Source organism: Streptomyces sp. CNQ329 (assembly GCF_000482585.1).
On record NZ_AXVU01000010.1, the window covers coordinates 114,016 to 171,686 of the forward strand.

Here is a 57,671-nt window from a genome sequence, read left to right on the forward strand (position 1 = left end):
TGCGCCAGATGAAGGAGGCGGGGCTGTCGTAGGGCCGGGGTGGTGCGGGGCGAGGGAGCGCCCCCCGGGCGTACGCGGGGCGTGGCCGTCCGGGAGCGCACGACCGGTGATGTGTAGCAGGAGCGCCACAAATCCTCCTCCGGGGGGAGCACAGTGCCGCTGTCCTGCGTAATGTGCGTGGCAGCGCGCCGGTCATGGCGTGTTCGGAGCAGGAGGGGAACGTAAGCGTGTCGATCAACTTGTCCAAGGGTCAGGCCATCAGCCTGCAGAAGTCCGATGGCGGCACCCTCAGTGCGGTCCGCATGGGGCTCGGCTGGCAGGCCGCCGAACGGCGCGGTCTTTTCGGTAAGCGCACGCGCGAGATCGACCTCGACGCCTCCGCCGTGCTCTTCGCCGACAAGGAGCCCGTCGACGTGGTCTTCTTCCGCCACCTCGTCAGTGACGACGGCTCGGTGCGGCACACCGGCGACAACCTCGTCGGCGGCGCCGGCCAGGGCGGTGACGACGAGTCGATCCTGGTGGACCTGCAGCGCGTGCCGGTGCACATCGACCAGATCGTCTTCACCGTGAACTCCTTCACCGGCCAGACCTTCGAAGAGGTGCAGAACGCCTTCTGCCGCCTCGTGGACGAGACCAACGGCCAGGAGCTGGCGCGCTACACGCTCACCGGCGGCGGCACGTACACCGCCCAGATCATGGCGAAGGTGCACCGTGCGGGGTCGGGTTGGGGCATGACCGCCCTCGGTTCGCCCGCCAACGGCCGTACCTTCCAGGACCTCATGCCGTCGATCCAGCCGCTTCTCTGAGGGCGACGACACGACACGACCGGTTTCCGAGGCATGACGCGACGTCGACGGCCGCAGCGAGTGCAGGGGAGGGCCGCATGACGGCCGAGTTGGTCCGCGGGCAGAACCATCTGCTGCCGCAGACCCGGGTGGAGATCAGGATTTCGGCGGGCAGCCCGGTGACGCCGGGCGCCACGCTGGGGGGAGAGGACGGCAGGGTCAGCGACCCCGGCCGGATCGCGCACCCCGGTGCGCCGCAGGTGCCGGGCCTTGAGGTGCCCGGCCAGGCCGCGGCTGAACACCGGCTGGCGGTGGATCTGGAGGAGGTCCCACCGGACGTGCAGCGCGTGCACGTGCTGCTGGCGCTGCCCGCGGGGGTGCCGGGGCCGCGGAGCTTCGGCGCGCTCGCACCGCCGTCGGTGGCGGTCACGGGCCTCGACGGCACGGCGATCGCACGGTTCGTCATCACCGGCCTGGACACCGAGTCGGCGGTCACGGCCGTGGAGCTGTACCGGCGGGGCGACGCGTGGAAGATCCGGGCCGTGGGCCAGGGGTATGCGGGCGGCCTCGCCGCCATGCTCGCGGACCAGGGCCTGCCGGAGGCGCAGCAGCTCGCCGCGGACATCGAACGGGCCGTCGCCGAAGGGCTCGCGCGCGCCGTCGCCCCGGCGCCGCCGCCGACCGCCGGCCAGCCGACCGGGGCGGGCGTCCGGCGTCCGCAGCCGGGGGCCGAGGAGCGGCAGGCGCAGGCCGGGCCCGTCGACTACCGCCACCCGCGGCGCGCCGCGGCGGCGGGTGCCGCGGGCGCCTCGGGAAGTGGGCCGGCCGCGTCCGGTACGCCGCGCGCCCCCGCGTCCGCCGCAGCGCCCCCGCCCCCGGGGGTAGGGGCCGGCGCGGGCGCGGGAGCACGGCCGGGCGCCCCTGCGAGCGCGGGCAGCGCCTCCGCGGGCGGCGTACCGCCGCAGGCCGATCGCGCCTCGGCCCCCGCCGAACCGGTCGCGGGTGACGCCCCCGGCTGGAGCATGGAGGAGCGGCTGTACAACCAGGTCTGGGGCATGTTCGAGGACCTGGCCCGTACGGTCGCCGCGTACCGCAGCGCCGTCGACTTCGCCGACTCCCGGATGGACCGCGAGCTCGACCGGCTTCTGGCCGATCCCCGCGCCCGCATGGGCTCCATCGCCGACTCGGCGCGCGCCGAGGTGCTCGCCCGCCACTCCACCCTGGTGGACCGGGCCCGCGAGGTGCTCGACCGCGACCTCGGGCAGCTCGTCGCCGAGGCCGGTGTCGTCGAGCCCGCGCTGCCGCCCGCGTTCGCCTCCTGGGCGAGCCCGGTGTGGCACGAGTACGAGGTGCCCGCGGACAGCCCGATGGCCCTGCGCCTGGGCGACCTCCACCTGCCCGAGCACACGGAGCTGCGCATCCCGCTGCTCGTCCGGCTGCCGCTGGAGCGCGGCCTGTGGGTGGACAGCGGCACGTCCTCGCTCGGCCCCGGCGCCCTCGAAGGCGACCCGGAGCACGGCTTCCCGGACTCCGGGGAGCGGCGCGCACTGGCGCTCGACACCGCCGTGGCGCACGCCGCGCGGCTGCTGTCGGTGCACCCCGCGGGCGAGTTCAACGTCCACTTCATCGATCCGGGCGGCACGGCCACCGCGGCGCTCACCCCGCTGCTCCACTCCGGCGTCCTCGCCGAGCCGCCGCCGAAGGGCGCCGCGGGCGTCACCGACACCCTCACCCGGCTGACTCAGCGCATCGACCTCGTCCAGATGGCGCTGCGGTCCGGCGCCACCGACGCGCTGCCGCCGGACCTGGACCCCGCGCAGCAGCTCCTCGTGGTCAACGACTTCCCGCACGGCTTCGACGACCGTGCCATCAACCAGCTCCGCTATCTCGCGGACGAGGGCCCGTCGGTGGGGGTGCACCTGCTCGTCGTCGCCGACCGCGAGGACGCCAAGGGCTACGGCCCGCTGCTGGACCCGTTCTGGCGCGGCATGCTGCGCCTCACCCCCACCCCGGACGACCACCTGGCCGACCCCTGGATCGGCCACGCCTGGACGTACGAACCGGCGCGCGCGCCGATGGGCAGCCGGGTGCTGGAACAGGTGCTGGCCCAGGTCGCGGCGGCCCGCCGCGCGCTGCGCCGCTGACCGGTCGGTCCCGCCCCACGTACGGCCCGCAGGCAGCACGCCTGCGGGCCGTTTCGCGCCCTGCGCGTGAACCGTCTGCATACCCTTCTGACGTGCACATTTGAAGTAAACTTTGCCATTGTTTGGCTCGTTCTATACAGTCGACGGCTGGGGGTGAGCTTCCCGTTCCTCAGGAAGGCACGCCCGGCAACCAGGACACTGAACATGCCGGACTTGCCGCGGAGGACGAGTGGACGTATCGCTGACCCTGTGGGTGCTCACGATCGTGGGCCTGTGTGCCCTGATCGGCGCCGACTTCTTCGTCGGCCGGAAGCCCCACGAGGTGACCCTCAGAGAGGCGGGCATCTGGACGATCATCTGGATCGTCCTCGCCGGGCTCTTCGGTGTCGGGCTCCTGATCTTCGGCGACGGCCAGGCGTCCGGTGAATTCTTCGCCGGTTACGTCACGGAGAAGTCGCTCAGCGTCGACAACCTCTTCATCTTCGTGATCATCATGAGCAAGTTCGCGGTGCCGCCGCGGTACCAGGCACGCGTGCTCATGGTCGGCGTCCTCATCGCGCTCGTGATGCGCGCGGCCTTCATCGCCGCCGGCGCCGCGCTGATCGCGTCCTTCTCCTGGGTCTTCTACCTCTTCGGCGCGTTCCTCATCTACACCGCCTGGAAGCTCGTCCAGGAGGCCAGGGGCGGCGGCGAGGAAGAGGAGTGGGAGGAGAACCGGCTGCTCAAGATGGTCGAGCGCCGCTTCGCCGCCACGGACAAGTACCACGGCACGAAGCTCTTCATCACCGAGAACGGCAAGCGGCTGATGACGCCGATGCTGATCGTCATGCTGGCGATCGGCACCACGGACCTGCTCTTCGCGCTGGACTCCATCCCCGCGATCTTCGGCCTGACCCAGGACCCGTACATCGTCTTCACCGCCAACGCCTTCGCGCTGATGGGCTTGCGGCAGCTCTACTTCCTGATCGGCGGCCTGCTCAAGAAGCTGGTCCACCTCTCGTACGGGCTGTCGGCCATCCTCGGCTTCATCGGCGTGAAGCTGGTGCTCCACGCGCTGCACGAGTCCGGGGTCCACGTCCCCGAGATCAGCACGGCGGTCTCCCTGAGCGTCATCGGCGGCGTCCTGGTCCTCACGACGCTCACCAGCATCCGCGCCTCCCGCCGCCTGGAGGCGGAGCCGGAGGAGAAGCGGGTGGAGCCCGCGGACGCCCGCCGCCCGGGCCCGGGCGGCGACTGACGGCCCCGTGACTGTGCCCTGCCCCGGAGGGCGTCCGGGGCAGGGCACGTACGGCTCACCGCGTCAGCGGGGCGCGTGGGACGCCGCGAAGGCGACGAACGAGGCCCATGCCTCGGGGGAGACCGTGAGGACCGGACCGGAGGGGTCCTTGGAGTCGCGCACGTGCACCCGTTCCGCTGCGGCGGCCACCTCCACGCAGTCGCCGCCGCCTGATCCGCTGTAGCTGCTCTTCTTCCACGCGGCGGCCACCTCCACGCAGTTGCCGCCGTCCGATCCGCTGTAGCTGCTCTTCACCCATGCCAACTCACGCGAGATGCCGGCGTCCACTGCCTGCTCCACGTTCATAGCTCTCCTGCCAGGCGGTCGATGAACTGTGCCGATTCGTCGGGGTTCAGTGCCACTGAGCGCATCTTTCCATACCGGTGCGTGAACGCGCTGACACGGTCCGGTTCGGAGATCACGAACCCGGCCTCCTGCGACTCCACGTATCCCACCACCTCGTGCTCCGACGTCTCCATGACGATCATGGGCCCGTTGAGTCCGGGGTGGAAGCCGCAGGTCCAGGGCATCACCTGGACCTCCACGTGCGGCAGGGACCCGTGCTTGCGCAGCGCCTCCAACTGCTCGCGCTGTACGCGCTTCCCGCCCACCGGGTTACGCAGCGCCGCCTCGCCGATGACGAAGCACAGCTCCACCGGCTTCTTCCGCGTGAGCAGCCGCTGCCGCGACACGCGGGCTTCCACGCCCTGTTCGATCTCGTCCCCGGACAGGGGCGGACAGTGCGCCGAGAACAGCGCCCGCGCGTAGTCCTCCGTCTGCAACAGCCCCGGCACCAGCAGCGGGTTCCAGTCGTGCCGGCTCAGCGCCTCCTCTTCCAGCAGCGCGACGTCCCGGAAGAACTCCGGGAGCTTCGCCCGGTCGACCTCCTCCTGCAGCACCATCAGCGTGCCCTGTGCGTCGAGTTCCCGCTCCGCGCCCCGGGTGAAGGCCAGCTTCGCGGGACGCCTGGCCTGCTCGATGGCCGCGACCGTTTCGTAGGAGTAGCCCACCGCCTCGGCGAGCTGGAGCTGCGTCAAGCCCGCGCGGTGACGGTGGAGCTTGACCAGCTTCGCGTACGCGACCCAGGTGGGCGGAGGCGCGTCCTTCTCCTTCCTGACGCGCCTTCCCGCCTTTCGCTGTTTCCTTGCCTGCTCGCCGCTCGTGCCCATGCGCGTCACCCCTCGTCTGACTGAGACGCGGCCAGGCTATGCGGGTGATCGAGGGACTACGCTGCGAAGCGGGGATGCGTCCCCGTCAAGGGTGATGCCGGCTGCTCCCGTTCGGCTTCCGCCGGAGGCCGGGGGAGGCCGCAGCGCTGGATTGCGCTGCGGCCTCCCGGCGAGCCCTTCTTCAGGCGGTCAGGAGCCGTCGATGCCGAAGAACGACACAGCCGCGCCGGCCATGCCGCTCGCGGGCAGGCTGTGGCCGGCGCCCTGGACGCTGATGGCCTCGACCTGCACGGTCCCGCCGGAGTCGGCGAACCGGTCGCGCATCCAGCCGGGCTGCGGCTGGTCCGACGAGGTCGGGGTCTGGCTCAGCCCGAAGACGTCGGTCCACTGCTCGACCGCTTCCCCGTGAAGCTGGTACGGCACGAGGGGGTCCGCGGTGCCGTGCCAGAGCTGTACCCGGGGGCGTTCGCCGGTGTGGCCCGGGTACGCGGAGCGGACCGCGTCGCCCCACTGCTGCGGAGACTGGTTCAGGTTCCCGCTCACGCACTGGCTGGTCCACGGCGGGAAGTCGGCCTCGTTCGCGAAGCAGGTGAAGGGAACGCCCATGAACGACGCCCCGGCCTTGAACACGTCCGGGTAGACGGCGAGCAGGGCTTGCGTCTCCATGCCGCCGGACGAACTGCCGGTGGCGAATACCCGTTCCGGGTCGCCGCCGTGCTGCTGCTCGGCGTAGCCGACCATCGAGACGATCGACGCGGGATCGCTGCCGCCGCCGTGGGTCTTGGACTCCTGAGACCACACGTCGAAGCAGTTGCCCATCGCCGTCTGCTTCGTCGCGGTCGGGTAGATGACGATGAACCCGTGCTGATCTGCCAGCGAGATGAACTCGCTGGACCCGGCGAAGCCCGGACCCGAGCCGCCGCAGCCGTGCATGGCGACGACGATCGCCGGGTTGGCGGGAGTGGAATCCGGAACATAGATGTGCATGCGCAGATTGCCGGGATTGTCGCCGAAGTTGGTGACCTCGACGAGTTGGGCCGCGGTTGCCGACGTCGGTGCGGCGATGCCGGCGAGGGCGATGAGTAAGCCGCTGGCGATGGCGGCGAGTGCGGCTCTGATGCGAGTCATGCTGCCTCCTGTTCTGGCCCCGCCCGCATCAAGTTAGGCAACTTTGAAACGACCGTCAATGATGTGTCAAACATTGGCCGAAGGGCGCTGTGCCTCTGTGTCGGCCATGGTCGAGAGCCGCGCCGCGGCGAGTTCGTGCGCGGGGCCGATCAGCTCGGCCTGCCGGGTCCGGAACATCTCCTGTGCCCGCACGCCCGGCCACTCCGGCGGCAGCAGCGCCGGCGGCAGCCGCGGGTCCTGGCGGATCAGCAGCAGCCACTCCGCGGTCATCCGCGTGCGCTGCGACAGCGCGTCCCACTCACTGAAGGCGCCGCCCGACCAGCGGTCGAGGAAACCGCGGTAGCTCGCGGCGAGGGCTCGCAGGTCCCACGCCTCCCGGGCGATCTTCGCCGGATCGCTCCCCAGCGCCGCCTCGCCCCGGAAGACCGTCACGTGGTCGAGCAGGTCCAGTTCGGACAGCAGCTCCGAGACATCCGTCGTACCCGGCGAGACCCACAGCCCACTGCGCAGGAGGGCGAACCCGGCCCATCCCAGCCGGGTCCGCAGCGCGTGCCGGTCGGCGCGCCGCGTCTCCGGCACGGAGAACGCCAGCAGAGTCCAGCGGCCGTCCCACTCGCGGTCCACGATGTCGGCCTCCAGCATGCGCAGGCCGTCGCGCAGCACCGCGACCCCGCGCGGTGCCAGCCCGAAGAAGACCTGACGGCCACTGCGTACCGGCCGCAGGAGGCCGCGGCGTGCCATCCGGGTCACGGCCGCCCGCGTGGCGTGCTCGCCGACCCCCAGCCGGTTCAGCACCGCGATGATGCTGCCCGCGGAGACGGCCACGCCGCGGTCGAGCACCTGGTCGCCGAAGAGGGCGAGCAGAAGGGTCTGGGGGCGCACGGCCCGCCCGACGTCGTCCGAGGCGTCCACCGGCTCCCTCCACGGTCCCTCCCGCCGGTGCGGGGCTGCGACAGGCTACCTCCGCGGGGGGCGCCGTCCGCTCAGGTCCTCGCTCTCACCAGCCACGTTCGCGCCACTCCGCAAGGTGGGGTCGCTCCGCGCCCAGGGTGGTGTCATGGCCGTGGCCGGGATAGACCCAGGTCTCGTCCGGCAGCTCCGCGAAGATCTTGGTCTCGACGTCGTGGAGGAGGGACCTGAAGCGCTCCGCGTCACCCCAGGTGTTGCCCACGCCGCCCGGGAAGAGGCAGTCGCCGGTGAAGACGTGCGGGTGCCCGTGGGGGTCGTCGTAGATCAGGGCGATGGAGCCCGGGGTGTGGCCGACGAGGTGGCGGGCGGTGAGGGGGATGCGGCCCACCGTGATCGTGTCGCCGTCGTCCACGAGGACGTCCGTGGGGAAGTCGATGTCGGCCGCGTCCGCGCGGCCGGCGTAGGTGCGGGCACCCGTGGCGGTGGCGACCTGGGCCAGGGCCTGCCAGTGGTCGCCGTGGCCGTGGGTGGTGACCACGGAGGTGATGCCGTCGGGGCCGATGAGGGTGAGCAGCGTCTGGGGCTCGTTCGCGGCGTCGATCAGCAACTGCTCGTCCGTCGCGCGGCAGCGCAGCAGATAGGCGTTGTTGTTCATCGGCCCGACGGCGACCTTGGAGATCATCAGGTCCGTCAGCTCGTGCACGTCGGCGCCCTCGCCGACCGTGACCTTGCCCGTGTACGACATGGGGACAGTTTCTCAGAGCGGGGGCAGGGTCGGCAGCACGGCGCCGTCCTCAGCGCGTAGGCCCGTGCCCGTGGTCCGGCCGGCGAGCCAGCCCATCAGGGCGTACGGGGCGCCGGTGACCCGCACCGGAGCGCCGGCGGACCGCGGGGCGCCGGTGGTCCAGGTGGTGCCGTCGGGGGCGGAGAGCGACAGGGGCGGGACGTCCTCGTTGCCCGCGAAGCGGGCCGTGAGGAAGTCGATCTCCCGGTCCACGAAGTCGGCCGGAAGCTGGTCCAGCGTGTAGCCCGCGTCCAGGTCCACGTGGTGCAGCTCCACCTCCACCAGCCGCCGGAACGGGATCCGCGCCATGACATCCGTCACGCCGTTGCGCAGCTCACAGCGGGCGGACCAGCCGTCCGCCGGGAGGTCCGCCGCCGTCTTCGCCAGCCGGGCCGCCGTGGCCCGCAGGTCGTCGAGCTGCTCGGCGAGCGGGCGGGGGGCGCCGGCGTCGATGTCGGCGTCCCGGGCTTCGTCGCTCGGGTACATGGGGCGGCCGGAGAGCACGTTGACCAGGGCGTCCGCGTTCCGGGCGAGGTGGGTGAGCACGTGGCCCCGGGTCCAGCCGGGCAGCGCGCTCGGGGCCCTCACCGCGGTGTCGTCGAGGCGGACGGCGCGGTCGATCAGATTGTCGGTGGCGGTTCGTAGGGTGGCCATATCGCGTACGGCGTCGTACGTGCGACCTGCGCTTTCTGTCATCGGTCCCCCTGGAGGCGAGCGGGTGGGAATGCCGGGCCCGGCTTCGTTGTCAGACCCAGACGTTAGCGTGTGGCTCGATGGGAGAAAGCCGCGGACAGCTCCGCGGCCACCCCCATACGCTTGACAAGGGGTGCCGTCCGTCCGGACGGTCCCCGTCGCTCATCAAGAAAGGTCCGACCGGCGTGGCCGACCGTCTCCTCGTGCGTGGCGCTCGCGAGCACAATCTGAAGAACGTCTCTCTCGACCTCCCCCGCGACTCCCTCATCGTCTTCACGGGACTCTCGGGGTCCGGCAAGTCGTCCCTGGCGTTCGACACGATCTTCGCCGAGGGCCAGCGTCGCTACGTCGAGTCGCTGTCCAGCTACGCCCGGCAGTTCCTCGGCCAGATGGACAAGCCCGACGTCGACTTCATCGAGGGACTGTCGCCGGCGGTCTCGATCGACCAGAAGTCCACGTCGCGCAACCCGCGGTCCACGGTCGGCACGATCACCGAGGTCTACGACTATCTGCGGCTTCTCTTCGCCCGTATCGGCAAGCCGCACTGCCCGGAGTGCGGCCGGCCGATCACGCGGCAGTCGCCGCAGGCGATCGTGGACAAGGTGCTCGCGCTCCCGGAGGGCAGCCGCTTCCAGGTGCTGTCGCCGCTGGTGCGCGAGCGCAAGGGCGAGTTCGTGGACCTCTTCTCCGACCTGCAGTCGAAGGGGTACAGCCGGGCGCGGGTCGACGGGCAGACGTCGTCGCTGACCGATCCGCCCAAGCTGAAGAAGCAGGAGAAGCACACGATCGAGGTGGTCGTCGACCGCCTCACGGTCAAGGAGAGCGCGAAGCGCCGGCTGACGGACTCCGTCGAGACCGCCCTCGGACTCTCCGGCGGCATGGTCATCCTCGACTTCGTCGACCTGGACGAGGACGACCCGGACCGCGAGCGGATGTACTCCGAGCACCTGTACTGCCCGTACGACGACCTGTCGTTCGAGGAGATGGAGCCGCGCTCCTTCTCGTTCAACTCGCCGTTCGGCGCCTGCCCGGACTGCACGGGCATCGGCAGCCGGATGGAGGTCGACCCGGAGCTGATCGTCCCCGACCCGGACAAGTCGCTGGACGAGGGCGCGATCCACCCGTGGTCGCACGGCCACACCAAGGACTACTTCGCCCGGATCGTCGGCGCGCTCGCCGACGACCTCGGCTTCCGCACCGACATCCCGTGGGCGGGGCTGCCGCAGCGGGCGCAGAAGGCGCTGCTGCAGGGACACCGGACGAAGATCGAGGTGCGCTATCGCAACCGGTACGGGCGCGAGAGGTCGTACACCACGGCCTTCGAGGGCGCCGTGCCGTTCGTCAAGAGGCGGCACGCGGAGGCGGAGAGCGACGCCAGCCGCGAGCGCTTCGAGGGGTACATGCGCGAGGTCCCCTGCCCGACCTGCAACGGGACGCGGCTGAAACCGGTCGTCCTCGCGGTCACGGTGCAGGGCAGGTCGATCGCCGACATCTCGGCGATGTCGATCAGCGACTGCGCCGACTTCCTCGGCGCGATGGAGCTGAACGACCGCGAGAAGACCATCGCCGAGCGGGTGCTGAAGGAGGTCAACGAGCGGCTGCGCTTCCTGGTCGACGTGGGCCTGGACTACCTGTCGCTCAACCGCGCCGCCGGCACCCTCTCGGGCGGCGAGGCCCAGCGCATCCGGCTCGCCACACAGATCGGCTCCGGTCTCGTCGGTGTGCTGTACGTGCTGGACGAGCCGTCCATCGGGCTGCACCAGCGGGACAACCACCGGCTGATCGAGACCCTGGTCCGCCTGCGCGACCTGGGGAACACGCTGATCGTCGTCGAGCACGACGAGGACACCATCAAGACCTCCGACTGGGTCGTCGACATCGGCCCCGGCGCCGGCGAGCACGGCGGCAAGGTGGTGCACAGCGGGTCCCTCAAGGAACTGCTCGACAACGAGGCGTCGATCACCGGGCAGTACCTGTCGGGGAAGCGGGAGATCCCCGTTCCCGAGAGCCGGCGGCCCGTCGACGGCGAGCGGGAGCTCGTCGTCCGCGGCGCGCGGGAGAACAATCTGCAGGACATCGATGTGGCGTTCCCGCTCGGGGTGCTCACGGCGGTCACCGGTGTCTCGGGGTCGGGGAAGTCGACGCTGGTCAACGACATCCTGTACACCCACCTCGCGCGCGAGCTGAACGGCGCGCGGAGCGTGCCCGGGCGGCACACCCGGGTCGACGGGGACGACCTGGTGGACAAGGTGGTGCACGTCGACCAGTCGCCCATCGGCCGGACGCCGCGCTCCAACCCCGCGACGTACACGGGTGTCTTCGACCATGTCCGCAAGCTCTTCGCGGAGACGACGGAGGCGAAGGTCCGCGGCTACCAGCCGGGCCGGTTCTCCTTCAACGTCAAGGGCGGTCGCTGCGAGAACTGTTCCGGTGACGGCACGATCAAGATCGAGATGAACTTCCTCCCGGACGTCTATGTGCCGTGCGAGGTCTGCCACGGGGCGCGGTACAACCGCGAGACCCTGGACGTGCACTACAAGGGCAAGTCCATCGCCGAGGTACTCGACATGCCGATCGAGGAGGCGCTCTCCTTCTTCGAGGCGGTGCCGGCCATCGCGCGTCATCTGAAGACGCTCAACGAGGTGGGTCTCGGGTACGTGCGGCTGGGCCAGCCCGCGCCGACGCTGTCGGGCGGCGAGGCGCAGCGGGTGAAGCTGTCGAGCGAGCTGCAGAAGCGCTCGACGGGCCGCACGGTGTACGTGCTGGACGAGCCCACGACGGGGCTGCACTTCGAGGACATCAAGAAGCTGATCGGGGTGCTGACCGGGCTGGTCGACAAGGGCAACACGGTGATCGTCATCGAGCACAACCTCGACGTCATCAAGACCGCCGACTGGGTCGTCGACCTGGGTCCGGAGGGCGGCAGCGGTGGCGGCCTGGTGGTCGCGGAGGGCTCGCCGGAGGAGGTGGCGGCGATGCCGGCCAGCCACACGGGGAAGTTCCTGCGGGAGATCCTGGGCGACCGGGTGAGCGACTCACCGCCCGCCCGGAAGCGGGTGACCGCCAAGAAGGCGGCGAAGGGCGCCAAGACGACGGCGGCCAAGGCGCCGGCGAAGAAGACGGCGGCGAAGAAGACCGCGACGAAGAAGGCGACGGCGAACCGGCGCGGCTGACGCGGTACGCGCTGCGCGCTGCCGTGCGGGTGTCGGGGGCGCCGTGGACGAGGCGGTCCGGCTCAGGGCTGGCTCTGCGGCCCGCCGCGCCGCCGAGGGCTACGCCGTGCGGCCGCGCCCGGCATGCGCGAAGAGAGCCGACGGCGAGCCGGCGCGGCTGACGCGGTATGCGCCGCGCGCTGCCGTGCGGGGTGTCGGGGGGCGCCGTGGGCCAGGCGGTCCGGCTGCGGCCCGGCGGGGCACGTCCGCGCAGCCCTCTCCCACCCGGTGTGACCTGACGCGTTCTCACATGACGTACCCGCGGCGGCAATTGTTCGGGCGGAGTTTGCGCGCGCCCTCTGGTGTAGACCACTTTCCACTGCCAGGCTGTGGCCCGCCGTGCGCACGAAGCGTGCGTTCCCGTGTCCTTCCAAGGAGAAACCGTGCTCAGAGCGGGAGTACGCAGTAAACCCTTCCGACCCAGGGCCGTCGCGGCAGCGGCGGCTTCCTTGTTGCTCCTCGGGGCCCCCGCCGCCGTCGGCCAGGAGCGGTCCGCCGCGCCCGCCGCCCCGGCCCTCCGCGCCGCCGGTCCCGTGTCCGTGCCCGCCGGCGAGGGTATGGACATCGCCTCCACCTCCCGGCCGGTCGCCCCCGGCATGGAACTGACCTCCTTCGAGCGGCTGGAGACCGACAAGTGGCTCAAGGCCGACGCGCTCAGCGTCGACCTGGGCGCCGGCACCCGCGTCGACTACCTCGGCGGCGACGTCTCCGACCGCGCCCCCGTCTCCGAGATGGCCGCCGAGCACGACCCCGGCCCCGGCCGCACCACCGTGGCCGCCATCAACGCCGACTTCTTCGACATCAACGAGACCGGCGCCCCCCTCGGCCCGGGCGTGGAGGAGGGCCGGCCCACGCACTCGCCGGCGCCCGGCGTCTCCGAGGCGGTCGGCGTCGGCCCCGACCAGGCGGGGCGTGTCCTCGATCTCTACTTCGACGGCACCCTCACCCTCCCGGACGGTGAGCACCCCCTCGGCGGCCACAACGCCGCCAACGTCCCCGCGGACGGCATCGGCGCGTACAACGCCCGGTGGGGCAGGGCCGACCGCGCCCTGACGGTCGACGGCGCCACCGAGGTCACCGAGGTCACCGTGCGGGACGGCGAGGTCGCCGAGGTGGCCGCCGGGCCCGGGACGGGTGCGATAGCCGAAGGCACCACGGTGCTGGTCGGCCGGGACACCGGTGCCAAGATCCTCGCCGGGCTCCGGCCGGGCGACGCGGTGCAGGTGGAGTACGACGTCCGCACCGACGACGGCGGCCCCGTGCCCCGCACCGCGGTCGGCGGGCGCGGCGTCCTCGTCGAGGACGGCGTACCGCAGGACTGGGAGGGCCGGCCGAACAACGCCGCCGCCCCCCGCACCGCGGTCGGCTTCTCCCGGGACGGCGGCACCATGCACGTGCTGACCGTCGACGGCCGGCAGGCGGACGCCGGCGGCGTGACACTCACGCAGTTGGCGAAGATGATGGACGCCCTCGGTGCGTACGACGCGCTGAACCTCGACGGCGGCGGCTCCTCCACCCTCGTGGCCCGCGCACCCGGCTCCGACGAGCGGTTCGTGGAGAACTCGCCGTCCGACGGCGAGGAGCGGGAGGTCCCCAACGGCCTGGCGTTCACCGCCCCCGGCGGCAGCGGCACACTCAAGGACTTCCGCGTCACCCCCGCCGCCGACCCCGCGCTCGCGCCCGGCGTCGACCCGGTGCCCGGCGGCCACCCCGACCGCGTCTTTCCCGGTCTGACCCGCGACCTCGACGCCGCCGGCTACGACGAGACGTACGGTCCCGCGCCCGGCCGCCCGTCGTGGTCGAGCAGCCCCGCCGGCGTCGGCACCGTGGACGGCGACGGCACGTTCACCGCCCGCCGCGGCGGCACCGCGAAGGTCACCGCGCGGCGCGGCGGCGCGGCCGGGAGCGTCGAACTGACCGTCCTGGACACGCTGGAGCGGATCACGCCCACCAGCGACCGCGTCGGCCTCGCCGACCCGCAGGACGAGGCGGCCTTCGGCGTCGTCGGCCGCGACGCCCACGGTGCGAGCGCACCCGTGGACCCCGCCGACGTACGCCTCGACTACGACCGCGCGCTCTTCGACATCGCCCCGGACGCGCGCAGCGGCGGCTTCACCGTACGTGCCCGCACCACCGAGCCGACCGCGTCCGGCGTGCTCAAGGCGACCGTGCAGGGGAAGGTCACGCATGTCGCCCTGACCGTGGGCCTCACCGAAGCGGAGCCGGCGGACTTCGAGGACGCGGCCGACTGGGCGTTCTCCACGGCCCGCGCGAGCGGCTCGCTCGCCCCGGAGCCCGAGGGCCACACCGGCGCCGGCATGAAGATCACGTACGACTTCTCCCAGTCCACCGCCACCCGCGCCGCCTACGTCACGCCACCGCAGCCGATCGGCATCCCGGGCCAGCCGCTGAACTTCGGGCTGTGGATCAAGGGTGACGGCAAGGGCGCCTGGCCGTCGCTGCATCTGAAGGACGGCGCGGGCGCCGACCTGGTGCTCCGCGGCGACTACGTCACCTGGCAGGACTGGAAGCAGGTCGTCTTCCAGGTCCCGGAGGGCACGCAGTACCCGCTGTCCGTCTTCCGCTTCTATCTCGCGGAGACCAAGCCCGCCAGCCAGTACAGCAGCGAGGTGGTCATCGACGAGCTGACCGCGCAGAGCCCGCCCGAGGCCGACCTGCCGCGGACGCCGGCGCACCGCGACCCGCTCATCGACTCCGGCGCCGTGACCGCGGACCGGGACTGGCGGTACGCGGTGATGTCCGACGCGCAGTTCGTCGCCCGCGAGCCGGACAGCGCGATCGTCCGGCAGGCCCGGCGCACGCTCCGGGAGATCAGGGAAGCCCGGCCGGACTTCCTCGTCGTGGCCGGCGACCTGGTCGACGAGGGCTCGCCGGAGGATCTGACGTTCGCCCGCGCGATACTGGAGGAGGAACTGGGCGATGCCGTGCCCTGGTACTACGTGCCGGGCAACCACGAGGTGATGGGCGGTTCGGTCGCCAACTTCGTCGCCGAGTTCGGCCCCGCGCAGCGGACGTTCGACCACAAGGGCACCCGCTTCCTGACCCTCGACACCTCCTCGCTGACGCTCCGCGGCGGCGGCTACGCGCAGATCGCGGAGCTGAAGCGGCAGTTGGAGGCGGCGGCGGAGGATCCGGCGGTGCGCTCGGTGACCGTCATCCAGCACGTCCCGCCGCGCGACCCGACGGCGCAGCGCGCGAGCCAGCTCAGTGACCGCAAGGAGGCGCGGGTGCTGGAGGACTGGCTGGCGGACTTCCGGGCCCGTACGGGCAAGGGCGCGGCGTTCGTCGGCGGGCACGTCGGCACGTTCCACGCCGAGCACGTCGACGGGGTGCCGTACCTGATCAACGGCAACTCCGGGAAGGCACCGGCCACCCCGCCCGGCGAGGGCGGGTTCTCCGGCTGGTCGCTGATCGGCGTCGACGCGGTGACGCCCGGCGAGCAGCAGCGGGCGCGGAGCGCGCCGTACCGCGGGCTGCCCGACTGGGTCTCCGTGCAGACACGGCCGCACGTCGACGGGCTGGCGGTGGAAGCGCCCGGGGAGGTCCGCGCGGGCAGTTCGGCGCCGGTGACGGCGTCGGTCGCGCAGGGCTCGCGGCAGGTGCCCGTGGCCTGGCCGGTCAGCGCGGACTGGTCGGGCACGGACCGGCTGCACATCGGGCCGCCGCGGTCGGCGGACCGGGGTGACATCGCGGCGTACGACCCGGCCACCGGAGAGGTGACGGGGCTGCGGCCGGGGACGGTCACGCTGACGGTGACGGTCAACGGCGTCACCGAGGGTGCCCGCGTCACGGTCACTGGCTAGCGGGCGGGCGGTCGCGGGGTCCCGCGGACCCCGCGACCGCGCCCGCCGGTCAGCCGTCCGCGAACTCCGCCAGCTCTGCCGCGTACGGCGGCTCGGCGCCGGCGCGCGAGCAGGTGATCGCCGCCGCGCGGGCGGCGTGGCCGAGGGCGGCGCGCCAGCCGGCGGGATCCAGGCCGGCCAGGGCACCCGGGGCCAGGACGTCGTGGGTGCCGAGCCAGTGCAGCAGCGCCGCGTTGACGGTGTCGCCCGCGCCGATCGTGTCGACGACGTCGACCGGGGGCGCGGGCACGTCGTACCGCTCCCGGCCCTGCGCGACCACCGCCGTCAGCCCTTCGCCACCGCGGGTCAGCACCGCCGCCCGCGGGCCCGCCTCCAGCCACTCCGGCAGCGCCTCAGCCCACGGCCGCCCGCCGGCGAGCCACTGCGCGTCCTCGACCGACAGCTTGAGCAGCGCCACGTGCGGCAGCCAGGAGCGGAAGCGGGCGCGGTAGGCGTCGGCGTCGGCGATGAGTCCGGCCCTGATGTTCGGGTCGAGAAGGGTGAACACCCCGTCCCCGGCGGCCCGTTCCAGCAGCGTCTCGTACGCGCTCGCCCCCGGCTCCAGCACCAGGGAGCACGTCCCCACCGCCAGCGCCCGCGCCCCCGCGGGCAGCGCGTCCGGCGCCCGGAACAGCCGGTCGGCCGTGCCCTCGGCGTAGAAGCGGAAGCCCGCGGACCCGTCCGGGCTGACGTCGGCGACGGCCAGCGTCGTGGGCTCCGTCCCCCGCTGCACGAGGCCGGTGCCGACCCCCGCCGACTCCAGCCCGGTCATCAGCGCCGCCCCGAAGGCGTCCGTGGAGACCCGCGAGGCGAACGCCACGTCCGCCCCGAGCCGCCCCAGCGCCACCGCCGTGTTGTACGGCCCACCGCCGCGCACCGGCTGCAGCGCGGGAAGCACGCCCCCGCCCCCGGCCGGCACGAGATCGATCAGAGCCTCTCCACCAACCACGATCATGCGCACAGCGTACGGTCCGGCCGCGGCCCACAGGCCCGCCGAGGGCAACCCGGGCACGCCCCGGCGACCATACGGTCACCGGACTGTCGCGGGCTCGGTACACGGGTGTGGACAGACGGCCCGGCGTCAGTGGCCGACAGTAGGGTGGGAACCATGGCAGATCCGTCCAGCTACCGTCCCAAGCCCGGACAGATTCCCGACTCCCCGGGGGTCTACAGGTTCCGGGACGAACACGGGCGGGTCATCTACGTCGGCAAGGCCAAGAGCCTGCGCCAGCGGCTCTCGTCGTACTTCCAGGATCTCGCCGGGCTGCACCAGCGCACGCGCACGATGGTCACGACCGCCGCGTCGGTGGAGTGGACCGTGGTGGCCACGGAGGTCGAGGCGCTCCAGCTCGAGTACACCTGGATCAAGCAGTACGACCCCCGGTTCAACGTCAAGTACCGGGACGACAAGAGCTATCCGTCCCTCGCGGTGACGCTCAACGAGGAGTATCCGCGGGTGCAGGTCATGCGCGGGCCCAAGCGCAAGGGCGTGCGCTACTTCGGGCCGTATGCGCACGCCTGGGCCATCCGCGAGACCGTCGACCTGATGCTGCGTGCCTTTCCGGTGCGGACCTGTTCCGCCGGGGTGTTCAAGCGCAGCGCGCAGATCGGCCGGCCCTGTCTGCTGGGGTACATCGGCAAGTGCTCCGCGCCCTGCGTCGGCCGGGTCACGGCCGAGGAGCACCGGGAGCTGGCCGAGGAGTTCTGCGACTTCATGGCCGGCCGCACGGGCACGTACCTCAAGCGGCTGGAGCGGCAGATGCACGAGGCCGCGGAGGAGATGGAGTACGAGAAGGCCGCGCGGCTGCGGGACGACATAGGGGCGCTGAAGCGCGCCATGGAGAAGAACGCGGTCGTCCTCGCCGACGCGACCGACGCCGACCTGGTCGCCCTGGCCGAGGACGAGCTGGAGGCGGCGGTGCAGATCTTCCACGTCCGCGGCGGCCGGGTCCGCGGCCAGCGGGGCTGGGTCACCGACCGGGTGGAGGCCGTCGGCACCGCCGGCCTGGTGGAGCACGCGCTGCAGCAGCTCTACGGTGACGAGCAGGCCGAGGCCATCCCGCGCGAGGTGCTGGTCCCGGCGCTGCCGGAGCCGGCCGGGCCCGTACGGCAGTGGCTGGCCGAGCGCCGCGGGGGCCGGGTGGACCTGCGGGTGCCCCGGCGCGGCGACAAGAAGGACCTGCTCGCCACGGTCGCGCGGAATGCGCAGCAGGCCCTCACCCTGCACAAGACCAAGCGCGCCTCCGACCTGACCACCCGCTCCAGGGCGCTGGAGGAGATCACCGAGGCGCTGGAGCTGGACTCCGCGCCGCTGCGGATCGAGTGCTACGACATCTCCCACCTGCAGGGGGACGACGTCGTCGGCTCCATGGTCGTCTTCGAGGACGGCCTGGCCCGCAAGAGCGAGTACCGCCGCTTCGAGATCAAGGGCTTCACCGGCCAGGACGACGTGCGCGCGATGCACGAGGTGATCACCCGCAGGTTCCGGCGGTACGTGCAGGAGAAGCAGAAGACGGGGGAGTGGGGCGACCCGGAGGCCGAGGCCGCCGCGGCCCGGGACCGGGGGGCCACGGACGGGCCCCTCGGCCGGGATCCCGACAACGGGCGGCCCAGGAAGTTCGCGTACCCGCCGCAGCTCGTGGTCGTCGACGGCGGGCAGCCGCAGGTCGCCGCCGCCCGGAGGGCCCTCGGCGAGCTGGGTGTGGACGACGTGGCCGTGGTCGGCCTGGCCAAGCGCCTCGAAGAGGTCTGGCTGCCCGACAGTGACGACCCCGTCATCCTGCCGCGCAGCAGCGAGGGCCTGTACATGCTCCAGCGGGTGCGGGACGAGGCCCACCGCTTCGCCCTCGCCTACCAGCGCAAGAAACGGGCCCGGAGCATGAAGGCCGGACCGCTGGACGACGTGCCCGGGCTGGGGGAAAGCCGCCGCCGGGCGCTGCTGAAGCACTTCGGTTCGGTGAAACGGCTGAGAGCTGCGACTATTGATCAGATCTGTGAGGTTCCCGGCATCGGCCGCAAGACAGCCGAAAACATCGCCGCGACCCTTGCACAGGCGGCACCGGCCGCGCCGGCGGTGAACACCGCCACCGGAGAGATCATGGACGAATGAGGACGAGGACCGGGGGACGGAACGATGAAGGACAACGGGACAGACGTGACGGACGAGACCGCCGTGACCACGGGTGACCTGGCCTCCGGGCCGGGGGAGGCGGGCGACTCCGGGCAGGCGGGCATCCCCGAGCTGGTGATCATCTCCGGGATGTCGGGCGCCGGCCGGAGCACGGCCGCGAAGTGCCTGGAGGACCTCGGCTGGTTCGTCGTGGACAACCTGCCGCCCGCCCTCATCCCCACCATGGTGGAGCTGGGCGCCCGCTCGCAGGGGAACGTGGCGCGGATCGCGGTCGTCGTGGACGTCCGCGGCCGGCGCTTCTTCGACAACCTCAAGGAATCCCTGGCCGACCTGAAGGAGAAGCAGGTCCCGCGGCGCATCGTCTTCCTGGAGGCGTCGGACAACTCGCTGGTGGCCCGCTTCGAGTCCGTACGCCGCCCGCACCCGCTCCAGGGCGACGGCACGATCCTCGACGGCATCGCCGCCGAGCGCGACCTGTTGCGCGAGCTGCGCGGCGACGCCGACCTGGTGATCGACACCTCCAGCCTGAACGTGCACGAGCTGCGTGCGAAGATGGACGCCCAGTTCGCCGGCGGCGAGGAGCCGGAGCTGCGCGCCACGGTGATGTCCTTCGGCTACAAGTACGGCCTGCCCGTGGACGCCGACCTGGTGGTGGACTGCCGCTTCCTGCCCAACCCGCACTGGGTCCCCGAGCTGCGCCAGTTCACGGGGCTCAACGAGGACGTCGCGCAGTACGTCTTCAACCAGCCCGGCGCCAAGGAGTTCCTCAACGGCTACGCGGAGCTGATGCACCTGGTCACCGAGGGGTACCGGCGCGAGGGCAAGCGGTACGTGACCATCGCCGTCGGCTGTACCGGCGGCAAGCACCGCTCCGTCGCGATGTCCGAGCGGCTGGCCCGCCGGCTCGGCTCGGACGGCATCGAGACCGTCGTCGTCCACCGGGACATGGGGCGCGAGTGAGCCGGATCGCCGGTGGCCGGAACCTCCGGCTGCGCCGCCGGGGCGCCCGCAGGCCCGGCTCGCAGCCGAAGGTGGTCGCGCTCGGCGGGGGGATGGGCCTGTCGGCGTCCCTCGCCGCGCTGCGCCGGATCACCGGCGATCTCACGGCCGTCGTCACGGTCGCCGACGACGGCGGCTCGTCCGGCCGGCTCCGCGCCGAGCTGGGCGTGCTCCCGCCGGGCGACCTGCGCAAGGCGCTGGCGGCGCTCTGCGGCGACGACGACTGGGGCCAGACCTGGTCCCGTGTCATCCAGCACCGCTTCACCAGCCGGGGCGAGCTGCACGACCACGCCGTCGGCAATCTGCTCATCGTCGCGCTCTGGGAGCAGCTCGGCGACCATGTCGCGGCCCTCGACCTGGTCGGTACGCTCCTGGGCGCGCACGGCCGGGTGCTGCCGATGTCCGCCGTGCCGCTGGAGCTGCGCGCCGATGTGCGCGGCCACCTGCCGGAGCGGCCCGAGCAGACCATCACCGTGGCCGGCCAGGCCGCCGTGGCCCTCACCCCCGGCGAGGTGCAGCAGGTCCATCTGGTGCCCGCCGACCCGCCGGCCGTCCCCGCGGCCGTCGAGGCCGTCCGCGAGGCGGACTGGGTGGTGCTCGGACCGGGCTCCTGGTTCTCCTCCGTCATCCCGCACCTGCTGGTGCCCGAGCTGCGCGAGGCTCTGGTGGAGACCAAGGCCCGCAAGGTCCTCTCCCTGAACCTCGCTCCGCAGCCGGGGGAAACGGACGGATTTTCCCCGCGGCGTCATTTGGAGGTTTTGCGACGACACGCCCCTAAACTCGCCTTCGACGTGGTGCTGGCCGACAAGGATGCAGTGCCCGGTGCGGCAGAGCGCGACGGGTTGCGCGAGGCTGCGAAAGAGCTCGAGGGCTCGGTCGAGCTGGCGCCGGTGGCGCGGACCGACAGGACTCCCCGGCACGATCCGGAGCTGCTGGCCGCCGCGTACGACCGTATTTTTCGGATGCATGGAAGGATCGGGCCATGGCGATGACGGCAGCGGTGAAGGACGAGATCTCGCGGCTTCCCGTGACCCGGACGTGCTGCCGCAAGGCGGAGGTCTCCTCCACGCTGCGGTTCGCCGGCGGGCTGCATCTCGTCAGCGGCCGGATCGTGATCGAGGCCGAGCTGGACACCGGGGTCGCCGCGCGCCGGCTGAAGAAGGACATCCTGGAAATCTTCGGGCACGGCTCCGAGATGATCGTCATGGCGCCGGGCGGGCTGCGCCGCAGCAGCCGGTACGTGGTCCGCGTGGTCGCCGGCGGTGAGCAACTGGCCCGGCAGACGGGCCTGGTCGACGGCCGCGGGCGGCCCATCCGCGGACTGCCGCCGCAGGTCGTCTCCGGCGCCACCTGCGACGCCGAGGCCGCCTGGCGCGGCGCCTTCCTCGCCCACGGCTCGCTGACGGAGCCCGGCCGCTCCTCCTCGCTGGAGGTCACCTGCCCCGGCCCCGAGGCCGCCCTCGCGCTGGTCGGAGCCGCCCGCCGGCTCAGCATCCCGGCCAAGGCGCGCGAGGTGCGCGGCGTCGACCGCGTGGTCGTGCGGGACGGGGACGCCATCGGCGCCCTGCTCACCCGGCTCGGCGCCCACGAGTCGGTGCTCGCCTGGGAGGAGCGCCGGATGCGCCGCGAGGTGCGTGCCACGGCCAACCGGCTGGCCAACTTCGACGACGCCAACCTGCGCCGCTCCGCGCGCGCGGCGGTGGCGGCCGGCGCGCGGGTGCAGCGGGCGCTGGAGATCCTCGGCGACGAGGTGCCGGAGCACCTGGCCGCGGCCGGGCGGCTGCGCATGGAGCACAAGCAGGCGTCGCTGGAGGAACTGGGCGCCCTGGCCGACCCGCCGCTGACCAAGGACGCGGTCGCGGGGCGTATCCGCCGGCTGCTCGCGATGGCCGACAAGCGGGCCGGTGACCTGGGCATCCCGGGCACGGAGGCGAACCTGACGGAGGAGATGGTGGGCTGACGCCCCGCCTGCCTCCCGGCGTCGGGATCCGCCGACGAGATCGGGGAACTTGCGCGACGTCAACGGCGACGGCAGCGCCCTGAACCGCACCTTCTCCTGCAAGTGGGGCTGCGGCAACGAGGGTTTCTCGCCCGGCCCGCGCAGCGACACCCCGACGACGTGATCTACCGCTCGCCCAGGATCGTCGGGAGCGACGCGCCCGCCTCCACCCGCGACGCCGTCCTCGTCGGCTTCGAGGGCGAGCACCCCGGCGGCGAGGCGGAAAGGGCCGCTCTTCTGAGCCGCGCACTGTCCCATCTGAGGCGCTGAGACCAGCCCGCTGACCGGCCACGACGCCGGATCGCGGGGGCGGCCCGCAGCCCTACCGGAGGGTACGGGCCGACGTCCGCGTCACCGGCGGGGTCCGGCCCGCCCCGCGGGGGTGAAAGCGGTAGGGTCGGCAGTGGTCGGGGATTCCCAGTCAGAGCACCGGTCGATGAAGGACCGGCGTACCAACGAGGAGATCGGTTCGTGACGATCCGCGTAGGCATCAACGGCTTCGGCCGCATCGGCCGCAACTATTTCCGCGCCATCCTGGAGCAGGGTGCGGACATCGAGGTCGTGGCGTTCAACGACCTGGGTGACGCCGCGACCATCGCACACCTGCTGAAGTACGACACCCTGCTCGGCAAGCTCAAGGCCGAGGTGAGCCACACCGACGACGCCATCACCGTCGACGGCCGCCCCATCAAGATGCTGGCCGAGCGCGACCCGGCGAACCTGCCCTGGGGCGACCTGGGCGTGGACGTCGTCATCGAGTCCACCGGCATCTTCACCAAGTCCGAGGACGCGAAGAAGCACCTGGACGCCGGGGCCAAGAAGGTCATCATCTCCGCGCCCGCCAAGGGCGAGGACATCACCATCGTCATGGGGGTCAACGAGGACTCCTACGACCCGGCCACTCAGCACATCATCTCCAACGCCTCGTGTACGACGAACTGCGTCGCGCCGATGGCGAAGGTGCTGGACGAGAACTTCGGCATCGTGCAGGGCATGATGACCACCGTCCACGCCTACACCAACGACCAGCGCATCCTGGACTTCCCGCACAAGGACCTGCGCCGGGCCCGTGCCGCCGCCGAGAACATCATCCCGACCACCACCGGCGCCGCGAAGGCCACCGCGCTCGTTCTCCCGCAGCTCAAGGGCAAGCTGGACGGCATCGCCATGCGCGTGCCGGTGCCCACCGGCTCCGTCACCGACCTGGTCGTCGAGCTGAGCCGCGAGGTCACCAAGGACGAGGTCAACGCCGCGTACCAGAAGGCCGCCGAGGGGCAGCTCAAGGGCATCCTGGAGTACACCCAGGACCCGATCGTCTCCTCGGACATCGTCAACACCGCGCCGTCCTGCACCTTCGACTCCCTGCTGACGATGGCCCAGGGCAAGCAGGTCAAGATCGTCGGCTGGTACGACAACGAGTGGGGCTACTCCAACCGTCTGGTCGACATCACCGCCTTCGTCGGCGAGCGTCTCTGAGCGCGCTGCACCCGCCGCACCCGCCGCCCCGGCCCCGCCGGGCGGCAGCCGGGGGCCCACGGCTCCCCGTGCAGCCCACCCGGGCCGGGCCCCGGCCGCCGCGCGGCGGCGGGGCCCCGCTCGTTCCGACGACCAGGCCGCCGCGCGCGCCGCTCCGCGGCGGCGCGCGGGCGGTGTCAGCAGTGATGCAGGAGTCTCCATGAAGACGCTCGACGACCTCCTCGGCGAAGGCATCGCCGGCAAACGGGTCTTCGTCCGCGCGGACCTCAACGTTCCGCTGGACGGCACCACCATCACCGACGACGGCCGCATCCGCGCCGTCGCCCCGACGATCGCCAAGCTGGCCGAGGCCGGCGCGCGGGTGGTCGTCGCCTCCCACCTCGGCCGCCCCAAGGGCGCGCCGGACCCGGCGTTCTCGCTCGCGCCCGTGGCGCGCCGGCTGGGCGAACTGCTGGGGGACTCCGCCAAGAAGACGGAGTTCGCCACGGACACCGTGGGCGAGAGCGCGAAGGCCACCGTCGCCGGACTCGGCGACGGCGAGGTCACGCTGCTCGAGAACCTGCGGTTCAACCCCGGCGAGACCGCGAAGGACGACGCCGCGCGCGGCGCGTTCGCGGACGAACTGGCCGGGCTGGCCGACGTGTACGTGGGCGACGGCTTCGGCGCCGTCCACCGCAAGCACGCCTCGGTGTACGACCTGCCGGCCCGGCTGCCGCACTACGTCGGCTACCTCATCGCCGCCGAGGTGGGCGTCCTGCGCAAGCTCACCGAGGACGTCGCCCGACCGTACGCGGTCGTGCTCGGCGGCGCCAAGGTCTCCGACAAGCTCGGGGTCATCGACCACCTGCTGGAGAAGGCCGACCGCATCCTCATCGGCGGCGGCATGGCGTACACCTTCCTCAAGGCCAAGGGGTACGAGGTGGGATCCAGCCTGCTGCAGGAGGAGCAGGTGCCCGCGGTCCGCGAGTACCTGGCGCGGGCGGAGCAGCGCGGCGTGGAGTTCGTGCTCCCTGTCGACCTGGTCGCCGCCCGGGAGTTCCCCGACGTCAAGGCGCAGGCGCCGACCGACCCCGTGACCGTACCGGCCGACGCCATGCCCGCTGACATGATGGGGCTGGACATCGGCCCGGAGTCCGGCCGCCTCTTCGCCTCGAAGATCGCCGACGCCGCCACGGTCTTCTGGAACGGGCCGGTGGGCGTGTTCGAGCACCCCGACTACGCCGGGGGCACCCGCGCGGTCGCGCAGGCCCTGCTGGACAGCTCCGCGTTCACCGTCGTCGGCGGCGGCGACAGTGCCGCCGCGGTCCGGATCCTGGGCTTCGACGAGAATGCCTTCGGCCACATCTCGACCGGCGGCGGCGCAAGTCTCGAATACCTCGAAGGCAAGACGCTCCCCGGCCTCGCCGCACTGGAGGACTGACCCGTAACGATGAACGACAAGCCGACCCGTATCCCGTTCATGGCGGGCAACTGGAAGATGAACCTCAACCACCTTGAGGGCATCGCGCACGTCCAGAAGCTCGCCTTCGCGCTCCACGACAAGGACTACGAGGCCGTCGAGGTCGCCGTCCTGCCGCCGTACACGGATCTGCGCTCGGTGCAGACGCTCGTGGACGGCGACAAGCTGAAGATCAAGTACGGCGCCCAGGACCTCTCGCCGCACGACGCCGGCGCATACACGGGTGACGTCTCCGGCCCGATGCTGGCCAAGCTCCACTGCACGTACGTCGTCGTCGGCCACTCCGAGCGGCGTCAGTACCACGGCGAGGACGACGCGCTCGTCAACGCCAAGGTGAAGGCCGCGTTCAAGTGGGGCATCACACCGATCCTGTGCATCGGCGAGGGCCTGGACGTGCGCAAGGCGGGCGACCAGGTCGCGCACACCCTCGCGCAGCTCGACGGGGCGCTGAAGGACGTCGGCGCCGCGGAGGCGGAGAGCATCGTCGTCGCGTACGAGCCGGTGTGGGCCATCGGCACCGGCGAGGTCGCCACTCCGGAGGACGCGCAGGAGGTCTGCGGCGCCATCCGGGGGCGGCTGGCCGAGCTGTACAGCCAGGAGGTGGCGGACGCGGTCCGCATTCAGTACGGCGGCTCCGTCAAGAGCGGCAACGTCGCGGCGATCATGGCGCAGCCCGACGTGGACGGCGCTCTGATCGGCGGCGCTTCGCTGGACGCCGACGAGTTCGTCAAGATCGTCCGCTACCGCGACCAGTGAGGTCCGCCGGCCCGGGCCCCTTCCCCCGATCCGGGGAGTAGGCCCGGGCCGCCTGTTCGTCGTAGGCTGTCGGGGGCCGGTCACGCAGGATGACTGCACCGGCCCCTTACGGTATCTGTCCGTCACCGAGAGAGTTGGAAAAGCCGTGACCGTGGCGTTCTCCATCGCCCTGATCATCTTCAGCGGGCTGCTGATGATGCTCGTCCTCATGCACAAGGGCAAGGGCGGCGGCCTGTCCGACATGTTCGGCGGGGGCATGCAGTCCTCCGTCGGCGGCTCCTCCGTCGCCGAGCGCAACCTCGACCGGATCACCGTGGTCGTCGGCCTGATCTGGTTCGCCATCATCGTCGTGCTGGGCCTGCTGATGAAGTTCGACAGCTGAGCCACCACGGCGACCGGCGGTACGTAGACTAGGGCGCCCGCGGCGGGGTCGCCGACGATGCCCCGCCGCATTTCACGCAGGGAGTTACGACCGTGGCAAGTGGCAACGCGATCCGTGGAAGCCGGGTCGGCGCCGGGCCGATGGGGGAGGCGGAGCGGGGCGAGTCAGCGCCGCGCCTGCGGGTCTCCTTCTGGTGCTCCAACGGGCACGAGACCCGACCCAGCTTCGCCACCGACGCGCAGATCCCGGACAGTTGGGACTGCCCGCGCTGTGGTTTCCCGGCCGGCCAGGACCGGGACAACCCGCCGGACCCGCCGCGCACCGAGCCGTACAAGACGCACCTCGCGTACGTGCGTGAGCGGCGCAGCGACGCCGACGGCGAGGCCATCCTCGCCGAGGCCCTCGCCAAGCTCCGCGGCGAGATCTGATCCGGCCGTGCTCGCGGGCGGCCACCGGCAGCACAGCGCCGAGCCGCCCGAGCCGCGGCCCCGCCGCGGACACCCTCACTTCTCACCGGCAGTGCCCCCGCGCTCTCACGTGAGCCCGGCCGGCCCCGCCGAGCCGCACCGCAGGACCGGCCGCGCGATCTGAGGCGGCGGATAGGGCAACAGCCCGAGGTGCCCCGCCGGCCGGCGTACCTACGGTCCCGGCATGCGATCCGAGACCCTCCACCCGCGGCACACCGCGGCACCGCCCTGGCGCGGCGGTTTCGGGCGGCTGTGGTCCGCCGCCGTCGTCTCCCGCTTCGGTGACGCCCTGCGGGGCGCCGCGCTGCCGCTGCTGGCCGTCGAGCTGACCGACTCCGCGCTGCTCGTCGCGTTCGTCACGGCCTGCGGCTACCTGCCCTGGCTGCTCTTCGGGCTGATCGGCGGTGCGCTCGCGGACCGCGTCGACCAGCGGCGCGCGATGTGGATCGTGGACGTGCTGCGCGGGCTGCTGATGGCCGGATTCGCGCTCGCGGTGTGGCTGGACCGGGCCGGCATCGCCCTGCTCCTCGTCCTCGCCTTCGCGCTCACCGCCCTGCAGACCGTCTTCGACAACGCCGCCACCGCCCTGCTGCCCGCCGTCGTGCCGGACACCGCGCTCGGCACCGCGAACGGCCGGCTGCTCGCCGGCCAGGAGGCCGTGCACCGTTTCGCCGGCACCCCGCTGGTGCCCGTGCTCGTCGGCGCCGGGGCCGCCGTGCCGTACGCCGTGGACGCCGTTTCGTACCTGCTGGCCGCCGTCCTCGTCGCCGGCGTTCCCCACCGGCCCCGCCCGGCCGCCGGGCGGCCCCGGACCCCGCTGCGCAGGGACGTCGCCGACGGGCTGCGCGCCCTGTGGTCCGACCCGGTGCTCCGGGGCGTCTGCGCGTCCACCGTCGTCGCCAACGCCGGCTTCGGCGCCCTCGTCGCCACCCTCGTGCTGCACCTGACCGGCTGGCTCGGCGCGGGCACCACCGGCTACGCCCTCGCACTCACCGCGTACGGCGTCGGGAGCGTCGCCGGCGGCATGGTCGCCGGCCGCGTCACCGCCGCCCTCGGCGCCCCGCGCACCCTGGTCGGGGCGGGGCTCGCCCAGGCGGCCTGTCTGGCGGTGTTCGGCACCGTACGCAGCCTCCCGGCGGCCGGTGCCGCGCTGGCCGTCCTGGGCTTCGCCGGGATGCTCTGGACGGCCACGGAGGTCACCGTGCTCCAGCGGCGCAGCCCCGCCGGTTCCCTCGGCCGGGTCGGCGCCGCGTTCCGTACCCTGTCGATCTCCGTGGTGCCGCTCGGGGCCGTGCTCGGCGGGGTGCTCGCCGGCGCGCTCGGCCGGAACACCCCCGCGCTCGCCGCCGCCGTCCTGACCGGCCTCGGCGTGCTCGCGCTCGGACCGGCGGCGCGCTCGGGGATCAATTAGGTTGGGTGGCATGGCCGACACCACGTCACGCACCAGGCTCGACCGGACACCCGAGTGGCACGCACTCGCCAAGCACCGCGAGGAGTTCGGCGCCACCCATCTGCGCGAGCTGTTCGACGCCGACCCCGAGCGCGGTCGCCGGTACACGCTCAGCGTCGGCGATCTCTACCTGGACTACTCCAAGCAGCTCGTCACCGACGAGACGCTGCGCCTGCTGCGCGAGCTGGCCGCCGCGACCGGTGTCGCCGAGCTGCGCGACGCCATGTTCCGGGGCGAGAAGATCAACGTCACCGAGGACCGCGCCGTCCTGCACACCGCGCTGCGTGCGCCCAGCGCCGAGTCCGTCGAGGTGGACGGCGTGGACGTGGTGCCCGGCGTGCACCACGTGCTCACCCGGATGACGACCTTCGCCGACCGGGTCCGCTCCGGCGACTGGCGCGGCCACACCGGCAAGCCGGTCCGCGCCGTGGTCAACGTCGGCATCGGCGGATCCGACCTGGGCCCCGCCATGGCGTACGAGGCGCTGCGCGCGTACACCCAGCGGGATCTGACCGTCCGCTTCGTCTCCAACGTCGACGGCGCCGACCTGCACGAGGCCGTGCGCGACCTCGACCCCGAGACCACGCTGTTCGTCATCGCCTCGAAGACCTTCACCACCATCGAGACGATCACCAACGCCACCGCCGCGAAGCGCTGGCTGCTGGCGGGGCTCGGCGCCGGTGACGAGGCGGTCGCGAAGCACTTCGTCGCTTTGTCGACCAATGCGGCCAAGGTCGCCGAGTTCGGCATCGACACCGACAACATGTTCGAATTCTGGGACTGGGTCGGCGGGCGCTACTCGTACGACTCCGCCATCGGCCTGTCCCTCATGGTGGCGATCGGCCCGGTCGCCTTCCGCGAGATGCTGGCCGGCTTCCGGCTGGTCGACGAGCACTTCCGCACCGCGCCGGCGGAGGAGAACGCGCCGCTGCTGCTGGGCCTCCTCGGCGTCTGGTACAACAACTTCTTCGACGCGCAGTCGCACGCCGTGCTCCCGTACAGCCACTACCTGTCGAAGTTCACCGCCTATCTGCAGCAGCTCGACATGGAGTCCAACGGCAAGTCCACCGACCGCGGCGGCGAGCGGGTCGGCTGGCAGACCGGGCCCGTGGTCTGGGGGACGCCCGGCACCAACGGCCAGCACGCCTACTACCAGCTCCTGCACCAGGGCACCAAGATGATCCCCGCCGACCTGATCGGCTTCGCCCGGCCGATCGCCGAGCTGGGCGAGCTGGCCGGGCAGCACGACCTGCTGATGGCGAACCTCTTCGCCCAGGGCCAGGCGCTCGCCTTCGGCAAGACGGCGGCGGAGGTCGCGGCCGAGGGCGTGCCCGCGGCGCAGGTGCCGCACCGTACGTTCCCGGGGAACCGCCCGACGACGACGATCCTGGCCGACGGACTCACCCCCTCGGTGCTGGGGCAGCTCGTCGCGCTGTACGAGCACAAGGTCTTCGTCCAGGGCGCGGTCTGGGGCATCGACTCCTTCGACCAGTGGGGCGTCGAGCTGGGCAAGGTGCTGGCCAAGCGGCTGGAGCCGGCGCTCACGGACGGCACGGAGGTCGACGGGCTGGACGGCTCCACCCTCGCGCTGGTCGACGCCTATCGGGCTTTGAGGGGTCGCTGACCTGCGGCGTTCGGCGGCGCTCGGCTCGCGCGCCGGGGGTGCGCACGGCAGCCTGAAGGAATGCGGGCGCTTCGCGGCTACTATCCCTACTGGGCCGGAGGGCTCTTCCTGGTCGCCGTGACCGCCGTTGACTTGTTGTCGAAGCGCGGCAGCTCGCTGGCCGCCCTGTTCGCGGTCGTACCGGCGCTCGTCGCGGTCAACGGCACCCGCCGGGCGATCCTCGTCTCCGGCGCGGCCGCGCTGGTCATGGGCGGCCTGCTGAGCTGGTGGAACTTTCACGCCTTCGACCTGGACTTCGCCGCCCGCGTCCTCGGGATCCTCGCTGCGATCGGGATCGGGCTGCTCGTGCACCGGGAGCGCCTGGCGCGCGAGAAGCGGCTCGGCAGCGTCACCCGGGTCGCCAACATCGTCCAGCGGGCGCTCCTGCCCGTGCCACCGGCCCGGGCCGGGCCGCTGGACGTGGCGCACTCGTACCGTTCCGCCACCGACGAGGCGATGATCGGGGGCGACTTCTACAAGGTTCTCTGCACCCGGTGGGGCGTGCGCGTCATCATGGGTGACGTCCGCGGCCACGGCCTCGGCGTCGTACGCACCACCGCCACGGCCATCGGCGTCCTCCGCGAGGCCGCCTACGAGGAGCCGGAGCTGGACCGGATCGCCGCGCGTCTGGACCGCAGCCTGGCGCGGGACGGCGGTCCGGAGAGCTTCGCCACCGTGCTGATGCTGACGATCTCCGGGGAGGGGCTGTGCCGGGTCCTCAACTTCGGCCACCCCTCGCCGCTGCTGCGCAGCGCCGCGGGCCGCGTACGCCAGACCGACCTGCGCGGCGGCCCGCCGCTGGGCCTCGGCCTGCCGAGGTCGCCCCTGGCGGACGTCGAGGAGACCACCATGGCGCTCGCCGAGGGCGACGAGCTGCTGCTGACCACCGACGGCGTGCTGGAGGCGCGCAGCGCGGCGGGAGAGTTCTTCCCGCTGGCCCAGCGCTACGCCTGCGCGCCGCACGGGTGTCCGCCGGCGGACGTGCTGACGGCGCTGCGGCACGACCTCGCGGCGTGGGCACCCGAGCCGCAGGACGATTCGGCGCTGGTGCTGCTGCGCTACGCTCCGCGGCGGATCCGGCCCGCGTAGCGGGCTTCCAGCGCGGCGTTGTGCGCATCGCCCTCGGGGATGTTCGCGGACAGGTACACCGGAGGCGTGGCGCCGCGCTCCAGCAGCAGCCGGATCGCCTCGGCGACGACCTGCTGCACGAGCAGCGCGCCGGTGAGCGACGACACCGCGCAGGCCGTACCGCCGCCGGGCAGCGTCAGCACGGAGTCGCCGAAGGGAGCGCCGTTGTCGAGCACCACGTCGGCGTGGTCGGTCAGCCGCTTGCCGGAGGGGTGCCGGGACTCGGCGCGGGTGCCGTGGGACAACGAGGTGATCGCGACGAGCGGGTGCCCGTGCTCCTTGACGACGGCGGCCATCTCCACCACGCAGCCGTTGATGCCGGAGTTCGAGGCGATGACGAAGGCGTCCCCAGGGTGCGGTGCGGCCAGCTCGTAGAGCCGGCGCGCGGTGCCGGGGTCGCGCTCCAGCTTGGCGTCGGAGAGCAGCGCGGGGGGCTCGCCGCCGTAGATCACGAGGTCGCGCAGGGCGATCTTGTTGGTCGGCACGAAGCCTCCGGCGCGGCCGGCGATCTCGGTCGCCAGCGACTCGGAGTGCCCGGTGCCGAACGCCTGGATCACGCCCTCACCGCCCAGGGCGTCCGCGAACACCCGGGCGGCGGCGGCGACCTCGGAGCGCTGCCCCTCCGCCACGCGCCGCAGGGAGGCCAGGGCCTCGGCGGTGAAGGCGGCTGCGCTGATCGGCCTGTGGGTCATCGGTGCTCCCGGAAGTGGTCTGGACAACATGCCCTACGCGGGGTCAATCTCAGGCAGTCGCGCACGGCACGTCAAGGGCGCGACGGGGCGCCGACCACCGGGAGCGGGCAGTGGAGAAGCTTGTCATCGGCATCGACGTGGGCGGTACGCGCACCCGCGCGGCCCTCGCGCCCGCCGCGGGGGGCGGGGTGCTGCGCACGGCGACGGCGGGGGCGGGCAACCCGCGGTCGGTGCCGGCGGAGGTGCTGACCGCCCGGCTGACGGCGTGCGTGGCCCCGCTGGCGGAGGCGGCGGGTCCGGGCGCGGTCGTGGCCGTGGTCGCGGGCGTCGCCGGCGCGGAGCCCCGCAACCCGGACGACGCGGGCACGCGGGTGGCGTACGCGGCCCTGCGCACGGCGCTGCACCGCGCCGGGGCGGGGCGGGTGCCGGTGCAGGTGCGTGGCGACACGGAGATCGCCTTCGCGGCGGGCCCGGGAGCACCGCGGGCGGGCGTGGTCCTGATCGCGGGCACGGGCGCGTCGGCGGCCCGGATCGCGGCCCGGCGGCAGACGACGACGATCGACGGCCACGGCTGGCTCCTGGGCGACGAGGGCAGCGGCTTCTGGATCGCCCGCCGGGCCCTGCGCGCCGCGCTGCGCGCCCTCGACGGCCGGGGTCCGGCGACGGCGCTGGTGGGGCTGCTGACCGAGGCGACCGGAGGCCCCGGTGCCCCGGCCCGGGACCCGGTGGTGCGGGTCGCGCTGGTGGACGCCGGGTTCGCCGGGGCGCCGGTGGAGATCGCGCGGCTGTGCCCGGTGGTCGTACGGGCTGCCGAGGCCGGCGACGCGGTGGCCGGGGCGATCCTGGACGAGGCCGCGGACCGGCTTGCGGAGACCGCCGCCGTGCTCGCCCCCGCGCCCGGCGAGGCCCTGGTCACCACGGGCGGCCTCCTCGCCCCCGCGGGCCCCCTCCTGGCCCGCTTCACCGCCCGCATGCGCCCGTACGGCCTGACGCCGGCCCCGGTCCCGGACGGGACGGCCGGCGCGGTGGCGCTGGCGTGCGCCATGGTCTGAGGAGCTACGGAGACGCCGGGGGGTACAGCGACGGGGGGAGCAGGGCCGCGGCCGGGCGGTCCAGGAGCCACAGGGTGCGGGTGCGGCCCCGGGCGCCCGCGGCGGGAGCCTGGATCTCGCCCCCGCCCGACAGGGCCATCGCCGCCGCCCGGGCCTTGTCCTCGCCGGCCGCCAGCAGCCACACCTCCCGCGCGGCCCTGATCGCCGGCAGCGTCAGCGAGATCCGCGTCGGCGGTGGCTTCGGCGCCCCGTGGACGCCGACGACCGTGCGCTCCGTCTCCCGCACCCCCGGCAGCTCCGGGAAGAGCGACGCGACGTGCGTGTCCGGGCCGACACCCAGCAGCAGCACGTCGAAGGCCGGGACCGGGCCGTGGTCCTCCGGCCGTGCCGCGGCGGCCAGTTCGCGCGCGTACGCCGCCGCGGCGGCGTCCGCGTCGGCACCGAACTCCGTCTGCGCCGCCGGCATCTCGTGCACCCGCGCCGGGTCGAGCGGCACCGCGTCCAGCAGCGCCTCGCGCGCCTGGGTCGCGTTGCGGTCGGGGTCGCCGGGCGGCAGGAAGCGCTCGTCGCCCCACCACAGGTCGAGCCGCGACCAGTCGACCGCATCCCGGGCCGGTGCGGCGGCGAGTGCGGCCAGCAGGCCGTTGCCGTTGCGGCCGCCGGTGAGCACGACCGACGCCGCGCCCCGCGCCGACTGCGCGTCCACGACCTTCGTGATCAGCCGGGCGGCGGCCGCCTCGGCCATCAGCTCCTTGTCGCGGTGGACGACGATCTGCGGTGTGCTCACGGCGCCCCGCTCAGGAAGCCCTGGCCGAGGACGACTTCCCGGCCGCCTTCTTCGCCGGCGCCTTCTTCCCGTCGCCGGCCGGCGCGGCCTCCGCCTCCGCCTCCGCCGCCTGGACCGCGCCCGCGGGTGCCAGCCGCTCCACGCCGTACGCCACCGCGTTGGCGTACGCCTCGTCCGGGTCCAGACGCCGCAGCTCCTCGGCGATCAGCTCCGCCGTCGTACGCCGCTTGAGCGCCACGTGCCGCTCCGGCTGCCCCGGCACCGCCAGCTCCGCCAGCGCGCCGTTCGGCCGGTCGAGGCAGATCACGCCGTCCGCCGTCATCAGCCGTACCGCGGTCAGCCCCGGGCCCGGCGAGCCCGTGCGCTCCACCGGCACCCCGAGCCGTGCGGCCAGCCACAGCGCCAGCAGCTCCGTGGAGGGGTTGTACTCCTCGCCCTCCACCACCGCGGACTCGATGGCCGCGTGCCGCTGGTCCAGCGCCGCCGCCAGCACGCTGCGCCACGGCGTGATCCGCGTCCACGCCAGGTCGGTGTCCCCGGGCGCGTACGCCGTGGCCCGCTGCCGCAGCGCGTCGACCGGGTCCTCGCAGGCCGCGGCGTCCGTGATGCGGCGGGTGGCGAGCTTGCCCAGCAGGTCCTCCGCCGGGTTCTCCGGCGCGTCATCCGGCCACCACACCACCACCGGCGCGTCCGACAGCAGCAGCGGCAGCACGACGCTCGCCGCGTGCCCGGCCAGTTCGCCGTGCAGCCGCAGCAGCACGGTCTCGCCGGTGTCCGTCTCGTTGCCGACACGCACCTCGGCGTCCAGCCGCGCCAGCGCGCGCTCGCGCGGGGTGCGGCCGGGGCGCTTGATGACGACCAGGATCCGCGACGGATGCTCCTTGGACGCCTGGCTGGCGGCCTTGAGCGCGTCGTAGTGGTTGCCCTCGTCGGTGACTATCACCAGCGTGAGCACCATGCCGACCGCCGGCGTGCCGGTGGCCCGCCGGGCGCCCACGAGCGCGGAGTTGATCTGGGCCGAGGTGGTCTCGGTGAGGTCGATGTTCATGGCCGCCGCCAGCTCCGTCCGTCTCGTGCCAGCATCTCGTCCGCCGCCTTCGGGCCCCAGGTGCCCGCGGTGTAGGACTCGGGCCTGCCGTGCCCGGCCCAGTGCTCCTCGATCGGGTCGAGGATCTGCCAGGACAGCTCGACCTCCTGGGGGCGCGGGAAGAGGTTCGCGTCGCCGAGGAGTACGTCCAGCAGCAGCCGTTCGTACGCCTCGGGGCTGGACTCGGTGAAGGACTCGCCGTAGGCGAAGTCCATCGTCACGTCCCGCACCTCCATCGACGTGCCCGGCACCTTGGAGCCGAACCGCACGGTGATGCCCTCGTCCGGCTGGACGCGGATCACCAGCGCGTTCTGGCCCAGCTCCATCGTGTCGGTGGTGTCGAAGGGCAGGTGCGGCGCCCGCTGGAAGACGACGGCGATCTCCGTGACCCGGCGGCCGAGGCGCTTGCCGGCGCGCAGGTAGAACGGCACACCCGCCCAGCGGCGGTTGTCGATCTCCAGCTTGATCGCGGCGTAGGTGTCGGTCCCGGAGTGGGCGTCGATGCCCTCCTCCTCCAGGTAGCCGCGCACCTTCTCACCGCCCTGCCAGCCGGCCGTGTACTGCGCGCGGACCGTGTGCCGGCCCAGGTCCTCGGGCAGGCGCACCGACTCCAGCACCTTGGTCTTCTCCGCCACCAGGGCCTGCGCGTCGAAGGCCGTCGGCTCCTCCATGGCGGTCAGAGCCAGCAGTTGCAGCAGGTGGTTCTGGATGACGTCGCGGGCGGCGCCGATGCCGTCGTAGTACCCGGCGCGACCGCCGATGCCGATGTCCTCGGCCATGGTGATCTGCACGTGGTCCACGTACGACCGGTTCCAGATCGGCTCGAACATGGTGTTGGCGAAGCGCAGCGCCAGAATGTTCTGGACGGTCTCCTTGCCCAGGTAGTGGTCGATGCGGAAGACCTGGTCGGGCTCGAAGACCTCGTGGACGATCCGGTTCAGCTCCTCCGCGCTCTTCAGGTCGTGCCCGAAAGGCTTCTCGATGACCGCGCGCCGCCAGGAGTCGCCGGGCGGGTCGGTGAGGCGGTGCTCCTTGAGCTGCTGGACGACCAGCGGGAAGAACTTCGGCGGCACGGAGAGGTAGAACGCGAAGTTCCCGCCCGTGCCGCGGGCCTTGTCCAGATCGTCGACGGTGGTGCGCAGCCGCTCGAACGCCTCGTCGTCGTCGAAGTTGCCCTGGACGAACCGGAAGCCCTCGGAGAGCTGCTGCCACACCTCCTCGCGGAAGGGCGTGCGCGCGTGCTCCTTGACCGAGTCGTGCACGACCTGCGCGAAGTCCTCGTCCGCCCAGTCACGGCGGGCGAAGCCGACGAGGGAGAAGCCGGGCGGCAGCAGACCCCGGTTCGCCAGGTCGTACACGGCGGGCATCAGCTTCTTGCGCGACAGGTCGCCGGTGACGCCGAAGATCACCAGGCCCGAGGGCCCCGCGATCCGCGGCAGCCGCCGGTCCTGCGGGTCCCGCAGCGGGTTGGTGCCCATGCCGGTCACCTTCGACTACGCCCCCTTCGGTGCACGGCGTTCCAGCTCCACCCGGGTGGAGTCGAGCAGGTCGGTCCACGACTTCGCGAACTTCTCCACGCCCTCGTCCTCCAGCACGCCGACCACCTCGTCGTACGAGATGCCCAGCTTCTCCAGGGCGTCGAGGTCGGCGCGCGCCTCGGCGTACGTGCCGCGCACCGCGTCGCCCTCGATGGCGCCGTGGTCGGCGACGGCGTGCAGCGTCGCCTCCGGCATGGTGTTGACCGTCCCCGGGGCGACCAGGTCGTCCACGTAGAGCGTGTCCTTGTACGCCTTGTCCTTCACGCCCGTCGACGCCCACAGGGGGCGCTGCTTGTGGGCGCCGGCCCTCTCCAGCGCCAGCCAGCGGTCCGAGGAGAAGACCTCCTCGTACGCCTCGTACGCCAGCCGGGCGTTGGCGACGGCGGCCCGGCCGCGCAGCTCCTTCGCCTCCGCGGTGCCCATGGCGTCGAGCCGCTTGTCGACCTCGGTGTCCACGCGGGAGACGAAGAACGAGGCGACCGAGCGGATCTCCGCCAGGTCCAGGCCGGCGGCCTTCGCCTGCTCCAGACCGGCGAGGAAGGCGTCCATCACCTCGCGGTAGCGCTCCAGCGAGAAGATCAGCGTCACGTTCACGCTGATGCCCTTGCCGAGCACCTCGGTGATGGCGGGCAGGCCCGCCCGGGTGGCGGGGATCTTCACGAACAGATTGGGCCGGTCGACCAGCCAGGCCAACTGCTTGGCCTCGGCGATGGTCGCGGCCGTGTGGTGGGCCAGCCGCGGGTCGACCTCGATGGAGACCCGGCCGTCCTGGCCCTCGGTGGCGTCGTGCACCGGTCGGAGCACGTCGGCGGCGTCGCGTACATCGGCCGTCGTGATCATGCGGACGGCCTCCTCGACGGTGACGCCGCGGGTGGCGAGGTCCCTGAGCTGGCCTTCGTAGCCGTCGCCGGCGGAGATGGCCTTCTGGAAGATCGTGGGATTGGTGGTCACGCCCACGACGTGGCTCCCGTCGATCAGTTCGGCGAGGTTGCCGGACGTGATGCGCTTGCGCGACAGGTCGTCGAGCCAGATCGCGACGCCTTCACCGGAGAGGCGCTCGAGTGCGTCGGTCATCGGTATTGCATCTCCTGACATCGTTTCGTCTGTATGCGTCAGCGACTTCAGGCCCGCAGGGATTCCCGGGCCGCTTCGGCGACGGCGTCGGCGGTGAGTCCGTACTCGCGGAACAGGACCTTGTAGTCGGCGGAGGCACCGAAGTGCTCCAGGGAGACGACCCGTCCGGCGTCTCCGACGAAGCGCTGCCACGGCATCCCGACGCCCGCCTCGACCGCCACCCGGGCCCTGACGGCGGGCGGCAGCACGGCGTCGCGGTACTCCCGCGGCTGCTCGTCGAACCACTCCACGGACGGCATCGAGACCACCCTCGTCGGAACGCCCTCAGCCTGCAACTGCTGACGGGCGTCGACCGCGAGCTGCACCTCGGACCCGGTGCCGATGAGGACGACCTGCGGCTCGGCCCGCTCGCCGCCCGGACCCTCGGCCTCGAACAGCACGTAGCCGCCCTTCGCGGCGTTCTCGACGGCACCGTTCGTCTCGAACGTCGGCACGCCCTGCCGGGTCAGCGCCAGGCCGTGTGGCGCGCCGACGCCGTACTCCTTGGTGTAGCGGCGCAGGATCTCACGCCAGGCGACGACCGTCTCGTTGGCGTCCGCCGGCCGGACGACGTTCAGCCCGGGGATCGCGCGCAGGCTCGCCAGGTGCTCGACCGGCTGGTGGGTCGGGCCGTCCTCGCCGAGGCCGATCGAGTCGTGCGTCCACACGTACGTCACCGGCAGGTGCATCAGCGCGGAGAGCCGCACCGCGTTGCGCATGTAGTCGGAGAAGACGAGGAACGTGCCGCCGTACACGCGGGTGTTGCCGTGCAGCGTGATGCCGTTCATCACGGCCGCCATGGCGTGCTCGCGGATGCCGTTGTGGACGGTCCGGCCGTACGGGTCGGCGTCCTGCAGCGGGTTGTCGGAGGGCAGGAAGGACGTCGAGCCGGGGATGGTGGTGTTGTTGGACCCGGCGAGGTCGGCGGAGCCGCCCCACAGCTCGGGCACCACCGGGCCGAGCGCCTTCAGCACCTCGCCCGACGCCTTGCGGGTGGCCACGGCCTTGCCGGCCGGGAACGACGGCAGCTCGTCCGCCCAGCCCGCGGGCAGCTCGCCCGCGCGGATCCGGTCGAACTCGGCGGCGCGCCCGGGATTCTCCTCCCGCCAGACGGCGAACTGCTTGTCCCACGCGGCGTGCACCTCCGCGCCGCGCTCACCGAGCGCGCGGGTGTGCGCGAGCACGTCGCCGTCGACCTCGAAGTGCCGCCCGGGGTCGAAGCCGAGGACGCGCTTGGTCGCGGCGACCTCCTCCTCACCCAGCGCCGAGCCGTGCGCGGCCTCGGTGTTCTGCGCGTTCGGGGCCGGCCAGGCGATGATCGAGCGGACCGCGATGAACGAGGGCCGGTCGGTGACCGCCTTGGCCTCCTGGAACGCCCGGTACAGCGCCTCGGGGTCCAGGTCGCCGTTCGGCTTCTGCTCGACGCGCTGGACGTGCCAGCCGTACGCCTCGTAGCGCGCGACGGTGTCCTCGGAGACGGCGGCGGCGGTGTCGCCCTCGATGGAGATGTGGTTGTCGTCCCAGAGCAGTATGAGGTTGCCCAGCTTCTGGTGGCCGGCCAGCGAGGACGCCTCGTGCGAGATGCCCTCCTGCAGGCAGCCGTCGCCCGCGATCACCCAGATGTGGTGGTCGAACGGGGAGGTGCCGGCGGGCGCGTCCGGGTCGAACAGGCCGCGCTCGTAGCGCGCGGACATCGCCATGCCGACGGCGTTCGCGAGGCCCTGGCCGAGCGGCCCCGTCGTCGTCTCGACGCCGGCGGTGTGCCCGTACTCGGGGTGGCCCGGGGTCTGGGAGCCCCAGGTGCGGAACGCCTCCAGGTCGGCCAGCTCCAGGCCGAACCCGCCGAGGTAGAGCTGGGTGTAGAGCGTCAGGCTGGAGTGGCCGGCGGAGAGGACGAAGCGGTCCCGGCCGGTCCACTGCGGGTCGGCCGGATCGTGCCGCATCACCTTCTGGAAGAGGGTGTACGCGGCGGGGGCCAGGCTCATCGCCGTGCCGGGGTGGCCGTTACCGACCTTCTGTACGGCGTCCATGGCCAGAACGCGGGCGGTGTCCACCGCGCGGTCGTCCAGTTCGTTCCACTCGAGGTCGGTGTTCGGCTGCGTGCTCACCCTTGTTCAGGGCTCCTCTCTCCACGGTCGGGAACTCCGGCGACCGGAAAGCACCGGGCGCCTTCGAGCCTATCCCGCTGATATCCAGACTGCCGGTGCCGGGCCGGTCGCGCCTGCCGGACGGCGTCCCGGCGGCCTCACGAGGACCGGTTCCGCACCCCCCAACACGGGGCACCCCCCGCGCGGGGGGCCGATACACAGCGTCTACAGTGACGACGTGCAGAATCCCTTGACCGCGATGCAGAGGTGTCCGTGACGGCCGTCGAATCCCGACCCGCGGGTGTACTCGGGCAGGGCACCGTGCACCGGCCGACCGGTGCCCGGGTCAGGGCGTTCGTGGCGCTGACCAAGCCGCGCATCATCGAGCTGCTGCTCATCACCACTGTTCCGGTGATGTTCCTGGCCGCCGAGGGCGTGCCCGACCTGTGGCTCGTCCTCACCACCTGTATCGGCGGCTATCTCTCCGCGGGCGGGGCCAACGCGCTGAACATGTACCTCGACCGGGACATCGACGCGCTGATGCACCGCACGGAGCAGCGGCCGCTGGTGACCGGGATGGTCAGGCCGGCCGAGGGACTGGCCTTCGGCCTGGCGCTGACGGTGGTGTCCACGGTGTGGTTCGCCACACTCGTCAACCCGCTGTCGGCCGCGCTCGCCCTGGGGGCGAACCTCTTCTACGTCCTCGTCTACACGATGCTGCTGAAGCGGCGCACCTCGCAGAACATCGTCTGGGGCGGCATCGCCGGCTGCATGCCGGTCGCCATCGGCTGGTCCGCGGTGACGAACTCCGTCTCCTGGGCCTCGCTGATCCTCTTCCTGGTGATGTTCTTCTGGACCCCGCCGCACTACTGGCCGCTGTCGATGAAGGTCAAGGACGACTACGCGCGGGTCAAGGTGCCGATGCTGCCGGTGGTGGCGTCGAACAGGGTCGTGGCGCGGCAGATCGTCGCCTATAGCTGGGTGATGGTCGCCGTCTCCCTGCTGCTGTGGCCGCTGGGCTACACCGGCTGGTTCTACCCGGCGGTGGCGGCGGTGCTCGGCGCGGTGTGGCTGCGCGAGGCGCACGGGCTGCTGGGGCGGGCGAAGAGCGGGGTCGTGGGCGCCAAGCTCAAGGAGATGCGGCTCTTCCACTGGTCCATCACCTATGTGTCGCTGCTGTTCATCGCGGTGGCAGTGGATCCCTTCCTGCGCTGAGGCCCTTCCGGCGCCGACTTACCGGCGGGTAGCATCTGCGTCATGAGCGACGACGACCGCAGGACCCGCAGGCTCACCCGGCAGATCGAGTCCTTCGCCGGCCGTCACGGCGGCGCCCGCGGGCAGGTCTCGTACCTCGGCCGGCCCGGCGCGCGGCTGGTGCTGGTCGGGGCGGACGGGACGTGGGGCGACCTGGTGGCGCCGAGCATGCAGAGCGCGACGGCGGCGGCCGAGGCCGCCGGGGTGGCGCTGCGGGAGAGCTTCGACGGCGAGCTGGCGGCGGGGGTACGGACCGGCCCGTACGAGTGGTCGCGGATGGCCGGAATCCAGGTGGGCGGGCCCGCGACCCCGGGTGCCCCGGAGACGGTGCGCGACGACGAGACGCCGGCGAAGGACGAGACGTCCGCGAAGGGCGCCGGGGCCGGCGGGACCGTCAAGGCCGGCGAGACCGACGGGACCGACAAGGCCGGGGCCGGCGGGGACGCGAAGGCCGGCGGGCCCGCGGAGAAGGACGGCACCGCCTGACCGTCCCCGGGTGGTGAACCGCGGCGCGCTACGGGGCCGTGGAGCCCACCGGCCGCGCCTCCGCCGGCACCGCCGGCGGCGGGACCTCCGCGGGCGTGACCTCCGGCCGGTGCCGCAGCGAGACGGCCACCCGCAGCACCGCGATCCACACCAGCGTCGAACCGAACAGGTGGATCATGACCAGGACTTCGGGCACGTCCGTCAGGTACTGCGCGTAGCCGACGGCGGCCTGCGACATCAGCACCAGGAACAGGTCCCGGGTGCGCGACAGCGGCCCCGGCGGGCCGTCGACGAGCTTCAGCGTCACCCAGATCGCGATCGTCAGGGCGACCACCGTCCAAGCCGTGAACGAGTGCACCTTCGCCGCGTCGTCCCAACTGATCCACCCCATCCGGGGCACGTCGCTGGAGTCGCCCGCGTGCCGTCCGGTGCCGGTCACGACGGTGCCGGCGGCCAGCAGCAGGACGGAGACCGCCACCAGCGCCCGGGTCAGCCGGCGCACCACGGTGCCGACGAGCGGGTCGGGCCCGCCGTCACCCTCGCGGGCACGGTGCCAGGTGAGATACGTGATCGTGATCAGACCGGTGGCGAGCAGGAAGTGGGCGGCGACGGTGTACGGGTTCAGCTCGGTCAGCACCGCGGCGCCGCCGAGGACGGCGTTGCCCATGACCACCCAGAACTGCACCCAGCCCAGCCGCGTCAGCTCGCGGCGCCACGGCTTGGTGGCGCGGGCGGCCACGATGGCCCAGCCGACGGCGGCGCACAGCACGTACGTCAGCAGCCGGTTGCCGAACTCGATGGCGCCGTGCATCCCCATCTCGGACGTCGCCAGCAGGCTGTCCTCGGAGCACTTGGGCCAGGTGTCGCAGCCGAGTCCGGAGCCCGTCAGCCGCACGGCGCCCCCGGTGACGACGATGACGATGCTCATCAGCAGAGCGGAGAGCGTCGCACGCCGGACCGTCTGCTGCGTCGGGGTCCAGCGCTCGGCGACGAGGGCGAGGGGGTTCTGCACGGCGCTATCGTATGCCGCCCCTTGTGCGCGGTTTCACGAGGGGGAGGCGGACGTTCCCGTACGCCCGTGATCCCTGCGGCGCGCCGGGTCACTCCCAGCGGAAGAACCGCGCCGCCGCCGCCAGCCCCAGCACCGCCCAGCCGGCCAGCAGCCCCAGCTCGCCCCACGGGATGCCGCCCCCGTCCCGGAGGACGTCCCGCAGCCCCTCCGAGAGCGCCGCGACCGGCAGCACGTCGAGCACCGCGCGGGCCCCGTCGGGGAACTTCTCCAGCGGCACGATCACGCCGCCGGCCACCAGCAGCAGCACGAAGACCAGGTTCGCCGCCGCGAGCGTCGCCTCCGCCCGCAGCGTGCCCGCCATCAGCAGCCCGAGGCCGGAGAACGCCGCCGTGCCCAGTCCGACGAGCAGCACCACGGCGAGCGCACCGCCGGCCCCGCCGCGCGGGGACCAGCCGAGCGCCAGCGCGATGGCGGTCAGCAGCACCAGTTGCAGCGCGATCGTGGCCAGCACCGCCGCCGCCTTCGCCGCCATCAGCCCGGCGCGCGGCAGCGGCGAGGCGCCGAGCCGCTTCAGCACGCCGTAGCGGCGGTCGAAGCCGGTGCCGATGGCCTGGCCGGTGAAGGCGGTGGCCATGACGGCGAGCGCCACGGCGCCGGGGGCGAGGAAGTCCACGCGCTCGCCGGGGCCGGTGTCGACGACGTCGACCGTGCTGAAGAGCAGCAGCAGCACCGCCGGGATGATCATCGTGAGGAGCACCTGCTCGCCGTTGCGCAGCAGCAGCCGGGTCTCCAGACCCGCCTGCGCGGCGACCATGCGGGACAGCGGCGCCGCCCCGGGGCGCGGCACGTAGACGCCGGTCCCCGCCTGCCGAGCACTCATCCGCGCAGGTCCTTCCCCGTCGGCTCCAGGCTGTGGTCTTCCGGGGGGCGACCCCTGTACCCCCGGGTGGTCCGGTTCACGAGCGCAGGTCCTTCCCCGTCAGCTCCAGGCTGTGGTCTTCCGGGGGGCGACCCCCGTACCCCCGGGTGGTCCGGTTCACGAGCGCAGATCCCTCCCCGTCAGCTCCAGGAAGACGTCCTCCAGCGTGCGCCGCTCCACCGTCATCTGCTCCGGCAGCACCCCGTTCTGTGCGCACCAGGTCGTGACCGTGGCCAGCAGCTCGGGGTTGATCTCGCCGCTTATCCGGTACGAGCCCGGGGCCAGTTCCAGCGCCGCGGTCTCCGGTGGCAGCGCCTTCAGCAGTGAGCCGAGGTCGAGTCCCGGACGGCCGGTGAAGCGCATGGTGTTCTCCGCGCCGCCGCGGCACAGCTCCTCCGGCGTGCCGTCGACCAGCAGCCGGCCGCTGTCGATGATCGCGACCTTGTCGGAGAGCTGCTCGGCCTCGTCCATGTGGTGGGTGGTGAGCACCACCGACACCCCGTCGGCGCGCAGCTCGCGGATCAGCTCCCAGGTGGCGCGGCGGGCCTGCGGGTCGAGGCCGGCGGTCGGCTCGTCGAGGAAGACCAGCTCGGGGCGGCCGACGACGGCCATGGCCAGCGCGAGCCGCTGCTGCTGGCCGCCGGAGAGCCGGCGGTACGGGGTACGGCCGCAGGAGCCGAGCCCCAGCCGCTCGATCAGGGCGACGACGTCGAGGGGGTGGGCGTGCAGGCGGGCGATGTGCCGCAGCATCTCCTCGGCCCGGGCGGCGGGGTAGACACCGCCGCGCTGCAGCATCACGCCGACGCGGGGCCGCAGCTCGGCGGCGTCGGCCAGCGGGTCGCGGCCCAGGACGCGGACGGTGCCGGCGTCCGGCCGGCGGTAGCCCTCGCAGATTTCTACGGTGGTCGTCTTGCCCGCGCCGTTGGGGCCGAGGACGGCGGTGACGTCGCCGCGGGCGGCGGTGAGGCCGAGACCGGCCACGGCGGTCTTCCCGCCGTACCGCTTGACGAGGCCGGACACCGCGACGGCCGCGTCCCTGGAGGGCTGTTGCATGTGTGCGAGTCTAGAGAGCCCGCGGGCGCGGCCGGCGCCGCCCCGGGAGGGTTCACGCCAGGGGGTGCGCGGAGTCCGAGCGGGACTTAGGTAACCCTAAGTGATGTATTCCACCACGCGGTGATCACGACCCGGCTTGTCCCGCCCCGGTGAATTAAGCAACAATGGCGTTGTGAAAAACGTGGACCCGGGTGCGAGCACCGCGAAGGACCAGGCGGCCGGGCCGGCCGCCGGTGCTGCCGTGCCCGGGGACGGGACGCGTAACCGGGTGGCCCGCTCCATCCTCGACCACGGCCCGTCGACGGCAGCCGACCTGGCCCACCGGCTCGCACTCACTCCCGCCGCCGTCCGGCGGCACCTCGACGCACTCGTCACCGAGGGCATCGTGGAACCGCGCGACCAGCGGGTCTACGGGGCCCGCGGGCGAGGCCGGCCGGCCAAGGTCTTCGCCCTGACCGACTGCGGCCGGGACGCCTTCGACCAGGCGTACGACCAGCTCGCCGCCGACGCCCTGCGCTGGATCGCCCAGAGCGCGGGCGGCGGGGAGCGGGGCGAGGCGGCCGTCGCCGCGTTCGCCCGCAACCGGGTCGCCGAGCAGGCCGAGCGGTACGCCGCGGAGCTGGCCGGCGTCCCGCCCGAGAGCCGGGTCGAGGCACTCGCCCGGCTGCTCTCCGGGGACGGGTACGCTGCCACCGCGCGCAGCGCGCCCGGCGCCCCCGGCGAGCAGCTCTGCCAGCATCACTGCCCGGTGGCGCACACCGCCGAGCAATACCCGCAGCTCTGCGAGGCGGAGACCGAGGTCTTCTCCCGCTTGCTCGGCACCCATGTGCAGCGTCTGGCCACCATCGCCCATGGCGACGGGGTGTGTACGACGTTCGTCCCCGAAATCAGCGGGCACCACGCCCGCAGGCAGCCACCGACATCCGGGAGGAACCCCGCATGACTGCGCCCACCGCCTCTGCCTCCACCGAGGCGAACGCCGCCGCCCCGGAGCATCCCGAGCTCGAAGGCCTGGGACGCTACGAGTACGGCTGGGCCGACTCCGACGCGGCCGGTGCCGCCGCGAAGCGCGGCCTGTCCGAGGACGTCGTCCGGGACATCTCCGACAAGAAGTCCGAGCCCGACTGGATGCTGAAGACCCGGCTGAAGGGCCTGCGGCTGTTCGGCAAGAAGCCCATGCCCACCTGGGGCTCCGACCTCTCCGGCATCGACTTCGACAACATCAAGTACTTCGTCCGGTCCACCGAGAAGCAGGCCCAGTCCTGGGAGGACCTGCCGGAGGACATCAAGAACACGTACGACAAGCTCGGCATCCCCGAGGCGGAGAAGCAGCGCCTGGTCGCCGGCGTCGCCGCGCAGTACGAGTCGGAGGTCGTCTACCACCAGATCCGCGAGGACCTGGAGGAGCAGGGCGTCATCTTCCTGGACACCGACACGGCGCTGAAGGAGCACCCGGAGCTGTTCAAGGAGTACTACGGCACGGTCATCCCGCCCGGCGACAACAAGTTCGCCTCCCTCAACACCGCGGTGTGGTCCGGCGGCTCGTTCATCTACGTCCCCAAGGGCGTGCACGTGGAGATCCCGCTCCAGGCGTACTTCCGGATCAACACCGAGAACATGGGCCAGTTCGAGCGGACGCTGATCATCGTCGACGAGGGTGCGTACGTGCACTATGTCGAGGGCTGCACCGCGCCGATCTACCAGTCGGACTCGCTGCACTCCGCGGTCGTCGAGATCATCGTGAAGAAGAACGCCCGCTGCCGGTACACCACGATCCAGAACTGGTCGAACAACGTGTACAACCTGGTCACCAAGCGCGCGGTGGCCTACGAGGGCGCGACCATGGAGTGGGTCGACGGCAACATCGGCTCCAAGGTCACCATGAAGTACCCGGCGATCTACCTGATGGGCGAGCACGCCAAGGGCGAGACGCTCTCCGTCGCCTTCGCCGGCGAGGGCCAGCACCAGGACGCCGGCGCCAAGATGGTGCACATGGCGCCCAACACGTCGTCCAACATCGTCTCCAAGTCGGTGGCGCGGGGCGGCGGGCGGACCTCGTACCGCGGCCTGATCGAGATCGGCGAGGGCGCGGAGAACTCGAAGTCCAACGTGCTCTGCGACGCGCTGCTGGTCGACACGATCTCCCGCTCGGACACCTACCCGTACGTCGACGTCCGCGAGGACGACGTGACGATGGGCCACGAGGCGACCGTCTCCAAGGTCAGCGACGACCAGCTCTTCTACCTGATGCAGCGCGGCCTGTCCGAGGACGAGGCGATGGCGATGATCGTCCGCGGCTTCGTCGAGCCGATCGCCAAGGAGCTGCCGATGGAGTACGCGCTGGAGCTCAACCGGCTGATCGAACTGCAGATGGAGGGCGCGGTCGGCTAGCCGGCCCCACCCCGCCGGAACAGGCCGGAACAGCCTCCGAGACGATTCATCGAGAAAGCGAGTACGAGAACAGTCATGGCCGACGCCCAGAAGATCCCGGCCGGCTCCACCGCCGCCGGAAGCATCGCGGTGGCCGCCGAGTCCACCGTCGCCACCAGGATGAGCGCCCCGCCGTCCTTCGACGTGGCCGACTTCCCGGTCCCGCACGGCCGGGAGGAGGAGTGGCGCTTCACCCCGCTGGAGCGGATCCGCGGCCTGCACGACGGCAGCGCGACCCCCACCGGCGAGCCCAAGGTGGCCATCACCGCGCCCGACGGCGTCACCGTCGAGACCGTCGGCCGCGACGACGCCCGGCTGGGCCGGGCCGGCACCCCGGTGGACCGGATCGCCGCCCAGGCGTACTCGTCGTTCGAGAAGGCCACGGTCGTGACCGTGCCGAAGGACACGCAGCTCACCGAGCCCATCCGGGTCTCGGTGCACGGCGAGGGCGGGGTGTCCTACGGGCACCAGCTCATCGAGCTGGGCGCCTTCGCGGAGGCCGTCGTCGTCATCGACCACACCGGCGACGCGGTGCTCGCCGAGAACACCGAGTACGTGCTCGGCGACGGCGCCAAGCTCACCGTCGTCTCCGTACAGGACTGGGCCGACGAGGCCGTGCACGTCGCGCAGCAGTCGGCGCTCATCGGCCGGGACGCCGGCTTCAAGTCCGTCGTCGTCACCTTCGGCGGCGACCTGGTCCGGCTGCACCCCCGCGCGCACTACGCGGGTCCGGGCGCCGAGGCCGAGCTGTACGGGCTGTACTTCACCGACGCCGGCCAGCACCAGGAGCACCGCCTGTTCGTCGACCACGACGCCCCGCACTGCCGCAGCAACGTGGCGTACAAGGGCGCGCTCCAGGGCACGGACGCGCACGCCGTGTGGATCGGCGACGTGCTGATCCGCAAGGCGGCCGAGGGCACCGACACCTACGAGCTGAACCGCAACCTGGTGCTCACCGACGGCGCCCGCGTCGACTCCGTGCCCAACCTGGAGATCGAGACCGGCGAGATCGTCGGTGCGGGCCACGCCTCGGCCACCGGCCGCTTCGAGGACGAGCAGCTCTTCTACCTGATGGCCCGCGGCATCCCGGCCGACGAGGCCCGCCGGCTGGTCGTCCGCGGCTTCTTCGCCGAGCTGGTGCAGCAGATCGGCATCGAGGACGTCGAGCAGCGCCTGATCGAGAAGATCGAGGCCGAGCTGGAGGCGTCCGTGGCATGACCGACACGACCGACGCGACGTACGTGCGCGCCTGTGCGCTGAGCGAGCTGGAGGAGGACCTCCCCAAGCGGGTGGAAATCGACGGCACGCCGGTCTCGGTCGTCCTGACCGGGGACGAGGTGTTCGCCATCTACGACATCTGCTCGCACGCGAACGTCTCGCTCTCCGAAGGCGAGGTGGAGGACTGCCAGATCGAGTGCTGGCTGCACGGCTCCACCTTCGACCTGCGTACCGGCAAGCCCTCCGGGCTGCCCGCGACGCGCCCCGTCCCCGTGTACCCCGTCAAGATCGAAGGGGACGACGTGCTCGTCTCCGTCACCCAGGAGTCCTGAAGGCACCATGGCAACGCTTGAAATCCGCGACCTGCACGTCTCCGTCGAGGCCGACAACGCCACGAAGGAGATCCTCAAGGGCGTCGACCTGACCGTGAAGCAGGGCGAGACCCACGCCATCATGGGCCCCAACGGCTCCGGCAAGTCCACCCTGGCGTACTCCGTCGCCGGCCACCCCAAGTACCAGATCACCTCCGGGTCCGTCACCATCGACGGCGAGGACCTGCTGGAGATGAGCGTCGACGAGCGCGCCCGCGCCGGCCTCTTCCTCGCCATGCAGTACCCGGTCGAGGTCCCCGGCGTCACCGTCTCCAACTTCCTGCGCACCTCCGCCACCGCCATCCGCGGCGAGGCCCCCAAGCTCCGCACCTGGATCAAGGAGGTCAAGGAGGCGATGGAGCGGTTGAACATCGACCCCGCCTTCGCCGAGCGCAACGTCAACGAGGGCTTCTCCGGCGGCGAGAAGAAGCGCCACGAGATCCTTCAGCTCGAACTCCTCAGGCCGAAGATCGCGATTCTCGACGAGACCGACTCCGGCCTGGACGTCGACGCGCTGCGCATCGTCTCCGAGGGCGTCAACCGGATCCGCGAGAGCGGCGAGGTCGGCACCCTGCTGATCACCCACTACACCCGCATCCTGCGCTACATCAAGCCCGACCACGTGCACGTCTTCGCGGGCGGCCGGATCGCCGAGTCCGGCGGCCCGGAGCTGGCGGACAAGCTGGAGGAAGAGGGCTACGCAGCCTACGTGAAGGGCGGCGCATCCGCGTGACCTCACTGCCGGGCCTCCTCGACACCGAGGCGATCCGCAAGGACTTCCCGATACTGGACCGCACGGTCCATGACGGGCAGAAGCTCGTGTACCTGGACAACGCGGCGACCTCGCAGAAGCCGCGCCAGGTGCTCGACGCGCTGAGCGCGTACTACGAGCGGCACAACGCCAACGTGCACCGCGGCGTTCACGTCCTCGCCGAGGAGGCCACGGCGCTCTACGAGGGCGCCCGCGACAAGGTCGCCGCCTTCATCAACGCGCCCAGCCGGGACGAGGTCGTCTTCACCAAGAACGCCTCCGAGTCACTGAACCTCGTGGCCAACATGCTCGGCTTCGCCGACGAGCCGTACCGTGTGGACCGCGACACCGAGATCGTCATCACGGAGATGGAGCACCACTCCAACATCGTCCCGTGGCAGTTGCTCGGGCAGCGCACCGGCGCGAAGCTGAAGTGGTTCGGCCTCACCGACGACGGGCGCCTCGACCTGAGCGACCTGGACGAGGTCATCACGGAGAAGACGAAGGTCGTCTCCTTCGTGCTGGTCTCCAACATCCTCGGCACGCACAACCCCGTCGAGGCCATCGTCCGCCGCGCCCAGGAGGTCGGCGCGCTGGTCGTCGTCGACGCCTCCCAGGCCGCCCCGCACATGCCGCTGGACGTGCAGGCGCTGCAGGCCGACTTCGTCGCCTTCACCGGGCACAAGATGGCCGGCCCCACCGGCATCGGGGTGCTCTGGGGCCGCAAGGGGCTGCTGGACGACCTGCCGCCGTTCCTCGGCGGCGGCGAGATGATCGAGACCGTCTCGATGCACTCCTCGACCTATGCCCCGGCGCCGCACAAGTTCGAGGCCGGCACGCCGCCGATCGCCCAGGCCGCCGGCCTCGGCGCCGCCGTCGACTACCTCAGTGGCATCGGCATGGCGGCCGTCGAGGCGCACGAGCGGGCCATCACCGAGTACGCGCTCGGAAGGCTGCAGGAGGTCCCGGACCTGCGGATCATCGGCCCGACCTCGGCCGAGGACCGCGGCGCCGCGATCTCCTTCACGCTCGGCGACATCCACCCGCACGACGTCGGCCAGGTGCTCGACGAGCAGGGCATCGCGGTCCGGGTCGGCCACCACTGCGCGCGGCCGGTCTGTCTGCGGTACGGAATTCCTGCGACCACGCGGGCGTCGTTCTATCTGTACTCCACCCCGGGCGAGGTCGACGCGCTGGTCGACGGCCTGGAGTACGTCCGGAACTTCTTCGGCTGAAGGGCGTGGGAACAGCGTGAAGCTCGATTCGATGTACCAGGACGTCATCCTGGACCACTACAAGCACCCCCACGGGCGGGGCTTGCGGGACGGCGACGCCGAGGTGCACCACGTCAACCCGACCTGCGGTGACGAGATCACGCTGCGCGTGAAGCTCGACGGACGGACCATCGAGGACGTCTCGTACGAGGGCCAGGGCTGTTCCATCAGCCAGGCCAGCGCCTCCGTGCTCAACGAGCTGCTGGTCGGCAAGGAGCTGGCCGAGGCGCAGCGGATCCAGGAGCAGTTCCTGGAGCTGATGCAGTCGCGTGGGAGGATCGAGCCGGACGACGCCATGGAGGAGGTGCTGGAGGACGCGGTCGCGTTCGCCGGCGTCTCGAAGTACCCGGCGCGCGTGAAGTGCGCCCTGCTGTCCTGGATGGCGTGGAAAGACGCCACGGCCCAGGCGCTGAAGGAGGCCGCAGCATGACGGACACCGACGTGACGACGAAGCCCGCCGAGGAGGACGAGATCCGCGAGGCGCTGTACGACGTCGTCGACCCCGAGCTGGGCATCGACGTCGTCAACCTCGGTCTCATCTACGGCATCCACGTGGACGAAGGCAACGTCGCCACCCTGGACATGACGCTGACCTCGGCGGCCTGTCCGCTGACCGACGTGATCGAGGACCAGGCGAAGGCCGCCACCGAGGGCATCGTCAACGACCTGAAGATCAACTGGGTCTGGATGCCGCCGTGGGGTCCCGACAAGATCACCGACGAGGGCCGCGAGCAACTGCGCGCGCTGGGCTTCAACGTCTGAGCAACCCTCACCAGGCCCGCACCGGCTCGCCCGGGGCGGGCCTGCGGCGTTTCTGCGGGAAAGTGCCGAGAACGCGTGTGCGGCCCTCGGGCAACAACAGGTGACAGGTTCCGCCACCTCTTTCCGAACGGGGACCGCCCAGTGACCGACCCGCCGCACGACATCCCGGAGAGATGCGTGGAACCCCCGCACGACGTCTCGCCCCTCGTCGACGGCGACGCCGCCGTGATCGAGGAGTCGCTGGACCGGCCCGAGGTCTTCGCCGAGTTATACGACCGGTACGCCCCCGCCATCCACCGCTACGCGACCCGCCGGCTCGGCTCCGGCGCGGCGGACGACATCACCGCCGAGACCTTCCTGGCCGCCTTCCGTGCCCGCGGGCGCTTCGACACCGGCCGGGCCAGCGCCCGGCCGTGGCTCTACGGCATCGCCGCCAACCTCATCGGCCGGCACCGCCGTTCCGAGGTACGGGGCCTGCGCGCCCTGGCCCGTACCGGCGTCGACCCCGTGGCCCACTCCTGGGTGGACGAGGCCGACGACCGGCTCGTCGCCCAGGCCGCCCACGCGCCCCTCGCGGGAGCACTCGCCGGGCTGGCGACCGGCGACCGGCATGTGCTGCTGCTCGTGGCCTGGGCCGACCTCACGTACACGGAGGTGGCCGAGGCACTGGACATCCCCGTCGGTACCGTCCGCTCCCGGCTGAGCCGGGCCCGGCGCAAAGTGCGCGCGGCCCTCGGGCCCGATCCCCACTTCACGAACGACGCACCCGAGGCGGCCACCCATGGATGAGATGACGAAGTTGCGCGAGTGGCGCGAGGACGCGCCGACCCCCGACCGCGCCCGGCTCGCCCCCGGCCGCCGCCGGCTGCTCGACGCGGCAGGTCGCAGGCGGCGGCGGCTGCCGCTGCCGGGGGACTGGCGCGTGGTGGCGGGAGCGGTGGCGGCGGGCGTCACGGCGGTGGCGCTGCTGTCGACGAATGTGGGCGGCGGTGAAGCCACGCCGCAGGAGGGCGCCGGCCAGGTGTCGGCGGCGGCTCCGGTGACCCAGGAGGCGGCCGAGTTGCTGCGGGCCGCCGCCGCCGAGGTCGCCGACGACCCGGTGCCGCAGCCGGAGCCGGAGGACTGGGTGTACGCCCACAGCATGGAGGTGAACATCACCGGGGTGAACCCACGGCGTCCTGAAAGCTCCTGGGTGAAGTACGCGGATCCGGAGTTCGAGAACTGGAACGAGGGCGACGACCACTCCCCGCGGGAGCGCTTCGAATATCTCGCCGCGCTGCCCGAGGAGCCCGAGCAGGTGCTGCAGAAGGCGCGCTGGTTCTATCCCGAGAGCGGCGGGCGTCCCGACTCCCCGGACCCCGGCGCCGGGCAGAGCCCGCAGGAGCGGGCCCCCTGGGACTTCGGGTCGCTGAGTTCGCTGCTCGCCTCGGCGCCGATGCACCCCGGTGGCCAGGCACGGGTCTACAACGCCATGGCCACGATTCCGGACGTGCGCGTGCGGGACCATACCGTCGAGGATGCGGCGGGACGGCCGGCTCTCTCCTTCTACCTCGACGGCAGCCACGTGTTCGACACGCTGCGCGTCGAGGTGCTGCTCGATCCCGTGACGTACGCCTACCTCGGCAAGCAGTACGTGGCTGTGGACGACAAAGCCGGGAGCGATCTGGAGGGCGCTGCCGACCCCGGGTGGCAGAAGGGAGACGTCGTCATCGCGACCGCGGTCCTCGAGACGGCCCTGGTGGACGGCGACGGCGTCCGGCCCTGAGGGACGCCGTGTGCGGCCCAGGGCTGGAGCACCCCGGGCCGCCGCGGCGGCCGGCCCGCCGCCGGCCCTCCGCGCCGGGGCGTGCCCGTGTCGCCATGCGGACCGGTTCGCCTCCCGTGCCGGGCGGCGGTTAGCGTTCGGGTATGACCGACGCAGCGACCTCCACCACCCTCCCCACCGGCGCCGCGGCCACCGGCCTGGCCACCGTCACCCCCGACGGCACCGTCCTCGACACCTGGTTCCCGGCTCCCGCGCTGGCCGACGATCCCGGCCCCGCGGGCACCGAGCGGCTGACCGCCGGGCGGGCGGCCGAGCTGCTCGGTGAGCCCGCGCGGGCGGCGCTGGGCCCCGACCCGCGGCGCGGGGTGGAGGTCGTCGCGGTACGCACGGTGATCTCCTCGCTGCAGGAGAAGCCGGCCGACGCGCACGACGTGTATCTGCGGCTGCACCTGCTCAGCCACCGGCTGGTCCGCCCGCACGGGCAGAACCTCGACGGCATCTTCGGCCTGCTGGCCAACGTCGCCTGGACCTCCCACGGCCCCGTGGCCGCCGACCGGATCGAGGAGGTGCGCCTCGCGGTCCGCGCGGCCGGGCAGCATCTCCAGGTCACCCACCTCGACAAGTTCCCGCGGATGGTCGACTACGTGCTGCCCTCCGGCGTCCGCATCGGCGACGCCGACCGCGTCCGCCTCGGCGCACACCTCGCCGCCGGCACGACCGTCATGCACGAGGGGTTCGTCAACTTCAACGCCGGCACGCTCGGCACCTCCATGGTCGAGGGCCGGATCTCCGCGGGCGTCGTCGTCGGCGACGGCTCGGACGTCGGCGGCGGCGCGTCGATCATGGGCACGCTCTCCGGCGGCGGCAAGGACGTCATCTCCCTCGGCGAGCGCTGCCTGCTGGGCGCCCAGGCAGGCGTCGGTATCTCGCTCGGCGACGACTGCATCGTCGAGGCCGGCCTCTACGTCACCGCCGGTACGAAGGTCGCGCTGCCGGACGGCGCCGTGGTCAAGGCCCGCGAGCTGTCCGGCGCGAGCAACCTGCTCTTCCTGCGCAACTCCACCACCGGCGCGGTCGAGGCCCGCCAGCGCTCCGGCTCGTGGGGCGGCCTCAACGCCGCGCTGCACGCCAACTGACGCGGGGCGGCCGGCTCGTCCCCCCGCGGACCTGCCCTTCCCCCCTCCACGAGCCCGCCGGGCACGGCACGTCGCCGTGCCCGGCGGGTTTTCCGCGTTCCGCGGCATAGCGGCGGTGCGCGGGAGGCGTCTACAGGGGCAGGGTGACCCGGGACGAAGGAGAGGCAAGAGGAGATGGACGCGGCGAGCGAAGCCGGCTTCCACGAGTTCGTGGAGTCCAGGTCCGGCGTGCTGTTCAGAACGGCGTTGCTGCTGAGCGGGGGCGACCGCGGTGCCGCGGAGGATCTGCTGCAGAACGCGCTGATCAAGGCCGCCGGGCGCTGGCAGCGCATCGACGATCCGGAGGCGTACGTCCGCCAGGTGCTCTACCGCCAGCAGATCAGCCGCTGGCGGCTGCGCTGGCGGTCCCGAGAGCAGGTCGTCGCCGAGCCGCCGGAGCCTGGCAGGGCGGCGGCCGGCGGCGACCCCGTGCATGACGCGGAGCTGCGGATCGTCATGGCGCGGGCACTGCGCCGGCTGACCACGCGACAGCGCACGATGCTCGTGCTGCGCTACTACGAGGATCTGCCGGAGGGCGAGGTCGCCGCCCTCCTCGGCATCTCGGTCGGCACCGTACGCAGCACCACGCGGCGGTCGCTGGACAAACTCCGCGCCGTGTCCCCGGAGCTGGCCTCCCTCGCCCTCGACCCGCCCGACACCCCCGAACCCGTACGCGCAGAGCAGTTGACGGAGGTCAAACCGTGAAGGTCGAGGAGCTGGTGCGCCGGTCGCTGCACCACATGGCGGAGTCGGACGCGCATCCCGACCCCGGACTGGCGGGGCGGGTGCTGAGAACGCGGCGCAGGCGCCGCGTGAAGGGCTTCACCGGCGCCGCGGCGGCCGTGGCCGCCGTCGTCGCGGTGGCCGTCGCCGTGCCCCTGGCGGTGCCCGGATCCGGCGGGGGAACGCCGGCCGCGATCCCGCAGGAGGACGTGATCGGGCGCCCGGGGGAGTCGCCGCCGCGGGGACTGATCGCCGCCGGCGACCTGGCCCTGTCCGCGTGGCACACCTGGGAGACCGAGAAGCTGCCCGGCGGCGACACCATCAAGAGCCGCACGTGGCACCTGTACGACCCGGGCACCGGGCGGTACGAGGAGACCGACTGGGCCTGGATCGACGTCGCCCCCGGCATGCGGACCGCGGCCGTCCTCGAAAGAGACCTGCCCGCGGACCGTATCGGCCTGCTCGACCTGGCCTCCGGCGAGGTGGAGCGGTGGATCCCGGTCGACGGCGAGGGCGTGGGCTCGGTGGAGTTCTCGCCGGACGGCGAACGGCTGCTGGCCACCGCCTACTCGCTCAACCCCGACGGCCGCTTCAAGGACTCCCCGGTCTGGCTGAACGAGGACAAGGTGCCGGGCGCCAAGCGCAGCCGCACCGGCTTCTACGTCGTCGACGTGGCCTCGGGCGACTCCGCCTACACCGCGCTGCCGTTCGTGGACGATCCCGACCACGGGATGGCCGGCATGACCGGCCGCGAGGATCTGCGCTGGAACAGCGACGGCGGAATGCTCTGGGAGCACTGGCCGTTCCAGTCCGGCCGCCGCTACTACGACCTGTCCGGTGAGCACGCGGACGCGCCGCCGCAGGAGAAGCACGTCTCGTACCCGGAGGCCGGCCTCTCTCCCAACGGCCGCCTGGTCGGCGGCGATTTCGCCGGCGAGGGTCACGAGATCGCCTCCGAGGTGCTCGACTCCCGCACGGGCAAGCGCGTCGCGAAGGTGCCGGGTCAGCAGCTTCTGGCCTGGGCCGACGACGAACGGCTGATCGCCTGGGGCTGCGACCCGGGGGTCTGCCAGGAGAACGAGTTCAAGAACCGGCTCGTGCTCATCAGCCTCGACGGAGACGAGGTGATCCCGCTCTCCGCCGCCCGCTCCGGCAATGACGCCGACCTGAGCCGCTGGGAACCGGAGTTCACCGAGCGCTGAGCCGCCGGTCCGTACCCGGCCGCACCGCCACGCATGCCCGCGACCCTCTAGGGTTGCGGGCATGCGTGACTTCACCACCGGGTTCGGTTACGTGGGCAAAGGGCTGCGCTGGGTCGCGGGGCACGGGCGGTCGTGGGTCCTCGGCCTCGTGCCCGCGCTCCTCGCGCTCGTCCTCTACGCCGCCGCCCTCGCCGCCCTCGCGTACTGGGCCGACGACCTCGCCGTGTGGGCCACGCCCTTCGCCGACGACTGGGACTCGCCCTGGCCGGGGTTGCTGCGCGGACTGTTCATGGCGCTGCTGCTGCTCGGCGGCATCGGCCTGGCGCTGCTGACGTTCACGGCCGTCGCGCTGCTGATCGGCGACCCGTTCTACGAGGCCCTGTCGGCGCGCGTCGAGGAGGACGCGGGACACTGCCCGCCCGGCCCGGACGAGCCGCTGCTGCCGGGGCTGTGGCGGTCGCTGAAGGAGAGCGTCCACGTGCTGTCGCGGGCGCTGCTGTTCACCGTGCCGCTGTTCTTCCTCGGCTTCGTCCCGTTCTTCGGGCAGACGGTCGTGCCCGCGCTGGGCTTCGCCGTCGCCGGCTTCTTCCTCACCGTCGAGCTGACGTCGTTCGCCCTGCAGCGCCGGGGGTTCGACGTGCGCGGGCGGCTGGCGCTGCTGCGCCGGCACAAGATGCTCGCGCTCGGCTTCGGGGTGCCGATCGTGCTGCTGTTCCTGGTGCCGCTGGCCGCGGTGGTGGTGATGCCGGGGGCGGTGGCGGGCGCGACGCTGCTCGCCCGCCACCTGGTCGGCGACGACGTGCCGGCCGCCGGCCCGGCGCCGGCCCCCGGTCCGCCGCCGGTCAGGGCCTGAGCCGGACCACCGAGGGATCGTGGTCGCTGGCCTGGTCGGCGTACTCCGCGTTGAGGTGCACGATGTCGTAATCCGCGCGGGCCGCCAGTGCGGGGCTGGTCAGGATGTGGTCCAGCACCTGGGAGTTGCCGTTGAACACGTAGCCGTAGCGCTCGGCGCGCGGTAGTCCGTTGACGAGGTCGACCAGCGCGCGGCCGGCGGTCAGCCTTTCCACGGCGGGGGAGAAGGGGAAGTCGTTGATGTCGCCGGCGACGACGACGCGGGCGTCACGGTCCACGGCGAGCACGTCCCGTACGAACTCGTTGACGGCGGCGGCCTGCGCGATCCGCTGCTCCTCCGAGCCGCGGGCGGGCGGCTGGAAGCGGCCGTCGAGCCCTTGGTCGCCGCCCTTGGAGCTGAAGTGGTTGGCGACGACGAAGACCGTGCGACCGCGGAAGACGAACTCGCCGGCGAGCGGCTTGCGGCTGTCGTTCCAGGCCGCGTCGCCGGGGGCGATACGGCCCGGGGACGCGGACAGCGCCGGGGCGCCGCCGTCGCCGGTGACCGTGACGGGCGTCGTGGCGTCGCCGCCGGGGCGGTCGGTGAAGGACACCCGCTCGGGGTCGTAGAGGAACGCGACGCGGATGTTGCCGCCGGGCTGGCCGCCGTCCGCGTCGTCCGCAGGGTCGATCTGGCGCCACTCGTACGCGGGTCCGCCGGCGGCGGCGATGGCGTCCGTCAGCGAGCGCAGGGTGGCGTCGGCGCTCGTCACGGCGTCGTCGGTGGCGCCGTTGTCGTCCTGGACCTCCTGCAGGGCGACGATGTCGGGGGAGGCGAGGCCGTCGACGAGGCCCCGGGCCAGCCGGTCGAACTTCGCGGCGCCGTCGCGGGCGGAGAGGTTCTCCACGTTGTACGTGGCCACCGCGAGTTCGGCGTCCCGCTGCGGGCGGGCCGACTCGCGGCCGGGGCCGGTCTGCCGCTCGGTGCCGAGGGCGGTGGCCTGCAACTCGTAGCCGCCGAACTGGTCGTAGTCCAGGGGGCCCGCGGTGGTGCCGCCGAGGTGGTCGCCGACGTCCAGGACGGGGAAGGGGCGTTCGGCGAACGGGAGGAGTGAAGTGACCTTGAGCCGGCCGCCGTTGGGGTCGCGGTAGCCGGCGTACAGCACGCCTCCGCGGGCGGTCCGGTTGTGCGCGGGCTCGGTGGTCACCCACAACTC

53 protein-coding genes (2 of these 53 only partly in view) are annotated in these 57,671 nt (G+C 72.5%); 36 read left to right on the forward strand and 17 right to left on the reverse strand.

The features are described 5' to 3' along the window. From uvrB to I003_RS0109505, 4 genes are all read left to right on the forward strand, one after another. Positions 1-32, forward strand: partial view of an excinuclease ABC subunit UvrB gene (uvrB, locus tag I003_RS0109490; protein WP_027771319.1) — the end only. The gene continues 2,095 nt to the left of window position 1, outside the view; only the last 32 of its 2,127 coding nucleotides appear in the window; the start codon falls outside the window, past its left edge; the stop codon is at positions 30-32. A gap of 162 nt (positions 33-194) precedes the next feature. Then, positions 195-806, forward strand: coding sequence for a TerD family protein (locus I003_RS0109495; RefSeq protein WP_486584149.1), 612 nt, complete (start codon positions 195-197; stop codon positions 804-806). 77 nt (positions 807-883) lie between these two features. After that, positions 884-2,929, forward strand: a complete 2,046-nt coding sequence (locus tag I003_RS0109500; protein ID WP_027771321.1) for a TerD family protein — start codon at positions 884-886, stop codon at positions 2,927-2,929. A 229-nt stretch (positions 2,930-3,158) separates the two neighbouring features. Then, positions 3,159-4,166 (forward strand): TerC family protein, encoded by a 1,008-nt coding sequence (locus I003_RS0109505; protein WP_027771322.1) that lies wholly within the window; start codon positions 3,159-3,161, stop codon positions 4,164-4,166. Positions 4,167-4,229: 63 nt separating this feature from the next. On the opposite strand, the gene I003_RS0109510 is transcribed toward I003_RS0109505, so the two are convergent. From I003_RS0109510 to I003_RS0109535, 6 genes are all read right to left on the reverse strand, one after another. Further along, a complete protein-coding gene (locus tag I003_RS0109510) occupies positions 4,230-4,511 on the reverse strand; it encodes a DUF397 domain-containing protein (RefSeq protein ID WP_037720462.1) in 282 nt (93 codons plus the stop codon). Next, positions 4,508-5,374, reverse strand: a complete 867-nt coding sequence (locus I003_RS0109515; RefSeq protein WP_027771324.1) for a Scr1 family TA system antitoxin-like transcriptional regulator — start codon at positions 5,372-5,374, stop codon at positions 4,508-4,510. Before I003_RS0109515 ends, I003_RS0109510 begins: the two co-directional genes overlap by 4 nt. A gap of 189 nt (positions 5,375-5,563) precedes the next feature. Continuing rightward, complete coding sequence (locus I003_RS0109520; protein WP_037720463.1) at positions 5,564-6,502, reverse strand: extracellular catalytic domain type 1 short-chain-length polyhydroxyalkanoate depolymerase; 939 nt, start codon at positions 6,500-6,502, stop codon at positions 5,564-5,566. Positions 6,503-6,568: 66 nt separating this feature from the next. After that, on the reverse strand, positions 6,569-7,414 hold the full coding sequence (locus I003_RS0109525; protein WP_486584150.1) for a PaaX family transcriptional regulator: 846 nt from the start codon (positions 7,412-7,414) through the stop codon (positions 6,569-6,571). A gap of 85 nt (positions 7,415-7,499) precedes the next feature. After that, the gene (locus I003_RS0109530) at positions 7,500-8,156 is read right to left on the reverse strand and encodes an MBL fold metallo-hydrolase (protein WP_027771327.1); all 657 of its coding nucleotides are present in this window, start codon (positions 8,154-8,156) and stop codon (positions 7,500-7,502) included. A gap of 12 nt (positions 8,157-8,168) precedes the next feature. Then, positions 8,169-8,849: a maleylpyruvate isomerase family mycothiol-dependent enzyme gene (locus tag I003_RS0109535; RefSeq protein ID WP_027771328.1), complete on the reverse strand. Its 681-nt coding sequence runs from the start codon at positions 8,847-8,849 to the stop codon at positions 8,169-8,171. 224 nt (positions 8,850-9,073) lie between these two features. Between I003_RS0109535 and uvrA the strand changes: the two genes are divergently transcribed. Together uvrA and I003_RS0109545 are read left to right on the forward strand one after the other, a co-directional pair. Further along, on the forward strand, positions 9,074-12,061 hold the full coding sequence (uvrA, locus tag I003_RS0109540) for an excinuclease ABC subunit UvrA (protein ID WP_027771329.1): 2,988 nt from the start codon (positions 9,074-9,076) through the stop codon (positions 12,059-12,061). Positions 12,062-12,657: 596 nt separating this feature from the next. Then, a complete protein-coding gene (locus I003_RS0109545; protein WP_078563859.1) occupies positions 12,658-15,924 on the forward strand; it encodes a phosphodiester glycosidase family protein in 3,267 nt (1,088 codons plus the stop codon). Positions 15,925-15,973: 49 nt separating this feature from the next. Here I003_RS0109545 and I003_RS0109550 read toward each other — a convergent pair whose 3' ends face one another. After that, on the reverse strand, positions 15,974-16,918 hold the full coding sequence (locus I003_RS0109550; protein ID WP_027771331.1) for a carbohydrate kinase family protein: 945 nt from the start codon (positions 16,916-16,918) through the stop codon (positions 15,974-15,976). A gap of 153 nt (positions 16,919-17,071) precedes the next feature. Here I003_RS0109550 and uvrC point away from each other — a divergent pair, with 153 nt between their 5' ends. From uvrC to I003_RS0109620, 13 genes are all read left to right on the forward strand, one after another. Beyond that, complete coding sequence (gene uvrC, locus I003_RS0109555) at positions 17,072-19,072, forward strand: excinuclease ABC subunit UvrC (RefSeq protein WP_027771332.1); 2,001 nt, start codon at positions 17,072-17,074, stop codon at positions 19,070-19,072. Between the two features lie 24 nt (positions 19,073-19,096). Next, entirely contained in the window at positions 19,097-20,053 is a 957-nt protein-coding gene (gene rapZ / locus I003_RS0109560) for an RNase adapter RapZ (RefSeq protein ID WP_106966266.1), read from the forward strand. Beyond that, positions 20,050-21,084, forward strand: a complete 1,035-nt coding sequence (locus I003_RS0109565; protein WP_027771334.1) for a uridine diphosphate-N-acetylglucosamine-binding protein YvcK — start codon at positions 20,050-20,052, stop codon at positions 21,082-21,084. The genes rapZ and I003_RS0109565 overlap by 4 nt, the downstream gene beginning before the upstream one ends. Further along, the gene (gene whiA / locus I003_RS0109570; RefSeq protein WP_027771335.1) at positions 21,075-22,052 is read left to right on the forward strand and encodes a DNA-binding protein WhiA; all 978 of its coding nucleotides are present in this window, start codon (positions 21,075-21,077) and stop codon (positions 22,050-22,052) included. The genes I003_RS0109565 and whiA overlap by 10 nt, the downstream gene beginning before the upstream one ends. 159 nt (positions 22,053-22,211) lie before the next feature. Then, entirely contained in the window at positions 22,212-22,361 is a 150-nt protein-coding gene (locus I003_RS35960; RefSeq protein WP_158688950.1) for a hypothetical protein, read from the forward strand. A gap of 201 nt (positions 22,362-22,562) precedes the next feature. After that, positions 22,563-23,567, forward strand: coding sequence for a type I glyceraldehyde-3-phosphate dehydrogenase (gene gap / locus I003_RS0109585; RefSeq protein WP_027771336.1), 1,005 nt, complete (start codon positions 22,563-22,565; stop codon positions 23,565-23,567). Positions 23,568-23,766: 199 nt separating this feature from the next. Beyond that, positions 23,767-24,987, forward strand: a complete 1,221-nt coding sequence (locus tag I003_RS0109590; protein ID WP_027771337.1) for a phosphoglycerate kinase — start codon at positions 23,767-23,769, stop codon at positions 24,985-24,987. Between the two features lie 9 nt (positions 24,988-24,996). After that, complete coding sequence (gene tpiA, locus I003_RS0109595) at positions 24,997-25,782, forward strand: triose-phosphate isomerase (RefSeq protein WP_027771338.1); 786 nt, start codon at positions 24,997-24,999, stop codon at positions 25,780-25,782. A gap of 151 nt (positions 25,783-25,933) precedes the next feature. Further along, the gene (gene secG, locus I003_RS0109600) at positions 25,934-26,164 is read left to right on the forward strand and encodes a preprotein translocase subunit SecG (RefSeq protein ID WP_037720488.1); all 231 of its coding nucleotides are present in this window, start codon (positions 25,934-25,936) and stop codon (positions 26,162-26,164) included. 92 nt (positions 26,165-26,256) lie between these two features. Further along, a complete protein-coding gene (locus I003_RS0109605; RefSeq protein WP_078560063.1) occupies positions 26,257-26,592 on the forward strand; it encodes an RNA polymerase-binding protein RbpA in 336 nt (111 codons plus the stop codon). Between the two features lie 223 nt (positions 26,593-26,815). Beyond that, positions 26,816-28,042, forward strand: coding sequence for an MFS transporter (locus I003_RS0109610; protein ID WP_027771339.1), 1,227 nt, complete (start codon positions 26,816-26,818; stop codon positions 28,040-28,042). Positions 28,043-28,052: 10 nt separating this feature from the next. Next, entirely contained in the window at positions 28,053-29,705 is a 1,653-nt protein-coding gene (gene pgi, locus I003_RS0109615; RefSeq protein WP_027771340.1) for a glucose-6-phosphate isomerase, read from the forward strand. 60 nt (positions 29,706-29,765) lie between these two features. Beyond that, positions 29,766-30,833 (forward strand): PP2C family protein-serine/threonine phosphatase, encoded by a 1,068-nt coding sequence (locus tag I003_RS0109620; protein WP_027771341.1) that lies wholly within the window; start codon positions 29,766-29,768, stop codon positions 30,831-30,833. On the opposite strand, the gene I003_RS0109625 is transcribed toward I003_RS0109620, so the two are convergent. Beyond that, complete coding sequence (locus I003_RS0109625; RefSeq protein WP_027771342.1) at positions 30,803-31,564, reverse strand: SIS domain-containing protein; 762 nt, start codon at positions 31,562-31,564, stop codon at positions 30,803-30,805. The genes I003_RS0109620 and I003_RS0109625 overlap by 31 nt on opposite strands. Positions 31,565-31,674: 110 nt before the next feature. Between I003_RS0109625 and I003_RS0109630 the strand changes: the two genes are divergently transcribed. Next, positions 31,675-32,616 (forward strand): BadF/BadG/BcrA/BcrD ATPase family protein, encoded by a 942-nt coding sequence (locus tag I003_RS0109630; RefSeq protein WP_027771343.1) that lies wholly within the window; start codon positions 31,675-31,677, stop codon positions 32,614-32,616. A gap of 4 nt (positions 32,617-32,620) precedes the next feature. On the opposite strand, the gene pgl is transcribed toward I003_RS0109630, so the two are convergent. From pgl to tkt, 5 genes are read right to left on the reverse strand one after another with little or no spacing between them, the layout of a single operon-like run. Further along, entirely contained in the window at positions 32,621-33,403 is a 783-nt protein-coding gene (pgl, locus tag I003_RS0109635) for a 6-phosphogluconolactonase (protein ID WP_027771344.1), read from the reverse strand. 10 nt (positions 33,404-33,413) lie between these two features. Continuing rightward, positions 33,414-34,451: a glucose-6-phosphate dehydrogenase assembly protein OpcA gene (gene opcA / locus I003_RS0109640; protein ID WP_027771345.1), complete on the reverse strand. Its 1,038-nt coding sequence runs from the start codon at positions 34,449-34,451 to the stop codon at positions 33,414-33,416. After that, entirely contained in the window at positions 34,448-35,968 is a 1,521-nt protein-coding gene (gene zwf, locus I003_RS0109645; protein WP_037720468.1) for a glucose-6-phosphate dehydrogenase, read from the reverse strand. Before zwf ends, opcA begins: the two co-directional genes overlap by 4 nt. A gap of 15 nt (positions 35,969-35,983) precedes the next feature. Then, a complete protein-coding gene (gene tal, locus I003_RS0109650; protein ID WP_027771347.1) occupies positions 35,984-37,102 on the reverse strand; it encodes a transaldolase in 1,119 nt (372 codons plus the stop codon). A 47-nt stretch (positions 37,103-37,149) separates the two neighbouring features. Further along, positions 37,150-39,249: a transketolase gene (gene tkt, locus I003_RS0109655; protein ID WP_027771348.1), complete on the reverse strand. Its 2,100-nt coding sequence runs from the start codon at positions 39,247-39,249 to the stop codon at positions 37,150-37,152. A gap of 252 nt (positions 39,250-39,501) precedes the next feature. Between tkt and I003_RS0109660 the strand changes: the two genes are divergently transcribed. Together I003_RS0109660 and I003_RS36790 are read left to right on the forward strand one after the other, a co-directional pair. Continuing rightward, positions 39,502-40,443: a heme o synthase gene (locus tag I003_RS0109660; protein WP_027771349.1), complete on the forward strand. Its 942-nt coding sequence runs from the start codon at positions 39,502-39,504 to the stop codon at positions 40,441-40,443. A gap of 42 nt (positions 40,444-40,485) precedes the next feature. After that, positions 40,486-40,968, forward strand: coding sequence for a hypothetical protein (locus I003_RS36790; RefSeq protein WP_486584151.1), 483 nt, complete (start codon positions 40,486-40,488; stop codon positions 40,966-40,968). Positions 40,969-40,996: 28 nt separating this feature from the next. Here the strand turns inward: I003_RS36790 and I003_RS0109670 are convergent, their stop codons facing one another. From I003_RS0109670 to I003_RS0109680, 3 genes are all read right to left on the reverse strand, one after another. Beyond that, positions 40,997-41,980, reverse strand: a complete 984-nt coding sequence (locus I003_RS0109670) for a COX15/CtaA family protein (RefSeq protein WP_027771350.1) — start codon at positions 41,978-41,980, stop codon at positions 40,997-40,999. Between the two features lie 88 nt (positions 41,981-42,068). Further along, positions 42,069-42,860 (reverse strand): ABC transporter permease, encoded by a 792-nt coding sequence (locus I003_RS0109675; RefSeq protein WP_027771351.1) that lies wholly within the window; start codon positions 42,858-42,860, stop codon positions 42,069-42,071. Between the two features lie 156 nt (positions 42,861-43,016). Then, positions 43,017-43,952: an ABC transporter ATP-binding protein gene (locus I003_RS0109680; protein WP_027771352.1), complete on the reverse strand. Its 936-nt coding sequence runs from the start codon at positions 43,950-43,952 to the stop codon at positions 43,017-43,019. A 181-nt stretch (positions 43,953-44,133) separates the two neighbouring features. Here I003_RS0109680 and I003_RS0109685 point away from each other — a divergent pair, with 181 nt between their 5' ends. The 14 genes from I003_RS0109685 (at position 44,134) to I003_RS31770 (ending at position 56,476) form a co-directional block, all read left to right on the forward strand. Continuing rightward, positions 44,134-44,895, forward strand: coding sequence for a helix-turn-helix transcriptional regulator (locus tag I003_RS0109685; protein WP_027771353.1), 762 nt, complete (start codon positions 44,134-44,136; stop codon positions 44,893-44,895). Beyond that, positions 44,892-46,343, forward strand: a complete 1,452-nt coding sequence (gene sufB / locus I003_RS0109690) for a Fe-S cluster assembly protein SufB (protein ID WP_027771354.1) — start codon at positions 44,892-44,894, stop codon at positions 46,341-46,343. The genes I003_RS0109685 and sufB overlap by 4 nt, the downstream gene beginning before the upstream one ends. 75 nt (positions 46,344-46,418) lie before the next feature. Further along, the gene (gene sufD / locus I003_RS0109695; protein WP_027771355.1) at positions 46,419-47,600 is read left to right on the forward strand and encodes a Fe-S cluster assembly protein SufD; all 1,182 of its coding nucleotides are present in this window, start codon (positions 46,419-46,421) and stop codon (positions 47,598-47,600) included. Continuing rightward, positions 47,597-47,932 (forward strand): non-heme iron oxygenase ferredoxin subunit, encoded by a 336-nt coding sequence (locus I003_RS0109700; RefSeq protein ID WP_027771356.1) that lies wholly within the window; start codon positions 47,597-47,599, stop codon positions 47,930-47,932. The genes sufD and I003_RS0109700 overlap by 4 nt, the downstream gene beginning before the upstream one ends. A 7-nt stretch (positions 47,933-47,939) precedes the next feature. Beyond that, positions 47,940-48,704 (forward strand): Fe-S cluster assembly ATPase SufC, encoded by a 765-nt coding sequence (gene sufC / locus I003_RS0109705; protein ID WP_027771357.1) that lies wholly within the window; start codon positions 47,940-47,942, stop codon positions 48,702-48,704. Then, positions 48,701-49,957: a cysteine desulfurase gene (locus tag I003_RS0109710; protein ID WP_027771358.1), complete on the forward strand. Its 1,257-nt coding sequence runs from the start codon at positions 48,701-48,703 to the stop codon at positions 49,955-49,957. Before sufC ends, I003_RS0109710 begins: the two co-directional genes overlap by 4 nt. 16 nt (positions 49,958-49,973) lie before the next feature. Then, the gene (sufU, locus tag I003_RS0109715) at positions 49,974-50,426 is read left to right on the forward strand and encodes a Fe-S cluster assembly sulfur transfer protein SufU (RefSeq protein ID WP_027771359.1); all 453 of its coding nucleotides are present in this window, start codon (positions 49,974-49,976) and stop codon (positions 50,424-50,426) included. Beyond that, entirely contained in the window at positions 50,423-50,758 is a 336-nt protein-coding gene (locus I003_RS0109720) for a metal-sulfur cluster assembly factor (protein ID WP_027771360.1), read from the forward strand. Before sufU ends, I003_RS0109720 begins: the two co-directional genes overlap by 4 nt. Positions 50,759-50,935: 177 nt before the next feature. Beyond that, on the forward strand, positions 50,936-51,547 hold the full coding sequence (locus I003_RS0109725) for a sigma-70 family RNA polymerase sigma factor (protein WP_027771361.1): 612 nt from the start codon (positions 50,936-50,938) through the stop codon (positions 51,545-51,547). Next, on the forward strand, positions 51,540-52,523 hold the full coding sequence (locus I003_RS0109730) for a CU044_5270 family protein (protein ID WP_486584152.1): 984 nt from the start codon (positions 51,540-51,542) through the stop codon (positions 52,521-52,523). The genes I003_RS0109725 and I003_RS0109730 overlap by 8 nt, the downstream gene beginning before the upstream one ends. A 143-nt stretch (positions 52,524-52,666) precedes the next feature. Further along, positions 52,667-53,659, forward strand: coding sequence for a 2,3,4,5-tetrahydropyridine-2,6-dicarboxylate N-succinyltransferase (gene dapD, locus I003_RS0109735; RefSeq protein ID WP_027771363.1), 993 nt, complete (start codon positions 52,667-52,669; stop codon positions 53,657-53,659). Positions 53,660-53,833: 174 nt separating this feature from the next. Next, positions 53,834-54,403, forward strand: a complete 570-nt coding sequence (locus I003_RS0109740) for a SigE family RNA polymerase sigma factor (protein WP_027771364.1) — start codon at positions 53,834-53,836, stop codon at positions 54,401-54,403. Then, positions 54,400-55,623: a hypothetical protein gene (locus I003_RS0109745; RefSeq protein ID WP_027771365.1), complete on the forward strand. Its 1,224-nt coding sequence runs from the start codon at positions 54,400-54,402 to the stop codon at positions 55,621-55,623. The genes I003_RS0109740 and I003_RS0109745 overlap by 4 nt, the downstream gene beginning before the upstream one ends. A 61-nt stretch (positions 55,624-55,684) precedes the next feature. Beyond that, positions 55,685-56,476, forward strand: a complete 792-nt coding sequence (locus I003_RS31770) for an EI24 domain-containing protein (RefSeq protein ID WP_037720471.1) — start codon at positions 55,685-55,687, stop codon at positions 56,474-56,476. On the opposite strand, the gene I003_RS0109755 is transcribed toward I003_RS31770, so the two are convergent. Beyond that, positions 56,466-57,671, reverse strand: partial view of an endonuclease/exonuclease/phosphatase family protein gene (locus tag I003_RS0109755; RefSeq protein WP_027771366.1) — the 3' portion only. It continues 630 nt past the right edge of the window; 1,206 of the gene's 1,836 nt are visible here — the last part of the coding sequence; its start codon lies off the right edge, out of view; its stop codon occupies positions 56,466-56,468. The genes I003_RS31770 and I003_RS0109755 overlap by 11 nt on opposite strands.

Coding starts and splice junctions, on each gene's coding strand:
- tal (WP_027771347.1), bottom strand. CDS start 37,102: ATGACCGACGCACTCGAGCGCCTCTCCGGTGAAGGCGTCGCGATCTGG.
- I003_RS36790 (WP_486584151.1), top strand. CDS start 40,486: ATGAGCGACGACGACCGCAGGACCCGCAGGCTCACCCGGCAGATCGAG.
- I003_RS0109590 (WP_027771337.1), top strand. CDS start 23,767: ATGAAGACGCTCGACGACCTCCTCGGCGAAGGCATCGCCGGCAAACGG.
- I003_RS0109740 (WP_027771364.1), top strand. CDS start 53,834: ATGGACGCGGCGAGCGAAGCCGGCTTCCACGAGTTCGTGGAGTCCAGG.
- pgi (WP_027771340.1), top strand. CDS start 28,053: ATGGCCGACACCACGTCACGCACCAGGCTCGACCGGACACCCGAGTGG.
- rapZ (WP_106966266.1), top strand. CDS start 19,097: ATGAAGGACAACGGGACAGACGTGACGGACGAGACCGCCGTGACCACG.
- I003_RS0109510 (WP_037720462.1), bottom strand. CDS start 4,511: ATGAACGTGGAGCAGGCAGTGGACGCCGGCATCTCGCGTGAGTTGGCA.
- I003_RS0109730 (WP_486584152.1), top strand. CDS start 51,540: ATGGATGAGATGACGAAGTTGCGCGAGTGGCGCGAGGACGCGCCGACC.
- I003_RS31770 (WP_037720471.1), top strand. CDS start 55,685: ATGCGTGACTTCACCACCGGGTTCGGTTACGTGGGCAAAGGGCTGCGC.
- I003_RS0109675 (WP_027771351.1), bottom strand. CDS start 42,860: ATGAGTGCTCGGCAGGCGGGGACCGGCGTCTACGTGCCGCGCCCCGGG.
- I003_RS0109520 (WP_037720463.1), bottom strand. CDS start 6,502: ATGACTCGCATCAGAGCCGCACTCGCCGCCATCGCCAGCGGCTTACTC.
- I003_RS0109625 (WP_027771342.1), bottom strand. CDS start 31,564: ATGACCCACAGGCCGATCAGCGCAGCCGCCTTCACCGCCGAGGCCCTG.
- whiA (WP_027771335.1), top strand. CDS start 21,075: ATGGCGATGACGGCAGCGGTGAAGGACGAGATCTCGCGGCTTCCCGTG.
- opcA (WP_027771345.1), bottom strand. CDS start 34,451: ATGAACATCGACCTCACCGAGACCACCTCGGCCCAGATCAACTCCGCG.
- I003_RS0109545 (WP_078563859.1), top strand. CDS start 12,658: ATGGACATCGCCTCCACCTCCCGGCCGGTCGCCCCCGGCATGGAACTG.
- uvrC (WP_027771332.1), top strand. CDS start 17,072: ATGGCAGATCCGTCCAGCTACCGTCCCAAGCCCGGACAGATTCCCGAC.
- I003_RS0109530 (WP_027771327.1), bottom strand. CDS start 8,156: ATGTCGTACACGGGCAAGGTCACGGTCGGCGAGGGCGCCGACGTGCAC.
- sufD (WP_027771355.1), top strand. CDS start 46,419: ATGGCCGACGCCCAGAAGATCCCGGCCGGCTCCACCGCCGCCGGAAGC.
- dapD (WP_027771363.1), top strand. CDS start 52,667: ATGACCGACGCAGCGACCTCCACCACCCTCCCCACCGGCGCCGCGGCC.
- I003_RS0109700 (WP_027771356.1), top strand. CDS start 47,597: ATGACCGACACGACCGACGCGACGTACGTGCGCGCCTGTGCGCTGAGC.
- I003_RS0109550 (WP_027771331.1), bottom strand. CDS start 16,918: ATGATCGTGGTTGGTGGAGAGGCTCTGATCGATCTCGTGCCGGCCGGG.
- I003_RS0109500 (WP_027771321.1), top strand. CDS start 884: ATGACGGCCGAGTTGGTCCGCGGGCAGAACCATCTGCTGCCGCAGACC.
- I003_RS0109680 (WP_027771352.1), bottom strand. CDS start 43,952: ATGCAACAGCCCTCCAGGGACGCGGCCGTCGCGGTGTCCGGCCTCGTC.
- tpiA (WP_027771338.1), top strand. CDS start 24,997: ATGAACGACAAGCCGACCCGTATCCCGTTCATGGCGGGCAACTGGAAG.
- I003_RS0109515 (WP_027771324.1), bottom strand. CDS start 5,374: ATGGGCACGAGCGGCGAGCAGGCAAGGAAACAGCGAAAGGCGGGAAGG.
- sufB (WP_027771354.1), top strand. CDS start 44,892: ATGACTGCGCCCACCGCCTCTGCCTCCACCGAGGCGAACGCCGCCGCC.
- I003_RS0109495 (WP_486584149.1), top strand. CDS start 195: ATGGCGTGTTCGGAGCAGGAGGGGAACGTAAGCGTGTCGATCAACTTG.
- I003_RS0109610 (WP_027771339.1), top strand. CDS start 26,816: ATGCGATCCGAGACCCTCCACCCGCGGCACACCGCGGCACCGCCCTGG.
- sufC (WP_027771357.1), top strand. CDS start 47,940: ATGGCAACGCTTGAAATCCGCGACCTGCACGTCTCCGTCGAGGCCGAC.
- I003_RS0109720 (WP_027771360.1), top strand. CDS start 50,423: ATGACGGACACCGACGTGACGACGAAGCCCGCCGAGGAGGACGAGATC.
- I003_RS0109620 (WP_027771341.1), top strand. CDS start 29,766: ATGCGGGCGCTTCGCGGCTACTATCCCTACTGGGCCGGAGGGCTCTTC.
- I003_RS0109535 (WP_027771328.1), bottom strand. CDS start 8,849: ATGGCCACCCTACGAACCGCCACCGACAATCTGATCGACCGCGCCGTC.
- zwf (WP_037720468.1), bottom strand. CDS start 35,968: ATGGGCACCAACCCGCTGCGGGACCCGCAGGACCGGCGGCTGCCGCGG.